The organism is Klebsiella sp. CN_Kp066 (assembly GCF_040065135.1).
Lineage (GTDB): Bacteria > Pseudomonadota > Gammaproteobacteria > Enterobacterales > Enterobacteriaceae > Klebsiella > Klebsiella oxytoca.
The window spans coordinates 57,672-114,704 of sequence record NZ_JBEAIU010000001.1 but is presented as its reverse complement, the minus strand read 5'-3'; the positions used below and the strand labels follow the sequence as shown (position 1 = coordinate 114,704).

Below are 57,033 nucleotides of genomic sequence, written 5' to 3'. Positions count from 1 at the left end.
GTTCAATGGTTCAGCGCCCTGGCAGGTGGCCAGCCAGCTTGTGGCTTTAAAAGGATTACGAGCCGATCCGTTCTCCCTGGCCGAGCGTAAAAAACAGGCGATCGAGAACTTGCTGCAGACGGTCGATATTCAGCTTTTACCGGCCATGAAGATTTTACAGCAGTGGCAGGGCAAAATTCCCCTGGCGCTGGGAACCGGAAGCGAACGTAGCACCGTGGATATACTGCTTGCACGCTTTCAATTAACTCAGCATTTCGCCGCTATCGTCTCCGCTGACCGGGTTAAAAATCATAAACCCGCCGCCGACACTTTTTTATTATGTGCCAGCGAGCTTAAGGTTCAGCCTGAACGCTGCCTGGTTTTTGAAGACTCACGATTTGGTATTGAAGCCGCAAAAAATGCAGGTATGGACGTGGTCGACGTCAATACTCTGACGCCTGCCAGATAAGCATTATGCAGGGTGGCGGCGCTTTTGCTTTTAACCGGTCTCTGTTCTCTCGCCGTCCATCCTGCTCCCGGATCAGCAGAAAAAAGGTGCCTTAAGGTTCCTTACCCAGCCTGCGGATAAGCGGGGATAGCTCCCCGCATACCGGCTACTTCTTCGTTTCGTAAGCGAGAACGGCCTTGAACTCCATACTACGTTCTTTGATGCTCAGCTCGCACAGCGAGTCGTGCACCATTAACGTCAATCCCAGCGCTGTCAGACACAGCACGATGATTGCCACCAGGGCGTATTTTGTCAGCATCTCGTTGCCTCCATGCGAAGAAGAGGCTACTATCCAACGTGCTAGGGTTGGATCGTGAGCCTCAGGTTGATGGGAACATCTCCTGGGGCTTCGTCTTTCTGAATCCTCACCTAAGCCTGAACGCAGAAAGCCTCAGGCACCCGCCGCCATCATACGCTTCCCTGCGCTTTTCACTGTATATTTAACCAGCTGCAATCCTTTTTCAGAAAACGTTTAGATAGCCTACATTCCGGGGAAGGTCACGCTGTTGCCCGGCGCTTCGCGATGCAGGTGGATAAAGTTCAAATGACGCTCGTACTGGTCAAGAATATCGGTAATGACCTGCTCTTTGCTGTAGTCCATCAGGTCGTTGCCCTGACTCCCTTCCAGCAGGAAGGTCTCCAGACGATAGTAGGTCGACTTCCCGCTGCGCGCCCGGTAGGTAAAGCCGGGAATGGAGTACTGCTGCGGCCAGATCTGATAAACAAAGTTCTGCTCGTCGCCCATATGCACCAGCAGGTCGAGATGGCCCAGGTTGTCCCCCTCTTCCGGCGGCAGGCTTTTCAGCTCGACGTAGGCGCCGCGCAGCTTCAGCTCCTGCGCCACCTCTTCCATCGCCGGGAAGCACACCGTCTCCATCATCTGGCGGGTATAGCGCGTGCCGGGATAGTTCATCAGCCGCGACAGGCGCTTCTTCCAGCTCAGGCGATCCTGCACGCCCAGCGGTCGCGGGGCGGTGTCGCGGTTGGCGCTCTCGCGGCGATAATCCTCAACCTTCAGCGACTTATATAACCCCGCCATCACGAAGAAGATCACGAAGCTAAACGGCAGCCCCATAATCACCGTCGCGTTCTGCAGGGCGGAAATGCCGTTAGTCATCAGCATCCCCAGGGTCAGCAGGCCGATAACCACCGACCAGAAGATCCGCAGCCAGTTTGGCGCATCGCTGTTGATATCCTTCAGCTTCGAGGTGAAGTTACCCAGCACCAGCGCCCCGGAATCCGCGGAGGTCACGTAAAACAGCAGGCCGGTAATCGTCGCCACCGAAGCGCTAAAGGTAAACGCCGGATACTGCGCCAGCAGGTTATAGAAGCCGCGCTCCGGGTGGGCGACCGCCTCGGCGGCGAAGGCCGCATTGCCGTGGATGATTTCATACAGCGCGCTATTGCCGAACACCGACAGCCACAGCAGCGTAAAGGTGAACGGGATAATCAGCGTTCCCACCACAAACTGACGAATGGTGCGCCCGCGTGAAATACGCGCCAGGAACAGGCCGACAAATGGCGACCACGCCACCCACCACGCCCAGAAGAACAGGGTCCAGTTGTTCATCCACTCGACCGGACGATCGAAGGCGAAGCTGTTGAGGGTCATGCCCATAAAACGATTCACATAGTCGCCAACATTGAGCACCAGCGCGTTGAGCAGAAACTCGGTGTCGCCCATAAACAGGATAAACAGGATCAGCCCGAGGGCCAGCACCACGTTAAGCTCGGAAAGGATACGAATGCCTTTATCCACCCCGGAGGTCACGGAGATGGTGGCGATAATGACCGACAGCACGATCAGCGCCGCTTTCGCGCCCAGCGAGTCCGGAATATCAAACAGCACGCTGAGGCCGTAGTTTAGCTGCACCACGCCAATCCCGAGGGTGGTGGCGATACCAAAAATGGTGCCGATAACGGCGGCGATATCCACGCTGTGGCCGATTGGGCCATTAATCTTTTTGCCGAAGATCGGATAGAGCGCGGAGCGGATGGTCAGGGGTAAATTATAACGATAGCTAAAGTATCCCAGCGCCATCCCCATCAGGGCATACATCGACCAGCCGGTCAGCCCGTAGTGAAACAACGTCCATACCATCGCCTGGCGCGCCGCCTCCATGGTCTGCCCCGCCCCTTCCGGCGGCTGCATATACTGGGTCACCGGTTCGGCGACGGAGAAAAACATCAGGTCGATACCGATACCGGCGGCGAACAGCATTGCCGCCCAGCTCATGACGCTAAACTCCGGCTTCGAGTGCTCCGGCCCGAGCTTCACCGAACCGAAACGCGAGCAGGCGATGCACACCACAAACACGATATACAGCGTTGCCGCCAGCAAATAGTACCAGCCGAAGGTCTTTGAAACCCAGTTCAGGGTACGGCCAATCCAGGCCGCGGAAAAATCGCTGAAGAAGAGAGTCATCAGGGAAAACAACAAAATCAGTCCGGCGGAGGTATAAAAAACCACCGGATTGATTTTGTCCTTTTCTCTGCTCGGCGAAAGGTCTGTCATCCATTCTCCTTACTTTTTTTGCAACTATTAAAACCAAAATCGGCAACAATTAAGACACATTTTATATTGAACGTCCAATCAAAAACCGCTTTAATAGATAAACAAAGCTGATGAATGGAGTCTGAGAAATGCCCAAACTGGGGATGCAACCGATACGGCAGCGGCAGCTGATTGACGCGACCCTGGCCGCCATCAATGAAGTGGGAATGCACGATGCCACCGTCGCGCAGATCGCCCGACGTGCTGGCGTATCGACCGGCATCATCAGCCACTATTTCAAAGATAAGAACGGCCTGCTGGAGGCGACGATGCGCGATATCACCGGCCAGCTGCGCCAGGCGGTGTTGAGCCGCCTGCACGCCCTGCCCGGGGCCGGCCCGCGGGAACGCCTGCGCGCCATCGTGGCCGGCAACTTCGACGAGAGTCAGATAAGCAGCGCGGCAATGAAGGCCTGGCTCGCCTTTTGGGCCAGCAGCATGCATCAGCCGATGCTCTATCGCCTGCAGCAGGTCAGCAGCCGACGACTGCTGTCGAATATCGTCTATGAGTTTCAGCGCGCCCTGCCGCGCGAAGAGGCGCAGGAGGCCGGGTACGGTCTCGCCGCGCTGATCGACGGGCTGTGGCTACGCGCGGCGCTGAGCGGTAAACCGCTCGATAAAGCCCGCGCCGAAACGCTCGCCGAGCACTTCATCAGCAAATATCTGCCACCGACTTCTCAATAATGGAGGACCCATGTCCCGAATGGCCGAACAGCAGCTTTACATCGACGGTGGTTATGTTTCCGCCACCAGCGGTAAAACCTTCGAGACGATTAACCCCGCCAACGGGGAAGTGCTGGCGACCGTCCAGGCCGCCGGCCGCGAAGACGTCGACCGGGCGGTAAAGAGCGCCCAAAAAGGGCAAAAAATCTGGGCGGCGATGAGCGCCATGGAACGTTCGCGCATTTTGCGTAAAGCGGTCGACATTCTGCGCGAGCGCAACGACGAACTGGCGCGTCTGGAAACTCTCGATACCGGCAAACCGCTGAGCGAAACCGCCGCCGTCGATATCGTCACCGGCGCTGATGTCCTGGAGTACTACGCGGGCCTGATCCCGGCGCTGGAAGGGAGCCAGATCCCGCTACGCGAAAGTTCATTCGTCTATACCCGCCGGGAACCGCTGGGCGTCGTCGCCGGGATCGGTGCCTGGAACTACCCGATCCAGATCGCCTTATGGAAATCAGCCCCGGCGCTGGCGGCCGGGAACGCGATGATCTTTAAGCCGAGTGAAGTCACCCCGCTCACCGCCCTGAAGCTGGCGGAAATTTACCGCGAAGCGGGACTCCCGGCGGGCGTATTTAACGTGCTGCCGGGCACCGGCGCCGAAACCGGCCAGTATCTCACCGAGCACCCGGACATCGCCAAAATCTCCTTCACCGGCGGCGTCGCCAGCGGCAAAAAAGTGATGGCCAACTCCGCCGCCTCCTCACTGAAGGAAGTGACCATGGAGCTGGGCGGAAAATCACCGCTGATCGTCTGCGAAGACGCCAACCTCGACCTCGCCGCCGACATCGCGATGATGGCTAACTTCTACAGTTCAGGCCAGGTCTGCACCAACGGCACCCGGGTATTCGTTCCGGCGCGCCTGAAAGCGGCATTTGAAGAGAAAGTCCTCGCCCGCGTGGCGCGTATCCGCCCCGGCGATCTGTTTGCTGAAAGCACCAACTTCGGACCGCTGGTGAGCTTCCCGCACCGCGAGAACGTGCTGCGCTACATCGAGACGGGTAAACAAGAAGGCGCGCGCCTGCTCTGCGGCGGCGAAGTGCTGAAAGGAGAAGGCTTCGACCACGGCGCGTGGGTCGCCCCGACGGTGTTTACCGACTGCGATGACCAGATGACCATCGTCCGCGAAGAGATCTTCGGCCCGGTGATGTCGATTCTGAGTTACGACGATGAGGAAGAAGCGGTTCGCCGCGCCAATGCCACCGAATACGGCCTCGCCGCTGGCGTCGTCACGCCGGATTTAAACCGCGCCCATCGTCTGATTCATCGGCTGGAGGCCGGGATCTGCTGGATCAACACCTGGGGCGAATCCCCTGCGGAGATGCCGGTCGGCGGCTACAAGCACTCCGGGATTGGCCGCGAAAACGGCGTACAGACGCTGCACAGCTACACCCAGATAAAATCCATCCAGGTTGAGATGGGTCAGTTTCAATCCATATTTTAACCAGGAGGTCATTTTTGCAGTTTGACTACATTATTATTGGTGCCGGTTCCGCCGGCAACGTACTGGCTACACGACTGACGGAAGATCCTGACACCACCGTCCTGCTGCTGGAAGCGGGCGGCCCGGATTACCGTTTCGACTTCCGCACCCAGATGCCCGCCGCGCTGGCGTTTCCTCTACAGGGGCGTCGCTATAACTGGGCCTACGAGACCGAGCCTGAACCGCATATGAACCATCGCCGCATGGAGTGCGGACGCGGTAAGGGACTCGGCGGATCCTCGTTAATCAACGGCATGTGCTATATCCGCGGCAACGCTATGGATCTTGATAACTGGGCCTCGGCGCCGGGGCTTGAGCACTGGAGCTACCTGGACTGCCTGCCCTATTACCGCAAAGCAGAATCCCGCGATATCGGCGCCAACGATTACCACGGCGGCGACGGCCCGGTCAGCGTCACCACGCCAAAGCAGGGCAATAATCCGCTGTTCCACGCGATGATTGAAGCTGGCGTACAGGCTGGCTATCCGCGCACCGACGATCTTAACGGCTACCAGCAGGAGGGATTTGGCCCGATGGATCGTACCGTGACGCCGCAGGGACGCCGCGCCAGCACCGCGCGCGGCTATCTCGACCAGGCGCGCGCGCGTCCCAATCTGACTATTCGCACCCATGCGCTGACCGATCATATTATTTTTGCCGGCAAGCGCGCCGTCGGCGTCGAGTGGCTGGAGGGCGACAGCACCGCGCCGTCGAAAGCGACCGCCAATAAAGAAGTGCTGCTCTGCGCGGGGGCTATCGCTTCGCCGCAAATTCTGCAGCGATCCGGCGTCGGCAGCCCGGAACTGTTGCGCCAGTTCGATATTCCGCTGGTACACGCCCTGCCGGGCGTCGGGGAAAACTTGCAGGATCATCTGGAGATGTATCTGCAGTACGAATGCAAAGAGCCGGTGTCGCTTTACCCGGCGCTACAGTGGTGGAACCAGCCGAAAATCGGCGCCGAATGGCTGTTCGGCGGAACCGGCATCGGCGCCAGCAACCAGTTTGAAGCGGGCGGATTTATTCGCAGCCGGGAAGCCTTTACGTGGCCGAATATTCAGTATCACTTCCTGCCGGTCGCGATTAACTACAACGGCTCAAACGCGGTGAAAGAGCACGGCTTCCAGTGCCACGTTGGCTCTATGCGCTCCCCGAGTCGCGGCCACGTGCGGCTGAAATCGCGCGATCCGCACGAACATCCGGCGATTCTGTTTAACTATATGTCCAGCGAACAGGACTGGCAGGAGTTTCGCGATGCGATTCGGATTACCCGCGAAATCATGCATCAGCCGGCGCTGGATAACTATCGCGGCCGGGAGATCAGCCCGGGTGCGGAGTGCCAGAGCGATACCGAGCTGGATGAGTTCGTGCGCAATCATGCGGAAACCGCCTTCCATCCGTGCGGCACCTGTAAAATGGGCTATGACGAGATGGCGGTGGTCGATGGCGAAGGTCGGGTTCACGGACTGGAAGGCCTGCGCGTGGTCGACGCCTCGATCATGCCGCAGATTATTACCGGCAACCTTAACGCGACCACAATTATGATTGGCGAAAAAATGGCTGATGCCATTCGCGGCCGTCAGCCGCTGCCGAAGAGCACGGCGGCGTATTACGTGGCGAACGGGGCGCCGGTTCGCCGGTAAGAGGCGGTTCCCGTCACCCCGCCCTCTCCCCAACGGGGCGAGGGCGAAAACCGCATCAGTAGCCCCCTCAGGCCCTGTGCCGGGAGGCAACGTTTGCGCCGAACGGCTCCCTCTCCCTCCGGGAGAGGGAAAACTAGCGAAAATCTTCCAGCCGCTTTATCTGCCGTCCATTAGCATCAAAATTCTCCGGCGCCAGCCAGGCCCGCAGCGCCGCATCGCGCGCGGGCCATTCGCTGTCGATAATCGACAGCATATCGCTATCGCGGGTTCGTCCTTTACGCACCATCCTCTGGCGAAGTCGTCCTTCCCAGGTGAATCCCAGTCGGTCGGCGGCGCGGCGGGAAGCAATATTCATTGAATCGCACTTCCACTCCAGTCGACGATAGCCATGGGCAAAACCATTTTGCAGCAGCAGCCAGACCGCCTCGGTGCCGAGCGGCGTATTTTTCATCGCCCGCGACCAGGTGACGTGGCCAATCTCCACCGTGCCCATCGCCCGCTCAATCGCCATATAGCTGACCAGCCCGACGGCTCGCTCGCAGCGCAGATCGACAACCGCGTAGGGCACCAGTCCGTCATCCATAACCTTGCCGGTGATCCAGTTCGCCGTTGACTCAACGCTCTGCGGACGCGTGCTCGCCAGCCACGTCCAGTCACTGTCGTCGCCGAGAGCATAGGCAGCAAACAGATCCGCCGCGTGCCGGTCGGTATCCAGCGGCTCCAGTCGGCAATAGCGGCCATTTAACGCCGTGCGGCGCAGAAACCCCGCCCCCCGCCACCCGGGCACGCGATCGTTGACCTGCTGACCAAATTCATTAATCTCCGGCACGCTTATCCCTCCCGTATTGTTATCAAATTGTTATAGCAAGAAAGCCGAACGGGCGGAAGATGCCCGGTACGATCGATCGTCATAACCCATTGGTCTTGCTTATGCTTTTTAAGCATAAACTTAGCCGATCTTTGACTTTACGCCCGTAATTAAGCGGCCTAACGTAGCGAAACATCAATAATCACAATAACTTTTTTCAGGGATCGCATATGACTAAAAAACTGCTGCCGCTGCTGGCGCTCGCCGCGTTATCCGCCGCCGTTCACGCCGCCACGCCGCCGGGGACCCTTGTGGTCGCCCAGGGCCTCGACGATATCGTCAGCCTCGACCCGGCGGAAGCCAACGAGCTCTCCAGCATTCAGACGGTACCGAGCCTTTATCAGCGTCTGGTGCAGCCGGATCGCGATAACCCTGAAAAAATCACCCCGATCCTGGCCGAAAGCTGGCAGGCCGATCCGGCGGCGAAAACGCTGACCATCAAGCTAAAGCCCGACGCCAAATTCGCCTCCGGTAACCCGCTACGCCCGGAAGATGTCATTTACTCATACACCCGCGCAGTCACCCTGAACAAATCGCCGGCGTTTATTCTTAACGTCCTCGGCTGGCAGCCGGATAACATCGCCAGCCAGTTGAAGAAGGTAGACGACCATACCCTCACGCTACGCTGGACTGCCGACGTCAGCCCGGCGGTGGCGCTGAATATTCTCTCCACGCCGATCGCCTCTATCGTCGATGAGAAACAGGTCGCCCCGAACGCCAAAGATAACGACTTCGGCAACGGCTGGCTGAAAATGCACTCGGCGGGCAGCGGCGCGTATAAAATGCGGGTCTATCAGCCGCATCAGGCCATCGTGCTGGAGGCCAACAGCAGCGCACCCGGCGGCGCGCCGAAGCTGAAAAGCATCATCATTAAAAACGTTCCGGACCCGGCCTCACGTCGTCTTCTCATCCAGCAGGGTGATGCTGACGTGGCGCGCGATCTCGGCGCCGACCAGATTGCGGCTCTGCAGGGTAAAGCGGGCGTCAAGGTTCTCAGCATCCCCTCCGCTGAGCAGAACTATCTGGTCTTTAATACCGGCAACAGCGCTAACCCGCTGCTGAAAAACCCGGCCTTCTGGGAAGCGGCGCGCTGGCTGGTGGATTACAACGGCATCACGAAAGATTTGCTGAAAGGGCAATATTTCGTCCATCAGAGCTTCCTGCCGGTCGGCCTGCCGAGCGCGCTGGAGAATAACCCGTTTACATTCAACCCGCAAAAAGCCAAAGACATCCTCGCTAAAGCGGGCATTAAAGAGGCGCATTTCACCCTCGACGTCGAAAACAAGCCGCCGTTTATCACCATTGCTCAGTCGATGCAGGCGAGCTTCGCCCAGGGCGGCGTGAAGGTGGATTTGCTGCCGGCCGCGGGTAGCCAGGTCTATGCTCGCGTGCGCGCCAAACAGCATCAGGCGGCGATTCGGCTGTGGATCCCTGACTATTTCGACGCCCACTCTAACGCCAGCGCCTTTGCCTACAACGACGGTAAATCCAGTACCGTCGCCGGGCTAAACGGCTGGCAGATCCCGGAGCTGAATAAAGCGACCCTGGCGGCAGTCGCCGAGCCGGACGCAGCGAAGCGCCAGGATCTGTATAAAAACATGCAGGAGGAACTGCAGCGCAATTCGCCTTACGTGTTTATCGATCAGGGTAAAACCCAGATTGTGGTTCGCGATAACGTGAAGGGTTATCAGCAGGGTCTCAATGCCGATATGGTGTGGTATGACCGGGTAACCAAATAACGCCTGGGGCAGGTACGATCAGGTGGCCCGGACAGGCGCAACGCGCCGCCTCCGGGAACGCAGGCCCCGATACCTTATGTTTTCCCGTTGGCGCTGCGCTGACCGGGCTACAACAACAGATCGCACCAGCTGATAACACTGTACTTTTTACCAACGGAATAACCATGTCTGCTGTTTTACCTCCCCGAGCAGAGCGGCGCGCAAAACGCCCCCTGCTCGCGCTGTTTCAGGGACTGCTGACGCTGGCCCTGACGCTGCTCGGCCTGCTGCTGGTGACCTTTGCGCTCTCTGCGCTGTCGCCGGTTGATCGGGTGCTGCAAATCGTCGGCGACCACGCCAGTCAGTCCACCTATGACCAGGTACGCCACCAGCTCGGCCTCGACCAGCCGTTGCCGCTGCAGTTCTGGCACTATCTGCTGAATCTCGCCCACGGCGATCTTGGAATCGCCAGCTCAACCGGCCAGCCGGTGCTGCACGACCTGCTCGCCGCTTTCCCGGCAACCCTTGAGCTGGCCACGTTGGCGTTGATTATCGGCGCGCTGTCGGGCGTTATCGCAGGCGTTCTCTGCGCCCGCTACGTCGGCTCGCCGTGGGATCTGGCGATGCGCACCTTTACGCTGCTCGGCAACTCGGTGCCGATCTTCTGGCTCGGCCTGCTGATGCTGGCGCTGTTTTACGCCAAACTGCAGTGGACGCCGGGGCCGGGGCGGCTGGACGATATTTATCAGTACACCGTCGAACCGCGCACCGGCTTTGCGCTCATTGATACCTGGCTCTCGGGTGATAAAGAGGCGGTTAAAAACGCCGCCGGGCACCTGCTGCTGCCGGTGCTGCTGCTGGCCTATTACTCTCTGGCGAGCATCACCCGCCTGACCCGTTCCGCCTGCCTGAGCGAAATGAACAAAGAGTACATCCTGCTGGCGCGCGCCAAAGGGGCCGGTGAGATGACGATTCTGCTGCGTCACGTCCTGCCCAATATCCGCGGCACCCTGCTGACGGTGACCGCCCTCGCCTGGACCTCCATGCTGGAAGGGGCGGTGTTGACCGAAACCGTCTTCTCCTGGCCGGGAATTGGCCGCTATCTGACCACCGCGCTCTTTGCCGGCGATACCACGGCGATTATGGGCGGTACGCTGCTGATCGGCGCGAGCTTTGTGCTGATTAATAACCTCACCGACCTGCTGGTGCGGCTGACCGATCCGAGGATACGCTGATGCCTGGCTACCTTTTTTTACGCCGCCTGCGCCGTTCTCCCGCCGCCTTTTGCGGTCTGATCATCATTACGTTACTCCTTCTGACTGCGCTCTTTGCGCCCTGGCTGGCTCCGCTCGACCCGAACTGGCAGGACGCCGCCGCGCGGCTGCAGGGTCCGGGCGCGCGGCACTGGCTCGGCACCGACAGCTACGGTCGCGATCTTCTCTCAAGGCTGATTTTCGGCACCCGTCCGGCGCTGGGGCTGGTTGCGCTGGTGACAGCGATTACGCTCCCCGCCGGTCTGCTGGTGGGGATCCTGTCCGGCTATTACGGCGGCTGGCTGGAGCGCGTGCTGATGCGTTTTACCGACGTGGTAATGTCGATGCCGCGGCTAATTCTGGCCTTCGCGTTTGTCGCGATGCTCGGCCCGGGCCTGGTGAACGGCGCCCTGGCGCTGGCGCTAACGACCTGGCCCGCTTACGCCCGTCAGGCGCGCAGCGAAATTCAGCGCCTGCGCCACAGCGACTATCTGGCGGCGGCGGAGATGATGGGCATTCGCGGCTGGCGTCTGCTGATTGGCCATATTCTGCCGCTCTGTCTGCCCTCGGCGATCGTCCGGCTGGCGCTGGATCTAGCTGGGATTATTCTCGCCGCTGCCGGTCTCGGCTTCCTTGGCCTCGGCGCCCGCCCGCCAATGGCGGAATGGGGCGCGATGATCGCCGACGGCATGCAGGTCATTTTTGACCAGTGGTGGATCGCCGCCGCCCCTGGCGCCGTCATCCTGATCGCCAGCCTGGCGTTTAACCTGCTGGGCGATGGCCTGCGCGACGTTCTGGAGCCGCAACATGACTGATACTCGTCTGATCGTTCAGGGACTAACCATCGACTATCCCACCGCCAGAGTGGTGGACCATTTAAGCTTCACGCTCGGCAACGAGCGACTGGCGCTGGTCGGCGAATCCGGCTCCGGTAAATCCATGACCGCACGCGCCCTGATGGGGCTGGTCCGCCGGCCCGGCGTCGTCAGCGCCGATGCGCTCAACGTGCTGGGGCGCGACGCATTAACCCTTCGCGAGCGCGGCTGGCGCGCGCTACGCGGCAACGATATTGCGATGGTGCTGCAGGATCCGCGCTACGCGCTCAATCCGGTAAAAAGCATTCAGGCGCAGCTGGAAGAGGCATTAACTCTGCATCAGCGCCTTAGCCGCCGCGCACGGCTGGAGGCGGTCAAAGCCGCCGTTGCCGCCGTCGGTCTGGATTTACCGGTGCTCAACCGCTATCCTGGCGAACTCTCCGGCGGGATGGGCCAGCGGGTGATGATAGCCCTTGCGCTGCTCAATAATCCGCAGGTGCTGATCGCCGATGAGCCCACTTCAGCCCTCGATGCCCGACTGCGCAATCAGATCCTTGAACTGCTGGTAGAGCAGTGCGAACAGCGGCGGATGGCGATGCTGTTGATTAGCCACGACCTGCCGCTGGTGGCCGAGCACTGCCAGCGGGTGCTGGTCCTGTATCAAGGGAAAAAGGTCGATGAGATGGCGGCGCGAGATCTGCCGACGGCGACGCATCCCTACACCCGTACGCTCTGGACCTGTCGCCCGGCCGCGCAAACTTACGGTCAGATGCTGCCGACCCTCGACCGAACCCTGAACTTGACGGAGGCGGCGCATGGCAATCGTTAATCTCAACAATCTACAGGTGAATTTTGCTGAAAAAACCGCGGTGTCCGCCGCCAGCTTTGCCGTTGATGCAGGGGAAACGTTCAGCCTGATCGGCGCATCCGGCTGCGGAAAATCAACGATTCTCCGGGTATTAGCCGGGCTGCAGCGGGACTGGCGCGGCCGCGTTGAACTGTTCGATAAGGCCATTAGGCCGGGCGCGCGTTTTCAGGGCGAACTGCGGCGCAACGTACAGATGGTGTTTCAGGACCCGTACGCCTCGCTGCATCCCAATCATACGCTATGGCGTACGCTGGCGGAGCCGCTGAAAATTCACGCTATCGGCGAGATCGAGCAGCGGGTGTCCACCGCCCTGGAAGAGGTGGGGCTGCCTGCCGACGCCGCGCGCCGCTATCCGCACCAGCTTTCCGGCGGCCAGCGCCAGCGGGTGGCGATTGCTCGCGCGCTGCTGCTGCGGCCAAAGATTCTGCTGCTGGATGAGCCAACGTCGGCGCTGGATATGTCGGTGCAGGCGGAAATACTGAATCTGCTCAATCGGCTAAAGCAGGAGCACGGAATGACCTATCTGCTGGTCAGCCACGATGCCGATGTGATTGCCCATATGTCGGACCGGGCAGCGTTTATGGCGGAGGGCGTGATTCAGCGCTTCTTTGACCGCGAAGCGCTGGCGAACGGCGAACATCGGTTAGACTGAAAACCCGCCCCCGCTTGCGGGGCTACGGGTTCGCCGCCATCTGCGAGAAGGTCGCCCGGGTAAGGCGTTTACGCCGCAACCCGGGAAATCATCCCCTTACTGAGCCAGGTTCGCGAAGCGGGCGAATACCGCATCAAAAATCGCCAGGCCTTTTGCCACCTGCCCGGCGCTGATGGTGCACGGCGGCACCACATGAATGCGGTTCTCCACCACAAACGCCAGCAGGCCGGCTTCGGTTAACGCGCCTTTAATGGCCGTCATATCGGCAGCGCCCAGCGGCGTTTTATGTTCGCGGCAGCTGACCAGCTCCAGCGCCTGGAACAGACCGCGGCCGCGCACGTTGCCGATAATCGCGTGCTTCTCCGCCAGCGCCTCCAGCCCCGGACGCAGCACCTCGTTGCCGATGGTCGCCGCGTTCTCCACCACCTTCTCTTCCTTCATCGCGTCAATGGTGGCGACAATCGCCGCCATCGCCAGCGGATGGCCGGAATAGGTCAGCCCCCCGGCAAAGAAATGGTCATCAAAGTAGCGGGCGATTGGCTCGCTAATCAGCACGCCGCCGGCCGGGACGTAGCCCGCATTGACCCCTTTGGCGAAAGTCACCAGATCCGGCACCACGCCATCCTGCTCGAAGGCAAACCAACTCCCGGTACGACCAAAACCGGCCATCACTTCATCAAGGATCAGCACAATACCGAACTCATCGGCCAGCGCCCGCACCCCCTGCATATAGCCCTCGGGCGGGACAAGAATCCCGGCGGTGCCCGGAATCGACTCCAGCAGAATCGCGGCTATCGCGTTCGGGCCTTCGCATTCAATCATCCGCCGCAGATGGGCCAGCGCGCGCTGGCACTCCTCCTCTTCCGTCGCGGCGTTAAATTCGCTGCGATAGAGGTAGGGATTGAAAAAATGTACGTGGCCGCGGGAATATTCGTTCGGCACCCGGCGCCAGTCGCCGGTGGCGGCAATGGCGCTGCCGGTGTTGCCGTGATAGGAGCGATAGGCAGAGAGCACTTTATCGCGCCCGGTGTAGAGCCGCGCCATGCGGATGGCGTTCTCGTTGGCGTCGGCGCCGGCGTTGGTGAAGAACACTTTGCTAAAGCCTTCCGGCGCCAGATCGACGATGCGCTTCGCCGCTTCGCCGCGGGCGAGGTTGGCAGTGGCGGGCGCGATGGTCACCAGCTCTTCCAGTTGGGCTTTCATCGCCGCCAGCACGCGCGGATGCTGATAGCCAATGTTGACGTTGACCAGCTGGCTGCTGAAATCCAGGTAAGTATTGCCTTCGTAATCCCACAGCTCGCAGCCTTTAGCCCCGGCGATCACCAGCGGATGTAAATTGCCCTGCATCGACCATGAATGAAACACATAAGCGCGATCCAGCTGCCGAACTTCATCATTGCTTATCGCTACCTCGTTCTGTAGTGCCAGCTTCATACCCTGCCCTCTCTCATGTCGTTGTTGTTGGCCTCATCATTGGTCGTTCAGGGCAGAAACGGATAGAGCCAGTCAGGCGAAAATGATGTGACACCGTGTCACATCGCCGCGCGCCGACTGGCTCTGTGCCCGCGCGCGCGGGGTTTTTATAGTGGGAGCGACAACCTGCACAGGAGAATGAAATGGCAACGAGCAAAGTGGTGTTTATTACCGGGGCGACCTCGGGTTTTGGGGAAGCAGCGGCGCAGGTCTTCGCCGATGCGGGCTGGTCGCTGGTGCTGAGCGGACGCCGTTTTGAGCGGCTGAAGGCGCTACAGGATAAGCTCGCCTCGCAGGTGCCGGTGCACATTATCGAACTCGACGTCCGCGATAGCGATGCGGTCGCCGGGGCCGTGGCGGCGCTGCCCGCTGAATTCGCCGATATCACGACGCTGATTAACAACGCCGGGCTGGCGCTGTCGCCGCAGCCCGCGCAGAAAGTGGATCTGGACGACTGGAAAACGATGATCGACACCAATGTCACCGGGCTGGTCAACGTGACCCATGCCCTGCTACCGACGCTGATTCGTCACGGCGCGGGGGCGAGCATCATCAATATTGGCTCTATCGCCGGGCAGTGGCCCTATCCCGGCAGCCACGTCTACGGCGCCAGTAAGGCTTTCGTGAAGCAGTTCAGCTATAACCTGCGCTGCGATCTGCTCGGGACCGGGGTGCGCGTGACCGATCTCGCGCCGGGTATTGCCGAAACGGAATTTACCCTGGTGCGCACCAAAGGCGACCAGGCGGCGTCGGACAACCTGTATCGCGGTACCACGCCGCTGAGCGCGCGGGATATTGCCGAACAGATGTTTTATATCGCCACCCTGCCGGACCATATGAACATCAACCGGGTCGAGGTAATGCCGGTACGTCAAGCCTGGCAGCCGTTCGCGATCGATCGGGATTGAGGTTTGGTAGGGCGGAGAGGCGCGTCAAGCGCCGCCTCCGGGAGAGTTTCATGCAGCTACGGATATGTCTCTGAAACAACGTGTTATGCAGCGATGCCCTGGCCCCCGCTGAAATCGGCGAACCGGAGGGCCGAAGACAAGGGCTGGCCGCCAGGGATGGCGGACAGAGGCGAATCGAGACACGACAAAATTGCCTGGAGCAATTTTGAACAGCGCTTGCGCTGGCCCCGTAGGGGCGAGTCCCAGGGATGGGACGAGTAATGTCGAGTTGAGCCAACCGCGGGCTGAGGACCGGGAGGTGAGCGCAGTGCGTAGCACCGATTTCTTTGCGGGACCGCGGGGATGTAAAGGGGGGGACGGTTTTCTCCCCCTTTACCCGTTCACGTACCACGGTGAGACATTTTCTGCGAAATAGCGGTGAACGGAACCCCTACGACACCATCCCGGAGGCGGCGCTTGACGCGCCTGTCCGGGCTACCCAATCTGCCACCCTCCAACACCGAGCCCGGAAATCCCGGGTCGCGGCGTAAACGCCTTACCCGGGCTACCGCCCCGCAGACGGCTGGAAACCCGTAGCCCCGGTAAGCGCAGCGCGACCGGGGAGATTGGCCGCTGGAGATTACCGGCTGCTCTGCAGAAACTGCCTGACGCGCTCGGAGTCCGGGTTGCTGAAAAACTTCTCCGGCGGCGCTTTCTCAATCAACAATCCCTTCTCAAGAAACACCACCTCATCCGATACCTGGCGCGCAAAGTCCATCTCGTGGGTCACCACCACCATCGTGTAGCCCTCGGCGGCCAGTGCCTTCATCACCCCCAGCACCTCGTTGACCAGCTCGGGGTCCAGCGCCGATGTCGGCTCATCAAACAGAATCACCTCCGGCGACATCGCCAGCGAACGGGCAATAGCCACCCTCTGCTTCTGTCCGCCGGAGAGCGTGATCGGGTAAACGTCGGCTTTATGCGCCATCCCCACTTTCTCCAGCTGCTGCATGGCGATAGCCTTCGCTTCATCACGCTTCATCCCCTTGACGTGCAGCAGCGCTTCGCTGACGTTCTGCTGCACCGTCAGGTGCGGCCACAGGTTAAAGCTCTGAAACACCATCCCTACCCGCTCGCGGATTTTCGACAGCTGACGATGGGACATCGCCCGGCCATTTTGCTCATCAATCCCCAGCCGCTGGCCGCTGATGCGGATCTCGCCGCGATCCGGCTGTTCCAGCCAGTTCATGCAGCGCAGCAGCGTTGATTTACCTGACCCCGACGAGCCGAGTATGCTCACCACGGTCCCTTTATCTACCGTCAGATTGATATCACGAAGAACTTCAACATTATCAAACTGTTTTGAGACGTTTTTGACGCTTACAGCAGTCGTATCAGGCATGACTCATTCCTCTTCTCGCTCCCCAGGCGCTCAGACGCTTAATCAACAGCTCCAGCAGGATGCTGATCGCCCAGTAGAGCCCAATGGCGACAATAAAGGCGTTAAACGGGATAAAATAGGTGGCCTGCACGCTGTTAGCCGCGGCGGTTATCTCCTGGACGGTGATAATGCTGAGGAAAGCGGTATCTTTCAGGCAGATAATCAGCTGATTGCCCATCAGCGGTAGTGCCGATGACAAAATATTGGGCAGAATAATGCGGCGGAATATTTTGTAGCGCGAGAATCCCTGCGCTACCGCCGCCTCGATATAGCCTCCGGAAAAGACCCGACGCTGGCTGCGCAAAATCTCAAAGAAATAGGCGCCGTGGTAGATAATCAGGGCGATTAATCCGGCGGTCCAGGGCTCCAGACTAATACCCACTTGCGGCAGTCCGTAATAGAGCAAATAGGCGAGGATCAAAAAGGGAATCGCCCGCATTAAGCTGACAAAGCCAATAATAAGCCGGTTAAGAGTTTTCTTTTGATACTCGGTTAAATAGCACAGGGCCACGCCAATAATTAAGCCGGCTATTGCCGCAGTAATAAAAAGCTCAAGGGTGGCGAGTAAACCGGCAATAAAGCTGTCGCGCACCGACCAGATAACGGCCCACTGATTCATAGCACCTCCTCTCTTTATCGTGCCAGACGCTTCGCTTTACGCTCGGCCATCCCCTGCAGTTTCAGCAGCAGGCCAATAATCACCACGTACAGCAGACCTGCCGCCAGAATCGGCGAAAGCGGCTCATAGGTGACCGAAGAAATTCGGTTGGTCACGCGCGTCAAATCCACCACGCCAATCACCGCAATGGCGGGACTGCCCTTAATCAGGAACGACATCTCATTAACCAGCGCGGGCAGGCTTTCAATCCACATTTGCGGCAGCATGATGTAGCGGAAGTAAGCCCAGCGGCGCATCCCTACCGACTCCGCCGCTTCCCGCTGTTCGCGGGGGAAAGTGCGAAAGGCATTGCGCCAGATTTCGGCGTTGAAGGCCGAGGTGTTGAGCGTCAGCGCCACAATCGCCGCGACGTTTTTATCGAGATTAATCCCGACGGTCGGCAGAGAAAGAAACAGGAACAGCACCAGCGTAACCAGCGGCGTCGCGCGGGCAAGGCTGATATAGACCACCAGCAGCTGATCGATAACCGGGATACGCAGCATGCGCACCAGCGCGATCAGCAGACCAATCACCACCCCAAAGGCAATGGCGATGGCCGAAATCCAGAGGGTCGTCCATGCGCCTTCAATCAGTAACTGCCAGGAAATTGCATCCATGAAGCCCTCCTTCACCTGAACAGGCGGCGGTTTCCCGCCGCAGAACTCATTACAGCCCGGCTAATTTATGGAACTGTTCCGGGCTGGTAATCGCTTCGGTCGGCAGGTCGTCATAGGTTTCGCCAAACCACTTTTTCTGGAGTTCCGCAAGCTTGCCGGTCTCCTTCATGTGGTTCATAAATTTGGTCATATAGGCTAGCAGCTGCGGCGAGTTTTTCGGGATCGGCCACGCCATATAGCCCGGGCCGGATACCGCCAGACCTTTGGCAAACACCTTCGGCTTAGCCTTCGCCAGGTCGTTGACCGAGATAACCACGTTAATCACGTAGTCCAGGCGTTTGTTGGCGAGGTCGGCGTAGGCTTCAGGATAGGAGGGATACTCCACCACCGGCCCCAGCTTACCGCCGGTTTTCTCCAGCATCGCTTTCAGTTCTGGCAGCCTTGCCAGCAGCGCGCTGCCCGCCTGAACGCCCACTTTTTTCCCACTCAGTTCGGCAATGGTATTCAGGGAATTATCGCCCGCGCGTTTGACAAAATAGTGCTGCGCTGACGCCCACGGCGGCGTGAAATCAAAGACCTTGAGACGGTCATCGGTAATCACCGCGCCGGTTAACGCCATGTCGTATTGCCCGGTGGAGACCGCCGCCAATAATCCGGTCCACGGCAGAATGCTCTGGTCGACGTTGAATTTCGCGTATTTACGTAATTCATCGAGCATATCTTTGTTGAAGCCATCCGCCTGGCCGTTATTCATAAAGTTAAAAGGCGCGTAATCATCTTCGGTCGCGACTTTCAGGGTGCCGGATTTTTCTATTTCCGGAAGATCTGCGGCGGCTGCGTGATAAGAAAAGGCCATCGCCATGATGGCGCCCAGACAAATTGAACCTAATGATTTGTTCATTAATTCACCCCTAATTAATTCGCCAGACGTGTTCATTCCAGAACATGAAAAGGTTTTGCAAAATATGTGCCGACGGAAGTTCCGGTCCGCGACTGATGAATACGTTTTTACTGTAGGGAGCGTTTCAAATTTCCGGATAGAGCCAGATTCATCGTGCGGATGTGTCAGTCATTCTCAGGGTGGTATGGAATTTGCTCCGGTTCCTGTACAGAGCGTTTGAGTAAGGAGCCAGCCATGATCCGACACCGGTTACACGTTGATTTCGACCCGCGCCGCGGTTTGCAGGAGCAGGTGCGCGAAACGCTGATTAACGCCATTCTGGGCGGCATTTTTTCCGCCGACACGCCGCTTCCCTCCTGCCGCCAGCTGGCCAGCCAGCTGCGGGTATCGCGTAACACCACGGCGCTGGTGTTTGAGGGGCTGGTTAACGAGGGATATCTGGTGAGCCGCCCGCGCAGCGGTTATTACCTGCATGTGGATTATCAGCACGCAGCTCCCTCCACGGTAACGGAAGCTGCACCGCAGGACGCGGGTTCTGCACCACGCTGGGGCACGCGGCTGCAAATTACCCCCAGTCAGCAGGAGTCGATTCTCAAACCGGCCGGCTGGATGAACTACCGCTATCCGTTTATCTACGGTCAGCCCGATACCCGCCAGTTCCCGCTGGCGACCTGGCGCTCGGCGGCGAACTGGCTGCACGGCGGCGTAAGGGACCCGGAGTGGGTGGTGGATCATATCGATCGGGACGTGCCGATGCTGATTGAGCAGATCCGCACCCGGGTGCTGCCCAAACGCGGAATTGTCGCCTCGGCGGACGAGATTCTGATTACCCTCGGTTCGCAAAACGCGCTCTACCTGCTGACCCGCCTGCTGATGTCCCCCGGCACGCGCGTTGGCGTGGAGAATCCCTGTTTTCGCGAGGCTATTAACACTTTTCTGCTTGCCGATACCGATATCGTGCCGCATCCGGTGGATGAACAGGGGATCGTCCTTAATGACGCCCCCTGCGATTACTACTATGTGACTCCCGGGCATCAGGTGCCAACCGGGGTGGCGATGAGCAAAGCGCGCCGCAGCCAGCTGCTGGAGCATGCCGCCCGCCATGATGCGGTGATTATTGAGGACGATTACGACTCTGAAAGTAACTTTATGCTCAACCCGCTGCCGGCGCTGAAGGCCAGCGATCGCTGCGGACGAGTGATCTACGTGAGCAGCCTGTCAAAGGCGCTCTCGCCGGGCCTGCGGCTGGGCTTTATGGTCGCTGACCCGGATCTGATTGACGAAGCCCGGGCGCTGCGGCGGCTGGTGTATCGTCATCCGCCAACCAACATTCAGTATCAGATGGCCCATTTTCTCGCCCAGGGTCATTATGAAACCCACCTGCGGCGCTACCATTACGACTCTGCCCAGCGCTGGGAGCGCCTCAATAACGCGCTGCGGCAGCACCTGCCAGAGTGCCAAATCATCCCCGGCAGCGAACACGCCAATGCCTTCTGGCTGGCCACCCCGGAGCAAATCAACACCCAGCAGCTGACCTGGCGCGCCGCCCACGCCGGGGTGCTGATCGAGCCCGGCGCCCGGCATTTTCTCAGCGACGCGCCGCCGGATAACTTTTTTCGAATGGGCTTTCACGCCATTAACCCTGACGCCATCGAACAAGGCGTGGAGGTGCTGCGCGGCCAGCTGGCGCAGATGGGCTAGCGGTATTGTTCGAATGCCACGGCCTGGCGAACCTCGACCAGCGCCGCGCGCAGGGTATCAAGCGGAACAGAACCGAGGGCGATGCGCAGCGCCTGCGGAACAGTTGCGGCAACGCAGAAGGGTTCGGCGGTCGACACGGAAATATGGCGCGCCATCAGCGTTTTCGCCAGCCGATCGGCCCGACTCTCTTCGCCCAGAGGTAGCCAGAGAAAGTACGAATCCTCATGGCTCACGAAGGGCAGCCCGTCGAGCGCCGCACGGGCAAGCCGCTGCCGCTGCCGCGCATCCTGGCGCTTCTCATTTTCAAAGCGTGCAACCGTGCCATCTTCAATCCAGGCGCAGATCAGCGAGCTCATCAATGACGGCGTATTCCACGTCGTCGCTCGTATGGCGCGCTCAATCTCAGTCCGATAGCGAGGTGGGCAGATGACCGTCCCTACGCGCAGACCGGTAGCGACGTTTTTCGAGAAGCCGGTGACATATACCGTTCTTTCCGGCGCATAGCTCACCAGCGGCGGCGGCGGATTGCGCACCAGGCTGGCATAGGCGGCATCTTCAACGATCAGCAGGTCGTGCTGGCGGGCGAGTTCCGCCAGCGTCTGCCGTTGGCGAGGGCTGAGCACCCAGCCCAGCGGATTGTGCAGCGTCGGCATGGTATACACCGCCCGGACGCGCCGCTGCTGGCATAGCCGGTGGAGCGCATGCAGATCCGGTCCGTCCGCGCCGCAGGGGATCGCCGCCAGTTCCAGATGATACAGCGCCGCCAGAACCTTAAAACCCGAGTAGGTGAGCGCATCGACCGCCACCACGTCCCCCGGCCGCAGAAGCCCCATCACGGTCACCGCCAGACCGTGCTGGGCGCCGTTGACGATCAGCACATTTTCCGCGTCAGGGGCAAAGCGGCGGCTGGTCAGATAGCGAGCGATAATTTCACGTTCCGGGAGCCGTCCGCCATGCGGCTGGTAGCGCAGATGAGCCTCGATATCCCCTACCCCCGCCAGCTGCCTGAGCGCCTCGCGCAGCGCATCCCCCTGCGTCGGCAGCGAAGGATAGTTGAAGTTGAGATCCACAACATCGGCTGCCACCGCCTGCTGATCGACACCGTGTCCCGGCGGTAGCGCGATGTCCCGCACGAAGGTGCCGCGACCGGTTTCGCCGCTGACCAGCCCCATCGCTTCCAGGTCATGATAAACGCGCGTGGCCGTGGCCAACGAGATCCCTTCGTCGGCGGCAAGCGTACGATGCGTCGGCAGGCGGGTTCCGGCCGGCAGCTGTCCGCTCTGAATCGCCTGCGCGTATCTGTCGACAACCGCTTTGTATCGGGCTTTCATCGGTGAATGTATCTATGACAATAATTTGATTGTATTGGATTGGCCACATTACCATCGGCGCAGTCATGGCTCAAGCGAGCACAGCCCACCCCACTAAGCGAGGTTAGCGTGGTAGATTCAGCGGTTCATAAAACGGTTCCCGGGCCGTGGTCCGGATGGCTTAATGGTTTACTGGGCGTCATTATTTTTAGCGGTTCGCTGCCCGCAACGCGCCTGGCGGTGCTGGATATGGACCCGTTCCTGCTAACCTTTCTGCGCGCCTCCATCGCCGGCCTCCTCGCTATCGCGCTGGTAGTCGGCTTGCGCCAGAAATGGCCGCGCGCATCGCAGCTTGTCCCCCTGGCCATCGTCTCATCAGGGGTGGTGATCGGCTTTCCGCTCCTCACGGCGCTGGCTTTGCGCCACGTCACTTCAGCGCATTCGATCGTTTTCATCGGGCTATTGCCGTTGATGACGGCCATTTTTGGCGTAGTGCGCGGCGGAGAACGTCCGCGCCGCGCTTTCTGGATCTTTTCCGTTATTGGCAGCCTGCTGGTGGTGGGTTTCGCCCTGACGCAACAAGCTGCGGCGTCGCTTAGCGGCGATCTGCTGATGCTGGCGGCGGTGATCGCCTGCGGCCTCGGCTATGCGGAGGGTGCTAAGCTGACCCGGGAGCTTGGCGGCTGGCAGGTGATTAGCTGGGCGCTGATTATGGCGCTGCCTTTTATGCTGATCGCCTCGTTACTCACCCGGCCAGCGTCATGGAGCGCCATCTCGGTTTCCGCCTGGATTGCGCTCGGCTATGTGTCGCTCTTTAGCATGCTTATCGGTTTTATTTTCTGGTACAAAGGGCTGGCCGCTGGCGGTATCGCCGCCGTCGGCCAGCTTCAGCTATTACAGCCGTTCTTCGGGCTTGGCCTGTCAGCCGCGCTGCTGCACGAAACCGTCAGCCCACTGATGCTGACCGTCACCCTGGGCGTGATTCTGTGCGTTATCGGTTCGCGCAAATTTGGCCGCTAGCCTGTATTGCCCTTGTAGCCCGGAAATCCCGGGTCGCGGCGTAAACGCCTTACCCGGGCTACCGCCCCGCGGTATAGCGGTGAACGGAAACCCTTTACACCTTCCCGGAGGCGGCGCGTTGCGCCTGTCCGGGCTACTACCCGTAGCCCCGGTAAGCGCAGCGCGACCGGGGAGGACAACCGGTTACACTACCCGCGCGTACTGCAGCATCACCTGCAGCAGCACGTTCGCGCCGGCCTCAACGTGCTCCGGCGACGCATATTCAATTTCGTTGTGGCTGATCCCGTCCTTACAGGGGATAAAAATCATCCCGGTCGGCGCCAGATAGCTCATATACACCGCGTCGTGTCCGGCGCCGGAGACAATCTCCCGCGCGGGATACCCCAGCCGCTGCGCGGCGTCGGCGATTGCCGCCTGGCACTCCGGGTGGAACGGCGCCGCCGGATAGTGGCTCACCTCTTTCAACGCCACCTTCAGGCCGCTCTCCCGCTCGACCCCGGCGATAAACGCCCGCAGCTGGCGGTCCATCTCATCCACCAGCGCATCGCTGATATTGCGCATATCAATCGAAAAAGTGACCTCTCCCGGCACTACGTTACGGCTGTTCGGATAGACCTGCACTCTTCCAACCGTACCGCGCCCTTCCTCGCTGCGCCCGGCAATCGCCACCACTTCCTGCATAATGCGGGTCGCTATCTGTAACGCATCCTGACGCAGGCGCATCGGCGTCGGCCCGGCGTGGGACTCCTGGCCGGTCACCACGCAGTCATACCAGCGGATCCCCAGCACGCCCTGCACAATGCCGATAATTTTCTCTTCATCTTCAAGAATCGGCCCCTGTTCAATATGCGCTTCAAAGTAGGCGCCAACCGGATGGTCGCCCGGCGTCTGGCTGCCGATATAGCCGATACGCGCCAGCTCCGCGCCGACGGTTTTACCGTCCGCATCCTGCGCGGCGTAGATGGTCTCCAGCGGGAATACCCCGGCAAACACGCCGGAGCCCATCATCACCGGTACAAAGCGCGACCCCTCTTCATTGGTCCAGAACACCACCTCAATCGGCGCTTCGGTTTCAATCTCCCGATCGTTCAGGGTACGTACCACCTCCAGCGCCGCCAGCACGCCGTAGTTACCGTCAAATTTGCCGCCGGTCGGCTGGGTGTCAATATGGCTGCCGGAGACAATCGGCGGCAGCGCCGGATTACGCCCTTCCCGGCGCATAAATACGTTGCCGATTTTATCGACGGTGACGCTCATCCCGGCCGCCTGCGCCCAGCTAATCACCAAATCCCGTCCCTGGCGGTCAAGATCGGTCAGCGTCAGACGGCAGCAGCCGCCCTTCGGCGTAGCGCCAATTTCCGCCAGCGTCATCAGCGAATCCCACAGGCGCGCGCCATTGACCCGGCAGGCGGTGGTTTCGGTTATCGGGGTAAAAAGGACATCACTGCTCATTTCGGTCTCCTTGCATAAACGCGGCGGCCAGCTCGACCAGCAGACGATCGCTGCCGCGCGGGCCCAAAAATGAAATTCCCAGCGGCAGGCCGCCCGTCCGGGCAACCGGCAGCGTCACCTGCGGACGTTGGGTCATGACGGAAATTAACAGCAGATCGTGAGACAGGCGGCGGACCGCCTCTATCTCTTCGGCCTGCGCCGTCAGCAGCGGCGCGCCGTCGGGAACGGTCGGCATCACCAGGACCGCATCGCCCAACTGCGCGTCCCACCAGGCGGTAAAACGCTCGCGCTGCTGGCAGGCGGCGTCAAACTGCGCGCGGGTGACCGCTTTGCCCCAGAAAAAACGCTCGCGGACGTCCGGCCCCAGCTGCAGGCCGTAGCGCTCAATGGTTTCCCCCTGCGCCTGCCAGGCTTCGTAGCCCTGAATCTGGCGGAAGGCGAGATAGATATCATCCACGTCCGGCAGCGGCGCGCCGAGCGGCGTTACCGGGCCGAATAAGCGCGCCAGCTCCTGGCGGACCGGCAGCAGCGCCTGCTGGCTGCGCAGCGGCAGGCGGGAAAACAGCCCTTCATGGCTGGCCAGCCGCACGCCGGTGATATCCGCTCGCCCATCGTCGAACAGACAGGCGGCGACGGTGGAAAAGACCTCCGGCGAGCGGGCAAAGAAGCCACAGGTATCCATGGTGGCGCATAGCGGCTGGCAGCCGTCGAGGGAGAGTCGGCCATGGGTCGGGCGCAGGCCAAACAGTCCGCAGTAGCTTGCCGGCGTGCGTACCGAGCCGCCGGTATCGCTGCCGAGGGCAAAGTCGCACGCCTCGTTCGATACCGCCGACGCCGAGCCGGACGACGATCCGCCGGGGATATGATTCGGCGCGGCGCCGTTGCGCGGAGTGCCGTAATGCACGTTGTGCCCGCTCATTGAATACGCCAGCTCGCTGGTATGGGTTTTACCGATAAAGCGCGCGCCGTTATCTAATAATTTTTGCACCACCGGCGCAGTGCGGGTTTTCACCCCGGACAGCGCCAGCAGATGCGGATTGCCGCCGCCGGTGGGGTAGCCCGCTACGTCAAACAGATCTTTGACCGCAAAAGTTAACCCGCTCAGCGGCCCGCTTAGCGCATGCGCCACCGGATGCGGCGGATAGGGCATAAAAGCGCGAATATCATCCTGCATACTGCTTTCCTCATGGCTTCAGGCGTACAGCGCCTGGTTTTTAACGGACGCACTCAGCTCCCGCCAGCGATGGCAGCTCACCACGTGACGCGGCCCGGCCGGTTCGGTAGCCGGCTGGCTCTGCGCACAGGCGGGGCGCGCGTGCGGACAGCGATCGGCGAACGCGCAGCCGGGCGGCAGACGCGAGAGATCCGGCGGCGAGCCGGGGATACAGTGCAGCGCGTCGCCCTTTTTCAGCCCTTCTTTCGGTCGGCTGCCCAGCAGCACCTGGGTATAGGGATGGCGCGGACGATACAGAATCTCCTCAATCGACGCCTCTTCCACGATGCGTCCGGCGTACATTACCGCCACCCGGTCGGCGATCTCCACCGCCGCGCCGATATCGTGGGTCACAAAAATGATCGACAGATCGCGCTGCTTTTGCTGCTCGCGCAGCAGGATCAGGATCTGTATTTGCACCGTGGCATCGAGCGCGGTGGTTGGCTCATCCGCCAGCAGCAGCTGCGGGTTGCAGGAGAGCGCGAGGGCGATCATCGCCCGCTGGCGCATTCCGCCGGACATCTCGTGCGGGTAAGCATCCAGCCGCCGCTCGGGGCTCGGAATGCGTACCTGGCGCAGCGCCTCCAGCGCCCTTTCCCGCGCCGCCTGTCGCGACAGGCCTTCATGGCGACGCAGCCCTTCGACAATCTGCTGGCCCACGGTATAGACCGGGTCGAAGGCCAGCAGCGGCTCCTGGAAAATCATCGCGCAGCGCGCGCCGCGGTAGCGCCGCAGCTGCCCGGCGCTCATCTTCAACACCTCCTCTTCCCCGACCCTCAGCGTGCCGGAAAGCACGCTGCTTTTTGGCGGATGCAGGCGCATCAGGGCGCGCAGGGTGACGCTTTTACCGGAGCCAGATTCGCCGATCAGCGCCATCACCTCGCCTTTTTGTACATCAAAGGAGACGCCGTTGACCGCGTTGACCGTCTGACCGTCGCGGCGAAACTCAACCCGCAGGTCGCGGATATGGACGTAAGCTTCATGCGACATGGCTCACCTCCTTAATGGCGATTTTTTGCTGCCAGGGCGACGCGGGCTGCGCCATCAGGCAGGCGCTCAGGTGCCCCTCGCCGACGCTTTCGAGCGTCGGTTTCACCTCCGCGCACACCGCTCTGGCATGCGGGCAGCGGGTATGAAAGCGGCAGCCGGAGGGCGGAGAAATCGGGCTGGGCGGATCGCCGCTCAGCGGCGAGGTTAAGGTGCGATTATGCGGGTCCATCGACGGCATCGAACTTAACAGCGCCCGGGTATAGGGGTGGGCCGAGGCGGTAAACAGCTGCTCCGCCGGGCCAATCTCCACCACCTCGCCGAGATACATGACCAGGATGCGGTCCGACAGCCAGCGCACCACATGCAGATCGTGGCTGATAAACACATAGGTCAGCGCCAGCGTCCGCTTCAGCTCCTGCAACAGCTGCAGAACCTGAGCTTCTACCGATTTATCCAGCGCTGAGACCGCCTCGTCGAGGATCACCAGCCTGGGCTTCATCGCCAGCGCGCGGGCGATATTCACGCGCTGGCGCTGACCGCCGGAGAGCGCGTGCGGATAGCGGTGCGCAAAACGTCCCGGCTCAAGGCCAACGTGCGCCAGCAGGTAGCGGGCGTACTCGCTGGCCTCTTTGGCGCTGACGCCGTGTACCCGCTGACCGAAGGCAATGCTCTCTTCCATGGTCATGCGCGGGTTGAGCGAGGCGTAGCTATCCTGGAAAACCATCTGTACCTGGCGGCGATACGCTTTCATCGGCAGGCGCGATGAGCCTACTTCCAGGCCATCAAAGATCAGCTCCCCGCTGTCCTGCTTAAGCAGCTGCATCAGCAGCCGGGCGGTGGTCGATTTACCGCAGCCCGACTCCCCCACGACGCCGAGGGTTTCGCCTTTGATCACCGAAAAACTGACGTCATCCACCGCCTGTACCACTTCGCGCGCTTTGCCGCCGCCGGCGGGAAAATGCTTCAGCAGATTGTTAACCTTGAGCAGCGGCTGCGCCGGCCCGCCGAGGTCGATATTCGTAAAGGGTTGCATCGCTTACTCCTTAATCGCCATTGCCGCACGCAGGCGGTCCGCGAGGATATTGAACGAAATGGAGGTGATAAAAATCATCAGACCGGGCAGCGCCGCCACCCACGGCTGGGTATAAATCGCCGTGCGCAGGGTGTTCAGCATCAACCCCCACTCCGGCTCCGGTGGACGAACCCCGAGGCCGAGAAATGAGAGCCCGGAGGCGAGGATCATGCACACCGAAATCAGGCCGGTGGAGAAGACGAAAATCGGCCCCAGCACGTTGCCCAGCACCTGGACGCGAATAATGGTGAACGCGCTGGCCCCGGTGGCCCGGGCGGCGTCGATGTAGTCCATATGCCGCACCTGCGCGGTGACGCTTTCGGCAATACGCGCCACCTGCGGCACGAACACCAGGGTCAGCGATAGCAGCGCGTTACCGATGCCCGCGCCCAGCGCGCCGGAAAGCGCGATCGCCAGCAGCACCGAGGGGAAAGCATAAAATACGTCCACGGTGCGCATGATCAGGGTGTTGGTTTTGCCGCCCGCATAGCCGGCGATAATGCCGATAGCCCCACCGATAAAAAAGGCCAACACCACCGGGACAATCCCCATAAACAGCGATAGCCTTGTGCCGAGAATCAGCCTTGATAGCATATCGCGCCCGAGCTCATCGGAGCCCAGCGGAAAGCCGTCGGTGCCGATCGGCTTGAGGCGTAAAAACATCGACGTTTGATACGGATCTTTAACGATCAGCCAGGGGCCGAACAGCGCCAGCGCCAGCAGAACGAGAATGATCGCGCCGACGAATACCCCGCCCGGGTCGCGCAGCAGGCGGCCAAACACGCCGCGCCAGTAGCCTTGCCTGGCGACCGTCCTGGCAGAGACGGCAATGCTTTTGGTCGTCACGGTATCCACCATCGTCAGCTCCTCTTAATTCGCGGGTCGAGACTGGTTTGCAGAATATCCACCAGCAGATTGAGCAGGACAAAGAACAGCGCCAGTACCCAGATGGTGCCCTGCAATAGCGGCAGGTCGCGCTGGAAAATGGCGGTATTCAGCAGCAGGCCGGTGCCGGGCCAGGAGAAAACCGTCTCCACCAGAATCGAGCCGCCCATCAGATAGCCGACCTGCAGCCCCATCACCGCCAGCGCGGTCGGAGCGGCATTCTTCACCACGTGCAGAAAGATCCGCGATTCGTTGAGCCCCCGGGCGCGCAGGCCGACGATAAACTCCTGGCTGAGAATGTCCGCCACCTGCGAACGAACGGTGCGGGCGATGATGCCGGTCGGGATCACCGACAGCGTGAAGGCCGGCAGCAGCATAAACTGCAGGTGTTCCCAGTCCCACTGCCAGCCCACCTCGCCGATTGGCCCGCCGCCGGTTGCCGGTAGCAGCGCGAATTTAACGCTAAAAACGATAACCAGCAGCATCCCCAGCCAGTAGTGCGGCACGCTGACGCCGAATACCGACAGCACCGAGGCCAGGCGGTCAATAATGCTGTTACGAAAATAGCCGGCGACAAAACCAAACAGGCTACCCAGCACAAATCCGATCGCCGTCGCCAGCAGCGCCAGACGCAGAGAGTAGATCACCGCCGTCATGACCTCGTCGATGACCGGACGGCCGGTGGCGACCGACATGCCCAAATCGCCGTGCAGCGCCCGCCATAGCCAGTGCACAAACTGCAGCGGCAGCGGTTTATCAAAGCCGTAGGCCTGCATTAAGGTCTGACGCAGCGATTCCGAGGCGTCCGGCGGCATCACCGACACCAGCGGGTCGCCCGGTGCTATCTGCACCAGCATAAAACAGATCACCGCGACCCCGAGCATGGTGGGGACGGCCAGCAGGATGCGATATAGCAGGGTATTGATCATCTCTTGCTCCCGAATCAATTACTCTTTTTTGCTCACCAGGCTAAGGTCGATAAACCAGCTTTGCGGCTGCACCACTCCGGTGACGGCGGGCGAAATCGCCCTTGGCCCGACATCGTGAGCGACGAACAGGAACGGCACCTGATCGACCAGCGCGGCGTGCAGTTCGCCCGCGGCTTTATCCATTTCAGCCGGGGTAAACGCGTGCTTTACCGCCGCCGCCAGCTTTTCGGTTTCCGGCGTCGAGAAATAGCCCCAGTTGGTCGCTACCGGCGGGAAGGCTTTCGCGGTGGAGAAGCGGATCATGCCGAAATAGGGATCGTTAACTGCGGCGCTAACGTTGATCGCGTCGATCCCTTTCGCCGATGGATCTTTCGCCCCGAGACGCCAGTTGGTAAACAGGGTGTTCCATTCATTAACTTTAATGTCGACGTTAAAGAAGCAGCTTTTCAGGCTCTGCTGGATGTACTCGTTCATCGGCAGCGGCTGCATCTGCCCGGAGCCGGAGGCCGAGGTGGCAACCGTGACGTGCAGCGGTTTACCGGCGCTATAGCCAGCTTCGGTCATCAGCTTGCGGGCGGTTTCAGGGTCATATTTGATCTGGAAAGTGGGCTTGCCGTGCCACGGGCTGTCGGCCTCGTAGACGCCGGTCGCTTCGGTCATATAGCCGCCGAGATAGCTTTTAAGCTCGGCGCGGTTCAGGCACAGGTTGGCGGCTTTACGCACACGAATATCTTTCCACGGCGATCCCTCTTCAAAGGAGAACTGCCACGGCCACAGGTGCGGCTGGGTGTTGGCATAGATTTTAAAACCCTGCGCTTTTATCTGATCGACCGCGTCCGGAGCCGGAGCTTCAATCCAGTCCACCTGCTTCGAGAGCAGCGCCGCGGTGCGGGCGTTAGCTTCCGGCAGCGGGATCAGCACCACTTTATCCACCCGTGGAATTCGTTCTTTGTTCCAGTAGTCGGGGTTCTTATCGAGGATCAGCTGCTGGCGGGGAACCAGTTTTTCCATTTTGAACGGGCCGCTGCCCACCGCATGGGCGGCGAACTCGGTCCATGCCTGTTTGCTGCGCGCCGCGGTATCGCCAGCGCTTGCCGGCACCGCGTCATACAGCTTTTGCCACGCGGTGGGCGAAACGATAAACAGATTGGTGATGTTGTAGGGCAGCAGCGCGTCAGGTTCGGCGGTGGTCAGCGCCACGGTATGGTCATCAATTTTCTCCGCGCCGGTCAGGGTCGGCATGCGTGAGAGAGTGTTGCCAATCTGGCCTGGCGCATACTGCGGCGCGGCTTTATTCAGTACCTTCTCCACGTTCCAGACGATGGCGTCGGCATTGACCTCCGAGCCATCGTGAAATTTAACCCCCGGGCGCAGGGTGAAAATCCAGCGGCTTTGATTTTGCGGGTCAACGTGCCACTCGGTTGCCAGTCCCGGCACCAGACCGCTGGGCTTTTCGCCTTGCGACAGATCCCATTCAACAAGGGCGTCGTAAAGCGGAATGCCGGTGAAACGGTTCCCTTCAAAACCCTGATCGGGCTGCCCGAGGGTCAAAGGAATATCGGCGGCAGTCATGGCGATCCGCAGAGTTGAGGCATGGGCCGACACGCTGGCAAACAACGCCAATGCCCCGCTAACAGCAACGGCGAGATGGCATCCAGGCGAAAATATTTTTTTCTTCAGCATCACATTGTCCCTGTTAAATAAAAGTCGCTAACTAACAGGCAAGATGCATACCAGTTCTGCAAGGGCGGGAAATAAGGGCGAAACGGCGTATAAAATAAGGATGACTTATATTATCTCGATGATTTTCATTGAAAAATAGAATCAGCTTATCTTTTTGCACCACTGACGGGAAATGTGTTGCAGGATTGCACCAGCCTTACTTTCTTTTGAAAAGGATAATCACGTGGCGTTATTTTCTATAAATTAAATTCATAATATTCGGCAAATCATCAGTTTGAGGCATTGTCTTCTATACTTTCTGATAAAGAGAAAGAGGGAGTCGCCATGCCGTTACCTGATTTTCACCGCTCCGAGCCGTTTACCCTTGGCATCGAGCTGGAGCTCCAGGTCGTCAACCCGCCGGGCTTCGATCTGAGCCAGGACTCTTCCGCGCTTATTGATGAGGTCCAGGGCACGCTGAAAGCGGGCGAGGCCAAACATGACATCACCGAAAGCATGCTGGAAATCGCCACCGGCGTCTGTCGCGATATCCATCAGGCCACGGCGCAACTGAGCGCGATCCAACAGGCGGTGCTGCGTGCCGCCGCCCGCCATCATGTACAAATCTGCGGCGGCGGAACGCATCCGTTTCAAAGCTGGCAGCGCCAGCAGATCAGCGATAACCCGCGCTACCTGAAAACCGTTGAGCACTTTGGTTACCTGGCGAAGCAGGCGACTATTTTCGGCCAGCACGTGCACGTGGGCTGTCAAAATGGCGATGATGCGATTTATCTTCTGCACGGCCTGTCGCGCTTCGTGCCGCATTTTATCGCGCTGAATGCGGCCTCTCCCTGGCTCGACGGGACCGATAGCGGCTTTGCCTGCTCGCGGCTTAATCTTTTTGCCGCTTATCCCGATAACGGCCCGATGCCGTGGGTCAATAACTGGCAGGCGTTTATCGGCCTGTTTCGTCGTCTTAGCTATACCAGCATGATTGACAGCATGAAGGATCTGCACTGGGATATTCGCCCCAGCCCGCGCTTTGGCACCGTTGAGGTACGAGTGATGGATACCCCGCTGACGATTACCCAGGCGGTAAATATCGCCGGGTTTATCCAGATCATTGCCTGCTGGCTGCTGACGGAACGGCCGTTTAAACATCAGCCCGAAGATTACCTGTTGTACCCCTTCAACCGCTATCAGGCCTGTCGCTATGGCCTGGACGGGATCAACACCGATGTGAACGGCGGCGAACAGCGAACCTTTCGCGAAGAAATTCTACGGCTGACGGATAAACTGGCGCCCAGCGCCCATAAGCTGAATGCCGGCAGCGCGCTGGAGGCGATTGTGCGCCAGGCGAAGCAGGCTCGCAGCGAGCCGCAGCAGATGCGCGAGTTCGTCGCCAACGGCGGTTCCTTAATCGGACTGGTGCAAAAGCACTGCGAGATCTGGACGGCGTAGCGGCGGTAACAGGGTATACTGCACGCTTTCGTCGTCTGTCTGGAACTTGTCGTGCGCTTTTTCTCTCTTCTGCCGCTGCTACTGTTATCTTTGCCCGCCTTCGCCAGCGGGAAATGCTCGCTGACCGATCCATCGCTCACGCTGCAAAGCTATCGCGTCGATCCGCAGCGCGAGCGCATTGTGATGTACTGGCAAAAAGAGGACGGCAAAGCCTGGGGGTCGCTGCGCTCGCTGCTGGCGGATATCGACCGCAACGGGCAGGTGCAGATGGCGATGAACGGCGGAATTTATGATAAAGCCTACGCGCCGCTGGGGCTGTATATCGAGAAAGGCCGGCAGTTGATCCCGCTTAACCGCGCCTCCGGCGGCGGCAACTTTTTTATTCGTCCCGGCGGGGTGTTTTATCTGCGAGGGCAAAACGCGGGAATTGTCAGCATTGATAAATTCAAGCCGTCGCCAGCCATTCAATACGCCGTGCAGTCGGGGCCAATGCTAATTGAAAACGGCAAGATCAACTGGCGGCTGAAGCCGTCCGCCAGCTCGCGCAAGTTGCGTAACGGTGTGGGCATCAACGGCGATGGCAAAGTGGTATTTATGCTCAGCGAGCGCGAAACCAATTTCTACGATTTCGCCTGCTACGCGCAATCCAGGCTCAACGTGCGCCAGATGCTCTATCTCGACGGCACCATTTCGAAGATGTACCGGAAAGGCGGCAGCGTGCCGTGGCAGTACCATCCGTTCGTCACCATGATCGCGGTGGAGAGCAGATAGTCTTAATAACATCGTCTGCAGGGAGTAGCCCCGGGGAGATTTTTATGCCGCTGTGGATATGCCTCTGAAACGACGTGATATGCAGCGATGCCCTGGCCCCCGCTGAAATCGGCGAACCGGAGGGCCGAAGACAAGGGCTGGCCGCCAGGGATGGCGGACAGAGGCGAATCGAGACACGACAAAATTGCCTGGAGCAATTTTGAACAGCGCTTGCGCTGGCCCCGTAGGGGCGAGTCCCAGGGATGGGACGAGTAATGTCGAGTTGAGCCGACCGCAGGCTGAGGTCCGGGAGGTGAGCGCAGTGCGTAGCACCGATTTCTTTGCGGGACCGCGGGGATTGTAAAGGGGGAGACGGTTTTCTCCCCCTTTCCCCGTTCACCTACCGCGGTGAGACATTTTCTGTGGAATAATAGTGAACGGAACCCCTCAACACCGTCCCGGAGGCGGCGCTTGACGCGCCTGTCCGGGCTACCAGGTCCGGGCCACCTAAATCCGGCGGTGCGCCCACTCGCGCAGGCGCTGGAACAGCACGTACAGCGACGGAATAAACAGAATGCCGATCGCCGTCGCCACCAGCATGCCGCTGAACACCGTGGTACCGATGATCCGCCGGCTCTGCGCCCCGGCGCCGGTGGCGAGCATCATCGGCACAATCCCGATGATAAAGGAGACCGCCGTCATCATCACCGCGCGGAAGCGACGGGTAGCCCCTTCGCGGGCGGCGTCGACGATCGACATCCCCTCTTCACGCTTCGCCCGGGCAAACTCGACGATCAAAATCGCGTTTTTCGCCGCCAGCGCGATCAGTAGCACCAGCCCTATCTGCACGTACACATCGTTGGCATAACCGGCCCACCATAGCCACAGCAGGGACCCGCCGATAGCGAACAGCACCGACAGCATCACGCTCGCCGGCAGCGTCCAGCTCTCATACTGGGCGACGAGAAACAGCCACGCCATCGCCACCGCCGCCAGCACGATCCATACCGCCTGGTTACCGGTCTGCTGCTCCTGCCACGAGATGCCGCTCCAGGCATAGTCATAACCGTGCGGCAGATTCGATTGTAAAATCTGCTCCATCACCGCCATCGCCGCCCGACTGCTGACGCCTTCAGCCGCCGAACCGCTTATCGATACCGACGGGAACTGGTTATATTGCTGAATAAACGGCGCGCCAACCGTTGGCGTAATCGTCACCAGATTACTCAGACGCACCCGCTCGCCGCTGTCGCTACGCACGTAAAGCTCGCTAATCTGCTCGGCCCGCTCGCGCCACTGCATCTCATTTTGCATCACCACGTGGTAGACACGATTATTGATGCTGAAATCGCCGGCGCGGGTGCCGCCAAACGCGGTCTGCAGGCTGCTGAAAATTCTTGCCACCGGTACGTTCAACCGGGCCGCCTGGTCGCGATCGACGGTGAGCGTCAGCTGCGGCACATTGCTGCTCCAGGTGGTAAAGACCCGGCTAAGCTGCGGATGCTGGTTGGCCATTCGCAGGACCTGATGGGTGACCTGCTCCAGCTCCGCCGGCGATTGTCCAGCCTGCGCCAGAATGCGTAAATCAAATCCGGAGGCGTTGCCCAGCCCCGGCAGCGTCGGCGGCGCAAAAGCCATAATCGTCGCTTCCGGCAGCCCCAGCAGCTGGCCCTGTAGTTTTTCCATCACCGCGTCCAGCGGCAGCCGCTGATGCCACTCTTTCAGCATCACGGAGATAAACCCGCCGTTCGAGGCGCTGGTGCCGTTGAGAATATTAAAACCGGACACCTGAATCACATCCTCAACCGCCGGGTTCCTCAACAGCAGCTCCCGCGCCTGGGCCATTACCGCCTCGGTACGCTCCAGCGAGGCGGCTTCTGGCAGCTGCACGCTGGCAAAGAAATAACCCTGATCTTCCTGCGGCAGAAAGCCTTTCGGCATTGTGGTAAAGCTCAATACCACCAGCCCTGCCGCGGCTACCGTCGCCGCCAGCGCCAGCCAGGGACGGCGATTCATGCCCCCGACCAGACGCCCGTAGCCGTCCCGCACCGTATCCAGACCGCGGTTAAAGCCGCGCCAGATGGCGGCAGGCCGCTCCGGACGCGGACGCAGCAGCAGCGCACACAGCGCAGGCGTCAGGGTCAGCGCCACCACGCTCGACAGCGTCACCGCCGTCGATAAGGTGACCGCAAACTGGCGATACAGCTCGCCAACGATCCCCGGCAGCATTGCCACCGGCACGAACACCGCCAGCAGCACCAGGGTCGTGGCGATCACCGGCCCGGCGATTTGCCGCAGCGCTTCGGCGGTTGCGGCGCCGCGATCCAGCCCCTCCGCCATTTTTGTTTCCACATTCTCCACCACCACGATAGCGTCATCTACCACCATCGTCAGGGCGAGGATAATCGCAAACAGACTCAGGGTATTGGCGCTGTAGCCCAGCGCGTAGAGCACCGCGAAGGTACCGATAAGCGACACCGGGATGGCCAGCGCGACTATCAGCGTCGCCCGCCAGCTCTGCAGGAACAGGGAGACCACCACCACCACCGCCAGCAGGGTCAGCGCCAGCGACACGCCGATCTCTTTGATCGTCGCCGCAACAAAGCGGGTGGTATCAAACTTCACCTCCCAGGTGAGATCCGCCGGGAAGCGCGCATGCAGCCGGGTCAGCTCGGCGCGTACCGCAGTAGCGACCTGCAGCGAGTTAGCGGTGGGCGTCGGGTAGATGCCGAGATAGGCGGAGTCTTTGCCGTTGAGCTGCGCGCCGGAGCTGTAGCTGCGAGCGCCCAGTTCAATAGTCGCCACGTCGGACAGGCGTACCAGCTGGCCGCGTTCGCCGCTGCGAACCACAATTTGTCCGAAACCGGCGGCATCGCTTAATCGCCCAATACCGTTGATGGTCAGCGTTTGCTGCTGGCCGTTAAACACCGGCGGCGTGCCTACCTGCCCCGCCGCGCCCTGCACGTTCTGCTCGCGCAGCGCAAGGGCAATATCGTCGGTCGTGATATTCAGCGCGTTCATGCGGTCGGGGCGCAGCCAGATGCGCATGCTGTAGTCGCGCGCGCCGAACATCTGCACTTCCCCGACGCCGGGAAGACGCGCCAGCGCCTCGCGCACCTGGGTGCTGGCGTAGTTGCTGACAAACAGCGGCGACAGGGTGCCGAGCGGAGAGTAGAGACTCACCCCCATCAGCAGGTTTGTCGCCCGCTTTCGCACCTGTACGCCGTTCTGCTGCACGTCGGCAGGCAGCTGCGCCACCGCCTGCGACACGCGGTTCTGCACGTCGATTGCGGCTAAATCGGCGTCGGTTCCGGCAGCAAAGGTCAGGCTCAGGCTGTAGGTCCCCTCATCGGAACTGGTGGACTCCATGTACAGCATATGATCGACGCCGTTGAGCTGGGTCTCCAGCGGCGCGGCAATAGCTTCCGCTACGTCCGCCGCGCTGGCGCCAGGCCAGCTGGCGCTAACGTTGATGACCGGCGGCGTAATCTGCGGATACTGCTCGACCGGGATCAGCTTTAGCGAGACCGCGCCGACAAAGGTCATCAGCAGGGCAATCACCATCGCAAAGCGCGGGCGTCGGATAAAAAATGTCAGCATCCCCTCTCCCTTATTCACTCAGCAACTGAATGGCCGCGCCGTCACGCAGGCGCTGGGCACCTTCCGTCACTACGCGCTCTCCCGCTTTCAGGCCATCCGCCACCACGAAGCTCTGGCCATGCTGACCGCCGGGCGCTAAACGGCGCATCGTCACGGTGTTGTTCGCCGTTACGACCCAGCAGTAAAAGCCCAGTGCATCCTGCTGTAGCGCAGAGGCCGGGATCATCGGGCTCTCCTTAAGTTGCTGCGGACGGAAGAAAACCGTGACGTTGCCGCCCGGCAGTAAACGGTGCTGCGGGTTAGCAAATTCAGCGCGCAGCGCCACGCTGGCGGTGCGGCTATCAATACGGTTATCAACGGAGGTCAGGACGCCGTCTTCACGCCGTCCATCCAACTCCACCTGCGCCAGCCACGCCTGCTTCATCGCGGCGATATCCGTGTGCTGCCCTGCTTTCGCGAAAAAGGCGGATTCATCGAGCGAGAACGCCACGCGAATCGGATCGAGCTGGACCACTTCAACCAGCACGCCGCTGGCGGGATTGACCAGGCTGCCGACGTGAAAAGGACTATGGCCGACGCGCCCGCTCACCGGCGAGGTAATGCGGGTATAGCCGAGCGTTATCTGCTGGGCGGTAATGCGCGCCTGCGCCTGCTCTACGGCGGCGGCGGCGACATCGCGCTGCATCTGCGCGGTATCCACGTCATGACGGCTGATTGAATGGTTATTTTTCAGCTGCTGATAGCGGCTCAACAGCTGCTGGGCCTGGCGCAGGGAAGCCTGCGCGCTTTTCAGTTCGGCCTGTGCGAGCGCCAGCGCGGCTTTCGGCTGGGCGTCATCCAGCGTAAATAGCGGCTCGCCTTTTTTGACGTACTGCCCATCCTGGAAATGGCGCTGCACGATCGTCCCTTCGGTACGGGCGCGAACGTCGACGGCGTGAATGGCCTCAACGCGGCCGGAGATTTGACGTTCATCGGCATGCGGCGCTTGTTCAACGGTGGCAACGCGCACCGGAATAGCCGGCGCGGCGGCGGCGATAAGCGCGTAGCCTGCCAGGCCGCAGGCCAGCAGGGCGGAGCGGATGATCTTGTTCATGGGGAATTCCTTACGACGATGCGGCGTCCCTTCCCCGCAGGAGAAGGGACGCCGGACGGGTCAGACACGCTACGCGGCTTTGCGGAAACGACGAGTCAGGCGCTTCTCAACTTCCACCACCAGGAACATCGCGATACCGATGACCAGGGTGATGAACCAGTAGCGCAGCGGCAGCCCTTCGGTGCCAAACATCGTCTGCATCACCGGTACGTAGATGATGACCAGCTGCATCAGCAGCAGCACGCCGCTCACCAGCCAGATGCCTTTGTTACGCAGAAGCCCCATATTCAGCGAGAAGCTGTCGCTGCTGCGGCAGTTAATCATGTAGACCCACTGCGCGGTGACCAGCATCTGCAGCAGGACGGTGCGGATAAACTCCGGGCTGTGGCCGCGCGGCGCCAGCCAGGCTTCAAGAATAAAGGCGGCGACGGCGATCATCGTGCCGACGAAGGCGACGCGCCAGACGGCGAAGGCATCCATGACGTGCTGGCCGGTTTTACGCGGCGGTCGGTTCATGGCGTTGCGCTCGGCGGCTTCAAACGCGAGGCCAAAGGAGAGCGTGGCGGAGGTGGCCATGTTCATCCACAAAATCAGTACCGGCGTCAGCGGGATAATGTTCCCCGCCAGCAGGGCGATGATAATCAACAGCCCCTGCGCCAGGTTAGTCGGCATGATGAACAGAATGGTCTTTTTCAGGTTATCGTAGACCCGGCGCCCCTCTTTGACCGAGCTGGCAATAGTGGCAAAGTTGTCATCGGTCAGGACCATATCGGCGGCCTCTTTGGTCACCTCAGTGCCCTTAATGCCCATGGCGATCCCGACGTCGGCCTGACGCAGCGCCGGAGCGTCATTGACGCCATCGCCGGTCATGCCAACCACTTCACCGTTATCCTGCAGCGCTTTCACCAGGCGCAGCTTGTGCTCCGGGCTGGTGCGGGCAAAGATATCGAACTCCACGGCGGCTTTCGCCAGCTCGGCGTCATCCATATGCTCCAGCTGGTAGCCGGTCATCGCCTGGCTGCTGTTGGTGATCCCTAACATCTGGCCAATACTCATCGCCGTCTGCGGGTGATCGCCGGTAATCATCTTCACGCGGATCCCCGCGTTCTGGCAGGCGTGGATAGCGTCGATCGCTTCCGGACGCGGCGGGTCCATCATTCCGGCAATGCCGAGGAACACCAGCCCTTCGCGCAGATCGTCGTGGGACAGCGTGGTGCTGCCGACGTCAGCCGGTTTGTAGGCAGCGGCGACCATGCGCAGGCCCTGGCGGGCAAAGCGCGCCATCTCCTCTTCCCAGTACTGCGGCTCAAACGGCACCGCCCCCTGCTTGCTCATCTGCTGGCGGCACAGGGCAAAAATCACGTCCGGCGCGCCGGTAATCAGCACCTGCTCGACGTCGCCCATTTTCTGGTGGGTCGCCATGTACTTGTACTGCGAGTCGAACGGGATTTTCGCGACCAGGCGGGCATCGACGGGCTCCAGCCGCGCTTTCGCCGCCAGCACCTTCAGCGCGCCTTCGGTTGGCCCGCCGGTAATGCCCCACAGGCCGCGCTCGTCCTGAATCATCTGGCTGTCGTTACACAGATCGATGGTGCGCAAATAGGTTTCCAGCACGCTGCCCGGTTTAATCTGCACCGGCTCGTTGCTGCCTTCCAGGCAGATGTTACCCTGAGGCTCGTAGCTGTCGCCTTCGACGCGGTAGCAGCAGTCGGCGGTGATGATCGCTTTAACGGTCATCTCGTTCATCGTCAGGGTGCCGGTTTTATCCGAGCACACCACGGTCATGGCGCCCAGGGTTTCCACTGTCGGCAGTTTGCGGATAATCGCCCGCTGACGCGCCATTGCCTGTACGCCCAGAGAGAGAATAATCGAGATAATCGCCGGTAAGCCTTCCGGCACGGCGGCCACCGCCAGGCTAATCAGGGAGAGCAGCAGCTCGCCGAGAGGAATATCGCGCAGCGCCAGGCTGAAGACGAACAGCGCAGCCATCATCGCCAGGATGATAACGAAGATCGCTTTACCGAGCTTATCCATCTGCACCAGCAGCGGCGTACGGTGCTTTTCAATGCCCGCCATCATCTGGTTGATGTGGCCGAGTTCGGTATCCTGGCCGGTTGCGGTCACCACGCCAACGCCGCCGCCGGCGCTGATGGTCGTGCCGGAGAAGAGCATATTGGTACGGTCGCCCAGCGGCAGTTCGCCTTCCAGCGCGTCGGTGGTTTTATCCACCACCGTCGACTCGCCGGTCAGAATGGCTTCTTCAACCCGCAGATTATGGCTCTCAATCAGGCGCATATCGGCCGGCACGCGGTCGCCCGCGCGCAGAATCACAATATCGCCCGGCACCAGGTCGCGGGTCGGGATGGTTTCGTGTTTACCGCTGCGCTGCACGCGCGCGTCGCTGGAGAGCATATTGCGGATGCCCTGTAGCGATTTTTCGGCATTGCTCTCCTGGATATGGCCGATCAGGGCGTTGATCACCGTGACGCCAAGAATGACAAGGGTATCGACCCAGTGCCCCATAACCGCGGTGAGCGCGGCGGCGGCCAGCAGGACGAAAATCAGGACGTCGTTAAAGTGGGCAAGGAAGCGCAGCCAGGCTGGCTTGCCTTTTTTCTCCGGCAAGGCGTTCGGGCCGAAGGTCTGCAAACGCTCGGCGGCTTCAGCGGCGCTGAGCCCGTCGACATGGCTTTTTTTCTGCGCCAGCACCGCATCAACCGTCTGCTGATATGCCCGGCGTGGCGCGACATCCCCTGAGGGGGTGGTATTATTAGTTTTGATCATTTTGGTCAAAATATATCTCCCTTAAAATTCCGTGAGGCGGAAAGCCTGGAATCATTCCGGGCCAATGAGAAAAATTTTAAACAGGCGGGAGATAATTTGAGCTTGCGCAATATTTAATCTCTCGCAAATACAAAATTTATGGTAAGTTAATTCTATAGAACAACTATTGCAGAATATTAATAAACCTAAACTAAACGAGGTCTACTATGTTTGGAATCTATCGCGGACGCCGCCTGGTGCTGTACATTCTGCTGGCCATTATTATCGCTACTCTGGTGGGATATAGCACCTATACTTTTGTAAAAGCGCTGGCTTAATAATGACGTTAATTTACATTAAAGCGTAATTAACTTAATCACAAATAAGCCCAAAATAATTAACAAAGAAATGAGTGAGAACGTTTAAATATAATACTTAAAGCGTATTTTAATTGCGTACGAAACGATATTGCATTGATTCCCTTTTTACCGGACAATATGTTTTTAACTGATGATTAACAAATAATGAAACATCCGCTAGAAACGCTCATGAGTGCCGCCGGCATTCTCCTGCTGGCTTTACTCTCCTGTCTGCTGCTGCCGGCGCCCTCGCTGGGTCTGACGCTGGCGCAGAAGCTGGTGGCGACGTTCCATCTGATGGATCTCAACCAGCTTTATACGCTGATCTTTTGCCTGTGGTTTTTAGCGCTGGGCGCCATCGAGTATCTGGCGCTGCGCTGGGTCTGGCGTCGCTGGTTCTCTCTTGAGCGCTAATCCGCTCAGGTCGCGCATACCGTTGATCAGGCCTTCGCACCAGGCGACATAATCGTGGCCGCTCGAGGAGGGATGAAAGCTCACCTTATATCCCTTCTCGCTCAGTACCCGCCCGAACTCAAGCGTATTGGCATAAATACCGCCGTCCGGCCCGCGGGTCTCAAATCTTCCCGCCTGTAGCCAGAAACGGACCGGATAGCGCGGCGAGTGCTGATACTGTCGGGTCAGCCAGCTGGCTTCTTCCCCTTTCGGCGCCCACCAGTACGACCCGGACAGGCTCAGTACGTTGCCAAACTGCCGGGGATAGCGCAGCGCCACCCAGGACGCGGCCAGCCCGCCGTAGCTGGATCCTGCAACCACGGTTTTTTGCCGGGTCAGGCTGAGCCCCTGGCGGTTCAGCCAGGGCAGCAGCTCATGGGCCATAAAATCGGCAAAGTGCGGATTTGGCGGCAGCTCCTTTGCCCGCCGCGGATGATCGAGGCTATCGATAAACACCACGTTAATCGGCGGTAGCCTGTGGCTGGCGATCAGGGCGTCCAGCACGTTGGCGAAGCGGTATTCGTCCTGGTAAGTTTTACCGTCAAAGAGCAGCAGGGTCCAGCGCGCGGGCTGCGGCAAACGTGGGCGATAAATCATGACTTCACGCGCGTTTTGCAAAAAGTCGCTGCGCAGCTGATGGCGGGTCAGCGTCCCGTAGCGTAGCGGCTGCGCCATCCGCGGCGCCGAGCAAAAACGCGCGGGGTTAAGAGCCAGCAGGGAGTAGCGACTCCAGCGGTCGTGGGCGGCATTGACGCTATTCGGGTTTAGCGGGTCGGCCTGGGCGCTGACCAGAATAGCCCGCCGCTGCTCGCGCGCGCCGCCGGCTACCTGCGGCACATCCGGGGCCAGCTTATACTGCATTAAGGTATCGGCAGGTACGACGTAGCTACGAAACCAGACGTCAGAATCACCGAGACGAAACAGCGGATCGTGATCCCCCGCCGGCGAACCCAGAATAAACACGTTGCGGCTCGCTCCGCGCCACAAGAAGGTCACCCGCTTATGGCTGGCGTCCACCGATTCCACCATGGGCGTTCCCTCCAGTTCACGCTCCCGCCAGAAAGTCGCCGTTGAGCCTCCCGCCGCTAGTTCCTTCTTCAGCAGCTGCAGGCGCGGGCTGACCGGGTCCAGCGTCTGGATTTTGGCCAGCGCGGTGGTTTCCCGCATCTGCCACTGAAAACGCCAGCGGGCTCCTTCTTCACCGTGGAGCACCAGCGAGGAGGCGCGGTTTACCGGCAGAGAAAATAGCAGGGTTTGCTCGCCGTCCGCCGGGCCGCCCGCCAGCAGCGTGCGCAGACGGCGGTTATGTTCATCCAGCAGTCGGGCATCGGTAACGCCGGAGAGCGTCGCCGCGACGTAGTTCTCTCCTAGCCTGGGCAAGTCAAAACAGACCTCACCGCTGGCGTCGAACTTCCCCTCCAGCTCTCCCTGTAACGAAGGGGATTCACAGTTCATCGCCGCCGCCGGTAAAGCACTTAACCCCAGCAGCAGACCGCTCCATGCCGTTTTCATTGCCCGATAGTTCCTTGTAAGAATTTGTTAATAACGCTAATGCAAATAATAACCATTTGCAATAACATTAAGGCCGTTAATGATGACCGCTGAAGGATTCACTTCGATGAGGGCGGTTTTTGATGGCGATTTAACCAAGGAAAAATCATAAATATGTTTAAATATAATAAGATAACAGCATTATGGACTGCGACTCTGGCGGTATCTTCGATCGGGAATCAGGCGCTGGCGGCGGAGGAAACGCTTGTCGTCACCGCGGGCAGTAGCGAAGATCCTACAGCGCCGCTTAAGGGAATAGTGGCCACCAGGACGCTATCCGCGACAAAAACCGCCGCAGAGATCGTCAAAACGCCGCAGTCAGTATCGGTGGTTACCCGCGATCAAATGCGCGCGCTGGACGTCACCTCGGTATCCCAGGCGCTGCGCTATAGCGCGGGCGTTTTTACCGAATATCGCGGTTCATCTAACCGCAACGACGAGGTTTTCGTTCGCGGCTTTAGCTATGTGCCCAAGTTTCTCGATGGCCTGAGCTACGGCGCGACGGCCTCCTCGCAAACCGGTACTTTCGACCCGTGGCTGCTGGAACGCGTCGAGCTGGTACGCGGCCCGGCCTCGGTGCTGTTTGGCCAGGTAAACCCCGGCGGGCTGATCGCCATGACCAGCAAACGCCCTGTCAGCCAGCCGATTCATGAACTGCAGTTCCGCACCGGCAATCATCATCTTGCCGAAGGCGCTTTCGATTTTGGCGGCCCGCTGAGCGATGATGGCCGCCTGCTCTATCGTCTGAACGGGATCGCCCGTACCCAGAATAGCCAGGTTGAAGATTATAAAGAGACGCGGATGGCCATCGCCCCCGCCCTCACCTGGTATCCTGATGACGCCACGCGCATGACGTTATTAACCAGCTATCAGAAAGACCCGGATGCCGGTTACCGTAACTTCCTGCCGCGCTACGGTACGGTGGAAAGCGTCGACGGCAGCTATATTCCGCGTGATTTTAACGTCAGCGATCCCAGCTACAATCAGTCGTGGCGGGAACAAACGATGATTGGCTATGAATTTGAGCACCAGCCAGACGATACCTTTACTCTGCGCCAGAACGCCCGCTACGCCACCATCAAACAGAAGTATCGATACCTGGTTTATTCCAGTAGCCCCGCCAACAGCTCGGTACTCTCCCGCCGCGCCCAGCATGAAACGCGCCAGACCGATGAGTTTGGCATTGATAACCAGCTCGAAGCAAAGTTTGCCAGCGGCCAGGTGGCCCATACGGTGATTGGCGGTCTGGATTACAAAACCAGTAAAGATAAGCAGTATCTTGGCCGGGCCGGAGGCTCGCAGTACGATCTCGACTGGCGCAGCCCGACCTACGGCGTTAGCGTCGATGAAAGCGCCTTCAGCCCCGCCACTAATGAACAGCAAAATCTCGATCAGGCTGGGGTCTATGTTCAGGATCAGCTGAGCTGGCAGAACTGGGAACTGTTAGTTTCCGGGCGCTATGACTGGGCGGAAGTACGCACCACCGATTTTACCGACGCCAGCAGCACCCAGCAGAATGATAATAAGTTCACCTGGCGCACCGGCCTGCTGTACGCCTTTGATTCCGGTCTTTCCCCCTATATCAGCTACAGCACCTCCTTTGAACCTAACCTGCAAACCAACCGCGCGCCTGGCGTTGGACCGTTCGATCCCAGCGAAGGCAAGCAGGTGGAAGTCGGCGTGAAATACCAGCCTGACCCAAACGCGCTAATCACCCTTGCGCTGTATGATTTAACGCAAAGTAACGTCGCCACCTACAACAGCGCCGCCGGATGGTTTGAGAATAGCGGTAAAGTGCGTTCCAAAGGGGTTGAGGCCGAAGCGCACGCGACGCTCTTTGAGAATCTCAATCTGATCGCTTCATACACTTATACCGATGCAGAAACCGTCAACACTACCGTTGTCGGTACCGAAGGGAAAACGCCAGCGCGTATTCCGACCCATATGGCTTCAGCCTTCACCAGCTATACCCTGCCGGACGGCGCGCTGAAAAGCCTGACTGCGGGAGTGGGCGTACGCTATATCGGTACCAGCTATGGCGATGCGAAAAACACCTTTAAGGTTCCGGCGGTAGATCTGTATGACGCCATGGTCAGCTATGAATTGGGCGAGCTAAACTCGAGCCTGAAAGGCGCGCAGGTACAGTTCAACGTAAACAACATCGCGGATACCAGGTATGTGGCCTCCTGCGCCAGCGATAGCGCCTGCTTCTACGGCATTGGTCGGACGGTGACGGCAACGGTCAGCTACGCCTGGTAAGAACAGCCTCCGCCGGTTTCCCCGGCGGACGCTTTTTCAATGCGCGCGGCTGTGATTTTCTTTACGGTAGGCGCCCGGCGGCTGGTTAAACGTACGGGTGAAGATGCGGGTAAAAGTTTGCTGCGAGTCAAAGCCGTATTTCAGGCAAATATCGTAAACCCGCTGATCGGTATCGCGCAGATCGCGCGCCGCCAGCAGCAGCTTACGCTCGCGGATATAGCGCCCCAGACTCTCCCCTTTGTACTGTAAAAACAGTCGTTGTAAATGCCACTTCGAATAACCGGCATGGCGCGCAATATCGTCAATACGTAGCGGTTGATGCAAATTTTCATCAATCCACTCGACGATAGTATCAATGACCTGAGCGGAAATAGTCATATGTCCTCTCTCCTCCTGAACCACTCTCATCGTTAGCGCCACCAGGCGTTAAATGATTGCGTTTTATCAGCGACCCAAACCGGCTCACCCAGCATAGGCGTCAGCAGTCGCCACGGTCGCCCTGTGCTGGCCTCCGCCAGTCGTTTATACGGATCGTCCCACGTGTGTTTTGCCAGCACGAAGCGCCCGGCATGGCCCGGCAGCACCGCGCGTGCATGAATATCGTCAGCGGCCTGCGCCGTCTCTTCCGGCATCATGTGGATGTACTTCCAGTCCTGGTCATACTGACCGTTTTCCATGATCGCTAAATCCACTTCGCCAAACTGTTCGCCAATGGCTTTAAAGTGCGGGCCGTAGCCGCTGTCGCCGCTGTAGTAAATTTTCTGCTGCGGGGTAACGAACATAAAGCTGGCCCATAGGGTCTGGTTGCGCTTGAGGCCGCGGCCGGAGAAGTGGCGCGCGGGCAGGACGTGTACCGTCAGCTCATCGCTCACCTGCAGCGCCTGATTCCAGTCCGCCTCGCTGATTATCGCGCTCTCCATTCCCCAGTAGCGCAGGTGCGACCCCACGCCCAGCGGCGTTATCACGCGCTTGACCTTCGGCATCAGGGCTTTGATGGTGGCGTAATCGAGATGATCATAGTGATCGTGCGAGATGATCAGCAGGTCGATCTCCGGCATTCCCTCAGCGTGCCATGGGTAATCCCCGGTAAAGGCCTTATTAATAAAAGAGAAGGGTGCGGCATAGTTGCTAAATACGGGATCAATCAGGATGCGTTTGCCCGCCAGCTGCAGATACCAGGAGGAGTGACCGAGCCAGACCATCGCGTCCTGCCCTGACGGCAGGCCCGCCAGATCGGTGTTCACCAACGGCAGCGGCTGGGCCGGTCTGGCGTTCTCGCGCCTGGCGACGAGAAACTCCCACCACGCGGCCAGCATATTTTTTTGCCCGGTAAAACCCGGCGTCGGGAGCTGATTGTGAAACTGGCCGTCATGATAGTGCGGCGACTGTTCCACCAGGCTGAGCTGCGCGCCCTGCGGCGCCTGGCCAAATCCGGCATTTAACACAAACGGCAAAGTTGTTGCTAACGCTAATAACATGATGGCGACCACGCTGAAAATGACACGGTTCATATCCTGACCTGGCGAAATCCTCCTTCCTGGAGGTTTTTGTTATAAGGGTTGATTATGAGTGAGTAAGCACTCATTATTAGGAAGAAGCTGAAAGTCGTCAAGACGATTTTCAAATTTTGACAGACAACGTTGCAGTGCCCGTACCGGGCATGCTTAGATCGTGGTTTTATAACCTGTGAGGTAAAGTGTAGTGGCTCGTCCTAAGAGTGAAGATAAAAAGCAAGCGTTACTGGAGGCCGCAACCGCCGCCTTTGCCCAGTCGGGAATCGCCGCCTCAACCTCCGCTATCGCCCGCAGCGCCGGGGTAGCCGAGGGGACGCTGTTTCGCTACTTTGCCACCAAGGACGATCTGCTTAACGAGCTTTATCTCTCTATCAAATCGGGGTTAGTACAGGTCATGGTGGCCAGTCTTAAACCGAACGAATCCCGTCCGAAAGAGAATGCCCGCAATATCTGGAACAGCTATATCGACTGGGGTATGCGCAAACCGATGGAGCATAAAGCCATACGCCGCATGTCCCTGAGCGAACGGATTACCGATGAAACGCGTACCCGGGTTAAAGAGATGTTTCCTGAGCTCAACGAGATATGCCAGCTTTCGGTTAAGCCAATTTTTCTTAGCGATGCCTATCGCACCTTTGGCGATGCGCTGTTTCTGTCGCTGGCGGAAACCACGATTGAGTACGCCAGCAACGATCCGCAGCGTGCCCCGGAGCTCATTGCGCTAGGCTTTGAAGCAATGTGGCAGGCGTTACATGAGGATACGCGCTGATGGACCACCGCTCGCTGCATGACCACGCGCACCGTATTGCGCTGGAGCTTCCCTTTACCGAGCACTGCTGGCCGTTCGGCCCGGAGTACGATGTGTTTAAAGTCGGCGGGCGGATTTTTATGCTCACCGCAACGGTACGCGGCCGCGCGCTGGTCAACCTGAAGTGCGATCCGCAAAAATCGCTGCTTCATCAGGCCATTTACCGCAGCATCGAGCCCGGCTATCACATGAACAAAAAGCACTGGATCACCGTGGTTCCCGGCGAGGATATCAGCGTGGACCTGCTGGCGGAGCTGATTGATGATTCGTGGAATCTGATCGTCGATAAACTGAGCAAAAAAGAGCAGCAGCGGCTGCGCCCGGGGTGATTTTCAGCGCTGCGCGATAAGTGTTATCGCATTTTTGCCCCTTATCATTTGCCCGCCATCGCTGTACTCTTCCTTCACGAAACGCACCCGCAAGGGGTTGTAAACAGTGAGGAAGAGTATGGATATCGTATCGGTTGCCTTAAAGCGCTACTCCACCAAGGCATTTGACGCCACCAAAAAGCTAACTGCCGAGCAGGCGGAAAACCTGAAAACGCTGCTGCAGTACAGCCCGTCAAGCACCAACTCCCAGCCGTGGCATTTTATCGTTGCCAGCAGCGATGAAGGCAAAGCGCGCGTCGCCAAAGCGGCGAGCGGCACCTACGTGTTTAACGAACGTAAAATTCTCGACGCATCGCACGTGGTGGTGTTCTGCGCCAAAACCGCAATGGACGACGCCTGGCTTGAGCGCGTGGTCGATCAGGAAGAGGCCGATGGCCGCTTTGCTAACGCCGAAGCCAAAGCGGCAAACCATAAAGGCCGCACCTTCTTTGCCGATATGCACCGCAAAGATCTGCATGACGACGACCAGTGGATGGCGAAGCAGGTGTATCTGAACGTCGGCAACTTCCTGCTGGGCGTGGCGGCAATGGGCCTGGACGCCGTACCGATTGAAGGCGTCGATTTCGCAATTCTCGATGCCGAATTTGACCTGAAGGCCAAGGGCTACACCAGCCTGGTCGTGGTGCCGGTCGGCCATCATAGCGTTGAAGACTTTAACGCCTCCCTGCCGAAATCACGCCTGCCGCAGGCGACGACGATTACCGAGATTTAATTCCCTTCTGCCGGGAACGCCCGGGCCATGGCGCAGCAGCGTCTCGCCCGGGACTTTCTCCCCCCACTCTTTCCCCCTCTTTTTCTGCCTTTTGTGCCAGGTTTCCGGCGTTAATAAGCCCGCTTGTGCCAGGAATAACGCCTTTAGTGTGAACCAGCCGCTTTAATTAATTGATAAATAATATTTTTTATTTCTGGCACGCCCTTTGCTCTTAACAGATACCACTATCTGGATGAAGGAGAAACCGGGTGAAACATATCTATGTGGCCAGCCACGGCCATTTTGCTCGCGGACTGGTGAACAGTTTATCGCTGCTGATTGGCGACGAACACGGCGTTATCCCGGTCTGCGCCTATGACGAAGATATCGTGACCACCGAACAGCTGGAGCAAACCCTGGAGCATCTCATCGTCCAGGCGAATGGTGATGAAGTGGTGATCTTTACCGACCTGCTTGGCGGCAGTATCAACAATAGCGCCGTGAGCGTCTTGATGCGCCATCGTAACGTTTTCGTGGTCGCCGGCATCAATCTGACTCTGCTGCTGGAGTTTCTGCTGTGCGAAGAAGCCACTACCGAGGCCGCGATTGTCTACGCCACCAGCGCGGCGCGTGAATCCATTGTTTTCATCAACCCTCTACTAACACAACCATCCTCTGACCCACAGGGAGAATCTCATGATTAAACTCGTGCGCATTGATTATCGGCTGCTGCACGGCCAGGTGGTTTTTGCCTGGACCCGAGCGCTGGATATCGACCATATCATCGTCGCTAACGCCAAAGCCGCGGCGGATGCCTTCATTACGATGTCGCTTAACCTGGCCAAGCCGGCGGGCGTCACGCTGGACATCGCCACCGTTGAACAGGCGGCGGAAAAGCTTAACGGCGGCAAGTTGGATCATAAAAAAGTCATGGTGGTCCTTGGCAATACTGCTGAAACCCTCGCGCTGGTAGAAAAAGTCCCGGGAATTAACGCCATTAACTACGGCGGTCTGCCGCAGAAGGAGGGCGCAAGACAATTCGGCAAGGCCATCTATCTGACCGAAGAGGAAATCGCCGATAGCAGAGCGCTGAAAGAGAAAGGCATTCGGCTGGAGATGCGTCAGGTACCCGCCCACTCGGCCGAGCTCCTCAACGAACAACTTTAACTTCGGAGGTCACTATGTTGCTCACCGCAACGTTACTCGGACTGATTGCCGCCCTGGGGATCCTCGATGGCCGCCTGCTTGGGGTATCGATGATCGACCGGCCGCTGGTGATGTGCGCCCTCACCGGTCTGGTCTGCGGCAATCTGCATGAGGGGATTCTGATTGGCGCTACGCTGGAGCTTATTTTTCTCGGCAACGTCGCCATCGGCGCCGCGCACCCACCCGATATCGTGACCGGCTCCGTACTGGCGACCGCGTTTTCGATCATGTCCGGCCGCGGTCCGGAGGCTGCACTCACCATCGCCATCCCCGTCTCAATGCTGGCGCAAACGCTGGGCATTCTGGTACGCGTGGTGAACGCCCGCTTCGGTCATCTGGCGGACCGCTATGCGGCGCAAGGTAATACCCGGATGGTCGGCCTGATGCACCTCGGCGGTCCGACGCTGCTCTATTTTTTAAACGGATTTCTGCCGGTTTTTTTCGCCATCCTGCTCGGCTCTTCGGCGGTTAGCTGGTTCCTTGAGGCGATTCCGCCGGTGATCACCAACGGATTGATCGTCGCCAGTAAGATCCTGCCGGCGCTCGGCTTCGCCCTGCTGATCAGCATGATGCTCAGCAGCAAACTTATGCCGTACCTCGGTCTGGGCTTTCTGATAGCGGCATATACCAAACTGGATATCATCGCCATCGCGCTATTCGCCGTGGTGTTGGCTTTTATCATCAGCCAGTTTCTTAATCTTAAGCAGCAGGAGAGCTAATCATGAGTGAAATGACGCAGACCCTGTCAGGCGCCGCCCAGCCGCAAAGCGATGACGCAAGCCGGGTCACCGCTCGGGATTTACGCAGCGTGTTCTGGCGCTCCTTTACGCTGCAGGGCTCGTGGAACTACGAGCGCCAGCAGCATATGGGCTACGCCTTCGCAATGTCGCCGGCCCTGAAGCGTATCTATCAGGACCCGACGGAACTGGGGCGCGCCCTGCAGCGCCATCTGGTGCTGTTTAACACCACGCCGCACCTCTCCACCTTTATCTTCGGCTTGTCGATCGCTATGGAAGAGGAGAATCAGCGCAATCCCGAATTTAATGAAGAATCGATAAACGCGATTAAAACCAGCCTGATGGGGCCGCTGGCGGGTATCGGTGATTCCATATTCTGGGGGTCATTGAAGGTGATTGCCGCCGGGATGGGAATTTATTTCGCCCAGCAGGGCAGCCTCCTGGGACCGATAATGGCGTTGTTAGTTTATAACCTACCGCATCTGTTATGCCGCTGGTATGGGCTGAAGCTCGGCTATCGGGCTGGCACCACCTGGCTGATGCGGATTTACCAAAGCGGACTCATGGATCGGGTCACCTATATCGCGTCAATCGTTGGCCTGATGGTCGTCGGCGCGATGACCGCCAGTATGATAGATATCACCACCCCGCTCAGCTTCACTGCCGGGCAGACGACCATGAAGGCACAGGAGTTTATCGACAAAATACTTCCTTCGCTGCTGCCTCTGCTTTTCACCCTTGGGATGTACAAGCTGATCCGTAAGGGAGTCAACATCAACTGGATCCTGTTAGGCACCATCGCATTTGGCATGGCAGCCAGCGCGTTAGGCCTGCTTTAAGAAGAGGAATATCACCCATGCACGTAGAAGACTATATGAATGAAACCCCCGCTCGCCTGCTCGCTATGCTAACGCAGACGCGGGAAGATCTCTGGCAAGCGGCGAAAGCGCTGGCGGATCGCGGGATCTCTCGAATCATCCTGACCGGTTCCGGTACGTCTTACCACGGCGCGCTGACCGCGCGGTCGTTTATGCAGCAGTGGTGCGGCATCCCGGTCGATGTGTACTGGCCCTTCCTGCTGGACGAGACGGCTCTATCCCTCAGCGATAAAGCGCTGGTCATCGGCATTTCTCAGGGAGGCGGCAGCCTCTCCACTCTCGCCGCAATGGAGCGCGCCCGGGCAGCCGGGCACCTTACCGCTTCCATGGCCGGGGAAGCGCCAGCTGCCATCGACCAGGCGGCAGATTTGATCCTGACGGTCCCCTGTGGAGAAGAGCGCGCCGGCGCCAAAACCAAAGGTTATCACTGCACCATACTCAACCTGATACTGCTTGCGCTTGCCGTCGCCAGCCGCCAGCAGCGCCTGAGCGATGAGGAGCGCAAGGCGCTACTCGTCCGCATGGAGAGGACGTTCAATCATTTGCCGACGCTCATTGAGGCCTCGCAGGCGTGGGTTCTCAATCACGCCCGGCCGCTTATCGACAGCGCAGATATTCGCCTGACCGGCCCGGCAGGACTGTTTGGCACCGTTCAGGAAGGCGCGCTAAAGATGCTTGAAACGCTGCGCTGCCCGGTGGCCGGCTATGAATTTGAGGAATTCATCCACGGGATCTATAACGCCTTCGATGAGCGTTCAACCCTGATTATGCTCGATCCGCATCCCGATGAGCGTCAGGATCGTCTGGCGGAAATACTGTCTGGTTGGACGCCGCATATTTATCGCATTGGCCCGCATGTTGACAATAACGGTAAGAACATGCCCTTTACGTTTATTAACGATCCAGACTTTGCAATCTTTGAATATATTATTCCATTGCAAATGGTTTGCGCCAGGCTACCGCCAGTGAAGGGTGTCGATCCCGCAATACCTAAGGATCCGCAGTTCCACCAGAAAATGAAAAGTAAAAAACTTAATTAAATAATGCCCTGTAAAAGTTATCCGCCATGCAGCGGAGGACCCTTTACATCTCAAGGAGACCAATATGTCTATAGCTCAGAAAAACGCCCACCATATTATTCGCGATATTTTAACCAGGCAACGTATTGAACGCGTGTGGTTTGTTGGCTGCGGGGGTTCGTTGACCGGCTTCTGGCCGGGGAAATATTTTCTCGATTGTGAAGCGAAAAAGCTGGCCGTCGGTTATGTGACCAGTAATGAATTTGTCCACGCGACGCCGCAAGCATTAGGGGAAAATAGCGTGGTGATCCTTGCCTCTCAGCAGGGCAACACCGCTGAAACGGTCGAAGCCGCCCGCATCGCGCGTCAAAAAGGCGCGGCTACGATTGGACTGGTATATACCCCCGGCACGCCGCTGTGCGAACACAGCGATTACACTATCGAATACTGCTGGGCTCGCTATCCCGAAACTGTCGATCCGACACAGCAAAAAGCGGCGTACAGCCTGTGGCTGGCGCTGGAGATCCTGGCGCAAACAGAAGGATACGACCATTACGCTGAGATGGTCAGCGCCTTTGCCAGTTTTGAATCCGTGGTGCGCGGCGCTCAGCAGCAGGTGCAAGCGGATGCGCAGCATTTTGCCGAAGCCTGGAAAAGTGAAAAGGTCATTTATATGATGGGCAGCGGTCCTTCGTTCGGTGCCGCGCATCAGGAATCCATCTGTATTCTGTTGGAGATGCAGTGGATTAACTCCGCCAGCATCCATAGCGGCGAGTATTTCCACGGCCCCTTTGAGATTACCGAACCGGGAACGCCGTTCATTTTATTAAAAAGCAGCGGCCGCACCCGTCCGCTGGACGATCGCGCGATCCGCTTTATCGAACGCTATCAGGGAAAACTGCAGATTATTGACGTGGAAAAAGTGGGAATTGATGCGCTTCACGCCAGCGTGCGCGAATATTTCTGCGGCCTGCTGCACAACTGCGTTCTTGATGTGTACAACCTGGCGCTGGCCACCGCCCGCAACCATCCTCTGACCACCCGCCGCTATATGTGGAAAGTCGAATATTAATTCGCTAACCCTCTGCCAGCCCCGGCGACCTGCTCCGGGGCTGCGCTGAGGATTACCAGCGAAAATCGTCAACGCGTAATTCAAAAATATCGTGAATATAACCAATTTCCGCTACCGGCAGCGTCACGTTATAGAGTATTTTCAGGCGCTGAAACGAGTGGTTCACCATAGCAATAAATTCTCCGTGCTGGCGAGAAAATTGCTCAAGATTTTTATAATGGGTAATTTCATTACGCATTACCAGACGCTCAATCATGCAGCTGAGATGCACATACAGGCTAATAATTAAATTATTATTAAAATTAAAGCCAAGCGTGTTTTGCCACTCTGCAATAATAGTCTCAATATGGCTCATCGTTTTTCCGGCATTCAGTATCGTCAAGGAGTTGACGACGTTATGCAGCGAAAACTCACGAACCATATTTTTATTAATCAGCGCAATTTGCTTCTCATTGAGATAGCCGCTTAAGAGCTGACTGAGATGCCGATGCCCCTGCTCGCCCAGCAGCTCTTCAATACCTACCCATGGCACCCCCGCCAGCTGTGGGTCGTGCGTACCCACAACCGCAATCACTTCATACTGGTGGAGCAAGGATATCGCCGTGCGGCTATTTTTTAAGCGCGTATACTCGCAGGCGATAATGTTAATATCAAAGTCGCTGAGCAGGCTCTTCTCCATCAGATTTTTAAATTTAAACGCAGTACCGATTCCGGTAATGCAGGTCACCAGCAGAGCACGCTCTTTTTTTTCTGTCGGCCAGAAGACATCCCAGCGCGACTGATTGAGCGGCACGATCTCTTCGGCAATATGTTCGATATTTTTCCCCAGCGCGATCTCGCTGGCGACGTTCAGCGCCATGCGCGTCGTGACGTTATCCACCACCACCAGCGGGCCGTTAATCACCGACAAAAGCGCATCGGCAATCTCTTTGGTATAGCCCATATCGATAAGCACCATGACTCCGGCTCGGGTATCGGTATGCTGGAGATAATCAACCACGGCGCGGCTGACGTCGCTGAACGCCACCTCCATCGGCATGTCCATCGCCTGGTAGATCTTCTCGCCAATCAGGCGATTGGCGACCCCCGCAATGCTGCTGGCGGTCGAATAGCCGTGGGCGATAATCACCGCTTTCACTTTTCCGCCGCTGGTCGCATCAATCGCATTGCTGACGATAGCGGCAACCGCCAGGCGGTCAAGCGTATCGATGAGCAGATCGTATTTGTTATTGACGACATCCAGTAGTTTCCCCGCGATACGCTGCGCCAGCCCCGCTGAGGACTCCAGCCAGCGCTGCATCACCAGACGCGCGGGCTCGGCAACGCTGCGCGGAGCAAGAGGCAGGCTGGTCAGGTAGCGGCCAGTAAGATAGGCGAATTCGGCATTCAGCTGGAGATCGTAATTGGCGGCGATCGCCTTGCCCACATCCTCAATAAAGCGCAGCCGCTTGTCCTGAAGAGAGACCGCGCTCTCCTGATTCATCAACGCATCGAGATAGAGCGTCACGTTTTGATAAATGAGCTTTTCAAAGGTCCTTGCGCTGATATTGTCCTTCCCGAGTTCCTCGCAGAGGCTGCAAATATTTTCCGTTAGCCGTTGATACTCATGATGACGACCGGAAAACAAAGGCTGCGCGTCGCCATCGCGGTAAATCATGACCCGTTCGCTATTTTGCTGAAGAGAAAAAGGCGCATCCGCCAGCAACCGGTCGGGCAGTAAACCCGCTTTTATCTGTAAAAGATCGCTATCCCGCTCGCCAAATGTCCAGGCGCTGGCGCAAATATTGCGGATCAAATTCTCTAGTCCGCCGACGTTACCCTCGAGCGTTTCGCGCATCAGCTGGCTGATGATTTCGCCGTCCAGCGCCAGATCGTGATGTAATCGCTGCGCTTCACGGCGAAAAAAGTGATGGATAAACGCCAGTCTTTCATACTGTCCACGCTCGGCGATCGGCAGGATTTTGACGATCACCGGAATACGACGTATAAAAGTCGCCAGGAAGTGCTTTTCCAGATCCTCCGTTGAAGCAAAAATCAGCCGTACCGTGGCGCTGCGCTCCTCGCTGCTCTCCCCCAGCCGCCGCCAGCTACCGTTATCCATAAAATGGAACAGCTTCTCCTGTCCTTCGGGGGGCAGACGATGAACCTCATCAATAAACAGTACCCCGCCGTTGCTGGTCTCGATAAGACCGGGGACTGATTTATCCGCACCGGTAAAGGCGCCCTTCGCGTGCCCGAATAATTTCGAGGTCAGCAGCTCTGGATTATTCGCGTACTCAGCGCAGTTAAACACGGTAAAAGGCGCATCGGCAGGCAAAACGCCCTGTTCCATCGCATAACGCCAGAGCTGGCGCGCAAGGAAACTTTTCCCCGTGCCGGTGGGACCGCGCAGCAGAAGCGGTAGACCTGCGCCGGGGTAGCTGATGGCGGCCTTGCACTGCCGCAAAGCTTCCTGCAGGCTGCCCTGAGCGCCTATCAGCTGCGCCAGACTATCCTGGCGCTCAGCGCACAGGGCCTGAAGGGAAGCGTATTCGCCGTGTCGAACCGCGAGGCGGTGGTGGTCGCGCAGCGCGGCAATGGGTAAAAACAGCACCGGGCGACCATTTACTTTGACCACCCGCTGCTCGCGATGGAGATTATTCAGATGATGGCTGATGATACTGCGTTTTTGCTTCAGGCTATCGGCAATCGCCATCGCATTAAACTCGCCAAGCGCTTCCGCGGTCAGCGGTCGCCCGACGATCCGTTGTTCTAGCTGGCGAAAAATCGACTCCTTATTCATCTTGCGCCCCTGTCAAAAGCGTAAAATTCGCTTATACGACAATTCGCGTAAGACGTCGCTGCCCCCTGCCACACTTCTTAAAAAAGCTTAATTATTCATGGGTTACCCTTCCCGCATGCCAGATGCGCTCCGCATAGCGGCCAATTACCGCCAGCGAGACTGCGAGGATCAGGAAAAATGCGACTTTGTGCACGCCATCCCAGAAGAACTCGAAGAAACGGGTATAGAGGTTGATCGCCAGGAACGTCAGACCGAAGCCGCGCAGCATGCCGTCGTCGGTTTTCAGGCTGATATAGATACAGATCCCCGCCGCCACGGCGAACAGCAGCCCCCACGGCAGCAGCTGCCTTTGCGCTATGCTGGACCAGCTATCCAGG

49 protein-coding genes (2 of these 49 running past the window's edge) are annotated in these 57,033 nt (G+C 59.0%); 25 read left to right on the top strand and 24 right to left on the bottom strand.

What is annotated here, in order from left to right; all coding sequences use genetic code 11:
- Nucleotides 1-448, top strand: partial view of a fructose-1-phosphate/6-phosphogluconate phosphatase gene (yqaB, locus tag ABLV75_RS00485; RefSeq protein ID WP_017146391.1) — the 3' portion only. Its footprint begins 134 nt before the window's first position; only the last 448 of its 582 coding nucleotides appear in the window; its start codon lies beyond the left edge, outside the window; its stop codon occupies nt 446-448.
- A gap of 145 nt (nt 449-593) precedes the next feature.
- On the opposite strand, the gene ABLV75_RS00480 is transcribed toward yqaB, so the two are convergent.
- Entirely contained in the window at nt 594-746 is a 153-nt protein-coding gene (locus tag ABLV75_RS00480) for a Hok/Gef family protein (RefSeq protein WP_004100044.1), read from the bottom strand.
- A gap of 222 nt (nt 747-968) precedes the next feature.
- Complete coding sequence (gene betT, locus ABLV75_RS00475) at nt 969-3,002, bottom strand: choline BCCT transporter BetT (protein ID WP_004100042.1); 2,034 nt, start codon at nt 3,000-3,002, stop codon at nt 969-971.
- Nucleotides 3,003-3,130: 128 nt separating this feature from the next.
- Here betT and betI point away from each other — a divergent pair, with 128 nt between their 5' ends.
- The 3 genes from betI to betA are packed head-to-tail and all read left to right on the top strand — an operon-like array spanning nt 3,131 to nt 6,886.
- Nucleotides 3,131-3,724 carry a transcriptional regulator BetI gene (betI, locus tag ABLV75_RS00470; RefSeq protein ID WP_004111216.1) on the top strand — a complete coding sequence of 198 codons (594 nt, stop codon included), beginning with the start codon at nt 3,131-3,133 and terminating at the stop codon, nt 3,722-3,724.
- 10 nt (nt 3,725-3,734) lie between these two features.
- The gene (gene betB / locus ABLV75_RS00465; protein WP_004100039.1) at nt 3,735-5,207 is read left to right on the top strand and encodes a betaine-aldehyde dehydrogenase; all 1,473 of its coding nucleotides are present in this window, start codon (nt 3,735-3,737) and stop codon (nt 5,205-5,207) included.
- 14 nt (nt 5,208-5,221) lie between these two features.
- On the top strand, nt 5,222-6,886 hold the full coding sequence (gene betA, locus ABLV75_RS00460; RefSeq protein WP_004100038.1) for a choline dehydrogenase: 1,665 nt from the start codon (nt 5,222-5,224) through the stop codon (nt 6,884-6,886).
- A 133-nt stretch (nt 6,887-7,019) separates the two neighbouring features.
- Here betA and ABLV75_RS00455 read toward each other — a convergent pair whose 3' ends face one another.
- Nucleotides 7,020-7,715: a GNAT family protein gene (locus ABLV75_RS00455; protein ID WP_004100037.1), complete on the bottom strand. Its 696-nt coding sequence runs from the start codon at nt 7,713-7,715 to the stop codon at nt 7,020-7,022.
- A gap of 209 nt (nt 7,716-7,924) precedes the next feature.
- Here ABLV75_RS00455 and ABLV75_RS00450 point away from each other — a divergent pair, with 209 nt between their 5' ends.
- From ABLV75_RS00450 to ABLV75_RS00430, 5 genes are all read left to right on the top strand, one after another.
- A complete protein-coding gene (locus ABLV75_RS00450; protein ID WP_032734242.1) occupies nt 7,925-9,493 on the top strand; it encodes an ABC transporter substrate-binding protein in 1,569 nt (522 codons plus the stop codon).
- 164 nt (nt 9,494-9,657) lie between these two features.
- Nucleotides 9,658-10,707: an ABC transporter permease gene (locus ABLV75_RS00445; RefSeq protein WP_004100034.1), complete on the top strand. Its 1,050-nt coding sequence runs from the start codon at nt 9,658-9,660 to the stop codon at nt 10,705-10,707.
- Nucleotides 10,707-11,540, top strand: coding sequence for an ABC transporter permease (locus ABLV75_RS00440; RefSeq protein WP_004100032.1), 834 nt, complete (start codon nt 10,707-10,709; stop codon nt 11,538-11,540). Before ABLV75_RS00445 ends, ABLV75_RS00440 begins: the two co-directional genes overlap by 1 nt.
- Entirely contained in the window at nt 11,533-12,369 is an 837-nt protein-coding gene (locus ABLV75_RS00435) for an ABC transporter ATP-binding protein (RefSeq protein ID WP_004100031.1), read from the top strand. Before ABLV75_RS00440 ends, ABLV75_RS00435 begins: the two co-directional genes overlap by 8 nt.
- Nucleotides 12,356-13,060 carry an ABC transporter ATP-binding protein gene (locus tag ABLV75_RS00430; protein WP_032727928.1) on the top strand — a complete coding sequence of 235 codons (705 nt, stop codon included), beginning with the start codon at nt 12,356-12,358 and terminating at the stop codon, nt 13,058-13,060. The genes ABLV75_RS00435 and ABLV75_RS00430 overlap by 14 nt, the downstream gene beginning before the upstream one ends.
- Before the next feature lie 96 nt (nt 13,061-13,156).
- On the opposite strand, the gene ABLV75_RS00425 is transcribed toward ABLV75_RS00430, so the two are convergent.
- Nucleotides 13,157-14,494 (bottom strand): aspartate aminotransferase family protein, encoded by a 1,338-nt coding sequence (locus ABLV75_RS00425; RefSeq protein WP_032727927.1) that lies wholly within the window; start codon nt 14,492-14,494, stop codon nt 13,157-13,159.
- Between the two features lie 182 nt (nt 14,495-14,676).
- On the opposite strand from ABLV75_RS00425, the gene ABLV75_RS00420 reads away from it, so the two are divergent.
- A complete protein-coding gene (locus ABLV75_RS00420; RefSeq protein WP_004100028.1) occupies nt 14,677-15,441 on the top strand; it encodes an SDR family NAD(P)-dependent oxidoreductase in 765 nt (254 codons plus the stop codon).
- Between the two features lie 619 nt (nt 15,442-16,060).
- Here ABLV75_RS00420 and ABLV75_RS00415 read toward each other — a convergent pair.
- Genes ABLV75_RS00415 through ABLV75_RS00400 form a run of 4 tightly spaced genes read right to left on the bottom strand, consistent with a single transcriptional unit; the run spans nt 16,061 to nt 19,037 of the window.
- On the bottom strand, nt 16,061-16,822 hold the full coding sequence (locus ABLV75_RS00415) for an amino acid ABC transporter ATP-binding protein (protein WP_004100027.1): 762 nt from the start codon (nt 16,820-16,822) through the stop codon (nt 16,061-16,063).
- Nucleotides 16,815-17,480: an amino acid ABC transporter permease gene (locus tag ABLV75_RS00410; RefSeq protein WP_004100026.1), complete on the bottom strand. Its 666-nt coding sequence runs from the start codon at nt 17,478-17,480 to the stop codon at nt 16,815-16,817. The genes ABLV75_RS00415 and ABLV75_RS00410 overlap by 8 nt, the downstream gene beginning before the upstream one ends.
- Before the next feature lie 14 nt (nt 17,481-17,494).
- Entirely contained in the window at nt 17,495-18,136 is a 642-nt protein-coding gene (locus tag ABLV75_RS00405; RefSeq protein WP_004100025.1) for an amino acid ABC transporter permease, read from the bottom strand.
- A 49-nt stretch (nt 18,137-18,185) separates the two neighbouring features.
- Nucleotides 18,186-19,037 carry a transporter substrate-binding domain-containing protein gene (locus ABLV75_RS00400; RefSeq protein ID WP_004100024.1) on the bottom strand — a complete coding sequence of 284 codons (852 nt, stop codon included), beginning with the start codon at nt 19,035-19,037 and terminating at the stop codon, nt 18,186-18,188.
- 234 nt (nt 19,038-19,271) lie between these two features.
- On the opposite strand from ABLV75_RS00400, the gene ABLV75_RS00395 reads away from it, so the two are divergent.
- Entirely contained in the window at nt 19,272-20,738 is a 1,467-nt protein-coding gene (locus tag ABLV75_RS00395; protein WP_004100022.1) for a PLP-dependent aminotransferase family protein, read from the top strand.
- Here ABLV75_RS00395 and ABLV75_RS00390 read toward each other — a convergent pair.
- Complete coding sequence (locus ABLV75_RS00390; protein ID WP_004100020.1) at nt 20,735-22,069, bottom strand: PLP-dependent aminotransferase family protein; 1,335 nt, start codon at nt 22,067-22,069, stop codon at nt 20,735-20,737. The genes ABLV75_RS00395 and ABLV75_RS00390 overlap by 4 nt on opposite strands.
- Before the next feature lie 108 nt (nt 22,070-22,177).
- Here ABLV75_RS00390 and ABLV75_RS00385 point away from each other — a divergent pair, with 108 nt between their 5' ends.
- On the top strand, nt 22,178-23,068 hold the full coding sequence (locus ABLV75_RS00385; RefSeq protein WP_004100019.1) for a DMT family transporter: 891 nt from the start codon (nt 22,178-22,180) through the stop codon (nt 23,066-23,068).
- 183 nt (nt 23,069-23,251) lie between these two features.
- Here ABLV75_RS00385 and ABLV75_RS00380 read toward each other — a convergent pair whose 3' ends face one another.
- The 7 genes from ABLV75_RS00380 to ABLV75_RS00350 are packed head-to-tail and all read right to left on the bottom strand — an operon-like array spanning nt 23,252 to nt 31,292.
- Nucleotides 23,252-24,520, bottom strand: a complete 1,269-nt coding sequence (locus tag ABLV75_RS00380) for a Zn-dependent hydrolase (protein ID WP_004100018.1) — start codon at nt 24,518-24,520, stop codon at nt 23,252-23,254.
- On the bottom strand, nt 24,510-25,694 hold the full coding sequence (locus ABLV75_RS00375) for an amidase (RefSeq protein WP_004100017.1): 1,185 nt from the start codon (nt 25,692-25,694) through the stop codon (nt 24,510-24,512). The genes ABLV75_RS00380 and ABLV75_RS00375 overlap by 11 nt, the downstream gene beginning before the upstream one ends.
- Nucleotides 25,695-25,712: 18 nt before the next feature.
- Nucleotides 25,713-26,723 carry an ABC transporter ATP-binding protein gene (locus ABLV75_RS00370; protein ID WP_004100016.1) on the bottom strand — a complete coding sequence of 337 codons (1,011 nt, stop codon included), beginning with the start codon at nt 26,721-26,723 and terminating at the stop codon, nt 25,713-25,715.
- The gene (locus ABLV75_RS00365; protein ID WP_004100015.1) at nt 26,713-27,756 is read right to left on the bottom strand and encodes an ABC transporter ATP-binding protein; all 1,044 of its coding nucleotides are present in this window, start codon (nt 27,754-27,756) and stop codon (nt 26,713-26,715) included. The genes ABLV75_RS00370 and ABLV75_RS00365 overlap by 11 nt, the downstream gene beginning before the upstream one ends.
- Before the next feature lie 3 nt (nt 27,757-27,759).
- Nucleotides 27,760-28,653: an ABC transporter permease gene (locus ABLV75_RS00360; protein WP_196551344.1), complete on the bottom strand. Its 894-nt coding sequence runs from the start codon at nt 28,651-28,653 to the stop codon at nt 27,760-27,762.
- Nucleotides 28,654-28,655: 2 nt separating this feature from the next.
- Nucleotides 28,656-29,609 carry an ABC transporter permease gene (locus ABLV75_RS00355; RefSeq protein WP_196090370.1) on the bottom strand — a complete coding sequence of 318 codons (954 nt, stop codon included), beginning with the start codon at nt 29,607-29,609 and terminating at the stop codon, nt 28,656-28,658.
- Nucleotides 29,610-29,627: 18 nt separating this feature from the next.
- Nucleotides 29,628-31,292, bottom strand: a complete 1,665-nt coding sequence (locus ABLV75_RS00350; RefSeq protein WP_004111180.1) for an ABC transporter substrate-binding protein — start codon at nt 31,290-31,292, stop codon at nt 29,628-29,630.
- Between the two features lie 324 nt (nt 31,293-31,616).
- Between ABLV75_RS00350 and ABLV75_RS00345 the strand changes: the two genes are divergently transcribed.
- Nucleotides 31,617-32,732, top strand: coding sequence for a YbdK family carboxylate-amine ligase (locus ABLV75_RS00345; RefSeq protein WP_004100011.1), 1,116 nt, complete (start codon nt 31,617-31,619; stop codon nt 32,730-32,732).
- A 39-nt stretch (nt 32,733-32,771) separates the two neighbouring features.
- Nucleotides 32,772-33,503, top strand: a complete 732-nt coding sequence (locus ABLV75_RS00340) for a phosphodiester glycosidase family protein (protein ID WP_029779301.1) — start codon at nt 32,772-32,774, stop codon at nt 33,501-33,503.
- Nucleotides 33,504-33,989: 486 nt separating this feature from the next.
- Here the strand turns inward: ABLV75_RS00340 and ABLV75_RS00335 are convergent, their stop codons facing one another.
- The 3 genes from ABLV75_RS00335 to ABLV75_RS00325 all read right to left on the bottom strand — a co-directional run bounded on the left by ABLV75_RS00335 (nt 33,990) and on the right by ABLV75_RS00325 (nt 40,959).
- A complete protein-coding gene (locus ABLV75_RS00335) occupies nt 33,990-37,082 on the bottom strand; it encodes an efflux RND transporter permease subunit (protein WP_032734244.1) in 3,093 nt (1,030 codons plus the stop codon).
- Nucleotides 37,083-37,092: 10 nt separating this feature from the next.
- Nucleotides 37,093-38,175, bottom strand: a complete 1,083-nt coding sequence (locus tag ABLV75_RS00330) for an efflux RND transporter periplasmic adaptor subunit (protein ID WP_023329409.1) — start codon at nt 38,173-38,175, stop codon at nt 37,093-37,095.
- Between the two features lie 69 nt (nt 38,176-38,244).
- Nucleotides 38,245-40,959 carry a cation-transporting P-type ATPase gene (locus tag ABLV75_RS00325; RefSeq protein WP_097365599.1) on the bottom strand — a complete coding sequence of 905 codons (2,715 nt, stop codon included), beginning with the start codon at nt 40,957-40,959 and terminating at the stop codon, nt 38,245-38,247.
- A 503-nt stretch (nt 40,960-41,462) separates the two neighbouring features.
- Here ABLV75_RS00325 and ABLV75_RS00320 point away from each other — a divergent pair.
- Complete coding sequence (locus ABLV75_RS00320; RefSeq protein ID WP_004100000.1) at nt 41,463-41,711, top strand: DUF1158 domain-containing protein; 249 nt, start codon at nt 41,463-41,465, stop codon at nt 41,709-41,711.
- Here ABLV75_RS00320 and ABLV75_RS00315 read toward each other — a convergent pair.
- Nucleotides 41,640-43,262 (bottom strand): alpha/beta hydrolase-fold protein, encoded by a 1,623-nt coding sequence (locus tag ABLV75_RS00315; RefSeq protein WP_004099999.1) that lies wholly within the window; start codon nt 43,260-43,262, stop codon nt 41,640-41,642. The genes ABLV75_RS00320 and ABLV75_RS00315 overlap by 72 nt on opposite strands.
- A gap of 153 nt (nt 43,263-43,415) precedes the next feature.
- Between ABLV75_RS00315 and ABLV75_RS00310 the strand changes: the two genes are divergently transcribed.
- Nucleotides 43,416-45,560 (top strand): TonB-dependent siderophore receptor, encoded by a 2,145-nt coding sequence (locus tag ABLV75_RS00310; protein ID WP_004099998.1) that lies wholly within the window; start codon nt 43,416-43,418, stop codon nt 45,558-45,560.
- A gap of 36 nt (nt 45,561-45,596) precedes the next feature.
- On the opposite strand, the gene ABLV75_RS00305 is transcribed toward ABLV75_RS00310, so the two are convergent.
- Complete coding sequence (locus ABLV75_RS00305; protein ID WP_004099996.1) at nt 45,597-45,938, bottom strand: RamA family antibiotic efflux transcriptional regulator; 342 nt, start codon at nt 45,936-45,938, stop codon at nt 45,597-45,599.
- A 32-nt stretch (nt 45,939-45,970) separates the two neighbouring features.
- Nucleotides 45,971-47,071 carry an MBL fold metallo-hydrolase gene (locus tag ABLV75_RS00300; RefSeq protein WP_004099995.1) on the bottom strand — a complete coding sequence of 367 codons (1,101 nt, stop codon included), beginning with the start codon at nt 47,069-47,071 and terminating at the stop codon, nt 45,971-45,973.
- Nucleotides 47,072-47,261: 190 nt separating this feature from the next.
- On the opposite strand from ABLV75_RS00300, the gene ABLV75_RS00295 reads away from it, so the two are divergent.
- The 9 genes from ABLV75_RS00295 (at nt 47,262) to ABLV75_RS00255 (ending at nt 53,874) form a co-directional block, all read left to right on the top strand.
- Nucleotides 47,262-47,843: a TetR/AcrR family transcriptional regulator gene (locus ABLV75_RS00295; RefSeq protein ID WP_004099994.1), complete on the top strand. Its 582-nt coding sequence runs from the start codon at nt 47,262-47,264 to the stop codon at nt 47,841-47,843.
- Nucleotides 47,843-48,211 carry an MmcQ/YjbR family DNA-binding protein gene (locus ABLV75_RS00290; RefSeq protein ID WP_004099993.1) on the top strand — a complete coding sequence of 123 codons (369 nt, stop codon included), beginning with the start codon at nt 47,843-47,845 and terminating at the stop codon, nt 48,209-48,211. Before ABLV75_RS00295 ends, ABLV75_RS00290 begins: the two co-directional genes overlap by 1 nt.
- 118 nt (nt 48,212-48,329) lie before the next feature.
- The gene (nfsB, locus tag ABLV75_RS00285) at nt 48,330-48,983 is read left to right on the top strand and encodes an oxygen-insensitive NAD(P)H nitroreductase (protein WP_004111163.1); all 654 of its coding nucleotides are present in this window, start codon (nt 48,330-48,332) and stop codon (nt 48,981-48,983) included.
- Between the two features lie 248 nt (nt 48,984-49,231).
- The gene (locus ABLV75_RS00280; RefSeq protein WP_004099989.1) at nt 49,232-49,666 is read left to right on the top strand and encodes a PTS sugar transporter subunit IIA; all 435 of its coding nucleotides are present in this window, start codon (nt 49,232-49,234) and stop codon (nt 49,664-49,666) included.
- Complete coding sequence (locus ABLV75_RS00275; protein WP_004099987.1) at nt 49,659-50,129, top strand: PTS sugar transporter subunit IIB; 471 nt, start codon at nt 49,659-49,661, stop codon at nt 50,127-50,129. Before ABLV75_RS00280 ends, ABLV75_RS00275 begins: the two co-directional genes overlap by 8 nt.
- Before the next feature lie 14 nt (nt 50,130-50,143).
- Nucleotides 50,144-50,887 carry a PTS mannose/fructose/sorbose/N-acetylgalactosamine transporter subunit IIC gene (locus ABLV75_RS00270; RefSeq protein WP_004099986.1) on the top strand — a complete coding sequence of 248 codons (744 nt, stop codon included), beginning with the start codon at nt 50,144-50,146 and terminating at the stop codon, nt 50,885-50,887.
- A gap of 2 nt (nt 50,888-50,889) precedes the next feature.
- Nucleotides 50,890-51,744, top strand: coding sequence for a PTS system mannose/fructose/sorbose family transporter subunit IID (locus ABLV75_RS00265; protein WP_004099982.1), 855 nt, complete (start codon nt 50,890-50,892; stop codon nt 51,742-51,744).
- Nucleotides 51,745-51,761: 17 nt separating this feature from the next.
- A complete protein-coding gene (locus ABLV75_RS00260) occupies nt 51,762-52,823 on the top strand; it encodes an SIS domain-containing protein (protein WP_004099981.1) in 1,062 nt (353 codons plus the stop codon).
- A gap of 64 nt (nt 52,824-52,887) precedes the next feature.
- The gene (locus tag ABLV75_RS00255) at nt 52,888-53,874 is read left to right on the top strand and encodes an SIS domain-containing protein (protein ID WP_004099979.1); all 987 of its coding nucleotides are present in this window, start codon (nt 52,888-52,890) and stop codon (nt 53,872-53,874) included.
- A gap of 52 nt (nt 53,875-53,926) precedes the next feature.
- Here the strand turns inward: ABLV75_RS00255 and ABLV75_RS00250 are convergent, their stop codons facing one another.
- Nucleotides 53,927-56,656: a sigma-54-dependent transcriptional regulator gene (locus ABLV75_RS00250; protein WP_016809123.1), complete on the bottom strand. Its 2,730-nt coding sequence runs from the start codon at nt 56,654-56,656 to the stop codon at nt 53,927-53,929.
- Between the two features lie 91 nt (nt 56,657-56,747).
- On the bottom strand, nt 56,748-57,033 hold the 3' portion of the coding sequence (locus tag ABLV75_RS00245; protein ID WP_004099976.1) for a hypothetical protein. It continues 752 nt past the right edge of the window; the window shows 286 of its 1,038 coding nt (coding positions 753-1,038); its start codon lies beyond the right edge, outside the window; the stop codon is at nt 56,748-56,750.

What these genes read in the sequence shown, in the direction of transcription:
- ABLV75_RS00480 (WP_004100044.1), bottom strand. Translation starts at nt 746, where the DNA reads ATGCTGACAAAATACGCCCTGGTGGCAATCATCGTGCTGTGTCTGACA.
- betT (WP_004100042.1), bottom strand. Translation starts at nt 3,002, where the DNA reads ATGACAGACCTTTCGCCGAGCAGAGAAAAGGACAAAATCAATCCGGTG.
- betI (WP_004111216.1), top strand. Translation starts at nt 3,131, where the DNA reads ATGCCCAAACTGGGGATGCAACCGATACGGCAGCGGCAGCTGATTGAC.
- betB (WP_004100039.1), top strand. Translation starts at nt 3,735, where the DNA reads ATGTCCCGAATGGCCGAACAGCAGCTTTACATCGACGGTGGTTATGTT.
- ABLV75_RS00450 (WP_032734242.1), top strand. Translation starts at nt 7,925, where the DNA reads ATGACTAAAAAACTGCTGCCGCTGCTGGCGCTCGCCGCGTTATCCGCC.
- ABLV75_RS00445 (WP_004100034.1), top strand. Translation starts at nt 9,658, where the DNA reads ATGTCTGCTGTTTTACCTCCCCGAGCAGAGCGGCGCGCAAAACGCCCC.
- ABLV75_RS00440 (WP_004100032.1), top strand. Translation starts at nt 10,707, where the DNA reads ATGCCTGGCTACCTTTTTTTACGCCGCCTGCGCCGTTCTCCCGCCGCC.
- ABLV75_RS00435 (WP_004100031.1), top strand. Translation starts at nt 11,533, where the DNA reads ATGACTGATACTCGTCTGATCGTTCAGGGACTAACCATCGACTATCCC.
- ABLV75_RS00430 (WP_032727928.1), top strand. Translation starts at nt 12,356, where the DNA reads ATGGCAATCGTTAATCTCAACAATCTACAGGTGAATTTTGCTGAAAAA.
- ABLV75_RS00425 (WP_032727927.1), bottom strand. Translation starts at nt 14,494, where the DNA reads ATGAAGCTGGCACTACAGAACGAGGTAGCGATAAGCAATGATGAAGTT.
- ABLV75_RS00420 (WP_004100028.1), top strand. Translation starts at nt 14,677, where the DNA reads ATGGCAACGAGCAAAGTGGTGTTTATTACCGGGGCGACCTCGGGTTTT.
- ABLV75_RS00415 (WP_004100027.1), bottom strand. Translation starts at nt 16,822, where the DNA reads ATGCCTGATACGACTGCTGTAAGCGTCAAAAACGTCTCAAAACAGTTT.
- ABLV75_RS00410 (WP_004100026.1), bottom strand. Translation starts at nt 17,480, where the DNA reads ATGAATCAGTGGGCCGTTATCTGGTCGGTGCGCGACAGCTTTATTGCC.
- ABLV75_RS00405 (WP_004100025.1), bottom strand. Translation starts at nt 18,136, where the DNA reads ATGGATGCAATTTCCTGGCAGTTACTGATTGAAGGCGCATGGACGACC.
- ABLV75_RS00400 (WP_004100024.1), bottom strand. Translation starts at nt 19,037, where the DNA reads ATGAACAAATCATTAGGTTCAATTTGTCTGGGCGCCATCATGGCGATG.
- ABLV75_RS00395 (WP_004100022.1), top strand. Translation starts at nt 19,272, where the DNA reads ATGATCCGACACCGGTTACACGTTGATTTCGACCCGCGCCGCGGTTTG.
- ABLV75_RS00390 (WP_004100020.1), bottom strand. Translation starts at nt 22,069, where the DNA reads ATGAAAGCCCGATACAAAGCGGTTGTCGACAGATACGCGCAGGCGATT.
- ABLV75_RS00380 (WP_004100018.1), bottom strand. Translation starts at nt 24,520, where the DNA reads ATGAGCAGTGATGTCCTTTTTACCCCGATAACCGAAACCACCGCCTGC.
- ABLV75_RS00375 (WP_004100017.1), bottom strand. Translation starts at nt 25,694, where the DNA reads ATGCAGGATGATATTCGCGCTTTTATGCCCTATCCGCCGCATCCGGTG.
- ABLV75_RS00370 (WP_004100016.1), bottom strand. Translation starts at nt 26,723, where the DNA reads ATGTCGCATGAAGCTTACGTCCATATCCGCGACCTGCGGGTTGAGTTT.
- ABLV75_RS00365 (WP_004100015.1), bottom strand. Translation starts at nt 27,756, where the DNA reads ATGCAACCCTTTACGAATATCGACCTCGGCGGGCCGGCGCAGCCGCTG.
- ABLV75_RS00360 (WP_196551344.1), bottom strand. Translation starts at nt 28,653, where the DNA reads ATGGTGGATACCGTGACGACCAAAAGCATTGCCGTCTCTGCCAGGACG.
- ABLV75_RS00355 (WP_196090370.1), bottom strand. Translation starts at nt 29,609, where the DNA reads ATGATCAATACCCTGCTATATCGCATCCTGCTGGCCGTCCCCACCATG.
- ABLV75_RS00350 (WP_004111180.1), bottom strand. Translation starts at nt 31,292, where the DNA reads ATGCTGAAGAAAAAAATATTTTCGCCTGGATGCCATCTCGCCGTTGCT.
- ABLV75_RS00345 (WP_004100011.1), top strand. Translation starts at nt 31,617, where the DNA reads ATGCCGTTACCTGATTTTCACCGCTCCGAGCCGTTTACCCTTGGCATC.
- ABLV75_RS00335 (WP_032734244.1), bottom strand. Translation starts at nt 37,082, where the DNA reads ATGCTGACATTTTTTATCCGACGCCCGCGCTTTGCGATGGTGATTGCC.
- ABLV75_RS00330 (WP_023329409.1), bottom strand. Translation starts at nt 38,175, where the DNA reads ATGAACAAGATCATCCGCTCCGCCCTGCTGGCCTGCGGCCTGGCAGGC.
- ABLV75_RS00325 (WP_097365599.1), bottom strand. Translation starts at nt 40,959, where the DNA reads ATGATCAAAACTAATAATACCACCCCCTCAGGGGATGTCGCGCCACGC.
- ABLV75_RS00320 (WP_004100000.1), top strand. Translation starts at nt 41,463, where the DNA reads ATGAAACATCCGCTAGAAACGCTCATGAGTGCCGCCGGCATTCTCCTG.
- ABLV75_RS00315 (WP_004099999.1), bottom strand. Translation starts at nt 43,262, where the DNA reads ATGAAAACGGCATGGAGCGGTCTGCTGCTGGGGTTAAGTGCTTTACCG.
- ABLV75_RS00310 (WP_004099998.1), top strand. Translation starts at nt 43,416, where the DNA reads ATGTTTAAATATAATAAGATAACAGCATTATGGACTGCGACTCTGGCG.
- ABLV75_RS00305 (WP_004099996.1), bottom strand. Translation starts at nt 45,938, where the DNA reads ATGACTATTTCCGCTCAGGTCATTGATACTATCGTCGAGTGGATTGAT.
- ABLV75_RS00300 (WP_004099995.1), bottom strand. Translation starts at nt 47,071, where the DNA reads ATGAACCGTGTCATTTTCAGCGTGGTCGCCATCATGTTATTAGCGTTA.
- ABLV75_RS00290 (WP_004099993.1), top strand. Translation starts at nt 47,843, where the DNA reads ATGGACCACCGCTCGCTGCATGACCACGCGCACCGTATTGCGCTGGAG.
- nfsB (WP_004111163.1), top strand. Translation starts at nt 48,330, where the DNA reads ATGGATATCGTATCGGTTGCCTTAAAGCGCTACTCCACCAAGGCATTT.
- ABLV75_RS00275 (WP_004099987.1), top strand. Translation starts at nt 49,659, where the DNA reads ATGATTAAACTCGTGCGCATTGATTATCGGCTGCTGCACGGCCAGGTG.
- ABLV75_RS00270 (WP_004099986.1), top strand. Translation starts at nt 50,144, where the DNA reads ATGTTGCTCACCGCAACGTTACTCGGACTGATTGCCGCCCTGGGGATC.
- ABLV75_RS00265 (WP_004099982.1), top strand. Translation starts at nt 50,890, where the DNA reads ATGAGTGAAATGACGCAGACCCTGTCAGGCGCCGCCCAGCCGCAAAGC.
- ABLV75_RS00260 (WP_004099981.1), top strand. Translation starts at nt 51,762, where the DNA reads ATGCACGTAGAAGACTATATGAATGAAACCCCCGCTCGCCTGCTCGCT.
- ABLV75_RS00255 (WP_004099979.1), top strand. Translation starts at nt 52,888, where the DNA reads ATGTCTATAGCTCAGAAAAACGCCCACCATATTATTCGCGATATTTTA.
- ABLV75_RS00250 (WP_016809123.1), bottom strand. Translation starts at nt 56,656, where the DNA reads ATGAATAAGGAGTCGATTTTTCGCCAGCTAGAACAACGGATCGTCGGG.